Here is a 42,717-nt window from a genome sequence, read left to right on the forward strand (position 1 = left end):
TGGTTCGGGAAGCCGCCGGAATAGTGACGGACGGGCGGGGGTTGTCGACGGCATGACGGACACCTACCGCTCCATCGCGTTCACCGAGTACGGCGACTCCGGGGTCCTGCGCGTCCTCGAGCGGGAACTGCCCGAGCCGGGCCCCGGGCAGGTGCGGGTCGCCGTCCGGGCCGCGAGCGTGAACCCGATCGACTGGAAGATCCGCTCCGGTCTGATGGCCGAGGTGTTCCCGACGGAGTTCCCCGCCGTCCCCGGTGGCGACATCGCCGGCGTCATCGACGCGGTCGGCGAGGGCGTGTCCGAGTTCGCGGCCGGTGACGAGGTGCTCGGCTCCGGGGCGGGCGGATACGCGGAGTACGTCCTTGCGAGGCCCGCGAGCCTGATCCGCAAGCCCGAGTCTCTCGCGTGGGAGCTGGCCGCGGCACTGCCCGCTGTCGTCAACACCGCCTATCGCGCGCTCAACCTGCTGGATCTCCAGGAGGGCGAGACGCTGCTCATCGACGGCGCCGCGGGAGGTGTCGGCACCATCGCCGTGCAGCTCGCCGTCGCGCGCGGGCTGACCGTGGTGGGCACCGCGAGCGAAGGGAACCACGAGTACCTGCGCTCTCTGGGCGCTGTGCCGGTGCAGTACGGCGAAGGGCTCTCCGCGCGCGTACGCGACGTCGCACCGCAGGGCGTCAACGCGTCCTTCGACGCCTCCGGGCGCGGCTCGCTGGCCACCCTGGTCGAACTGACCGGTGGCCCGAAGCGGGTCATCACCATCGCCGCTCCGGACGCGGCCGACCACGGTGTCCGCTTCACGTCGGGGACTCCGGCCGAGCAGGTGCCCGGCTCTCTGGCCGAAGGCGCCGCGCTCGCCGCCGAAGGCAAGCTCGACCTGCCGATCGCCCGGGTCTACCCGCTCGCCGAGGCGGCCGCGGCCCAGGACGAGAGCGAAGCGGGCCACGTCCGGGGCAAGCTCGTCCTGGTGCCATGAGCCTCGTGACGCGCCCCGCTTGAGGTACATGAAGGCCCCCTTTATTGCGCTAGACGCAGTGAAGGGGGCCTTCACGTACAGCTGATGCGGCTGCTGGGGCGAGTGTGGCGATCGGCAAGTCCGTGAAGGCCTCCTTGAGGGACCCAGAGTCCCTCAAGGAGGCCTTCACGACTGGTATTCGTTGATCTACGTCTGAACCGGGCATGGGCGGGATTCGTTCCAGACCGGGACGAGCGTTGTCGATGAAGGATTTGGGACGTTCACTGTCCCAAATCCTTCATCAACGAATCCCTGTGTGGAGGAGCCAGGACGTTCAACGCCCCAAGCCCCTCTTGACTCTCACTTCTCAACGGGCGCAGAATTAAACGCATGGCTAATTCAGCGATCTCAGTGGTCGGCCTGCGGGTCGTCCGCGGCGGCCGTGAGGTCGTCAGGGACGTCGGTTTCGCGACGCCGCGCGGCCGGATCACCAGTCTGCTCGGCCCCAGCGGCTGCGGCAAGACGACGCTGATGCGCTCGATCGTCGGCGTGCAGATCGTCGCCGCGGGCGAGGTCACCGTGCTCGGCCATCCCGCGGGCAGCCCGCCGCTGCGGCGGTTGATCGGCTACGCCACCCAGAACCCGGCCATCTACGCCGACCTGACCATCACGGAAGCCTTGCGCTACTTCGCTTCCGTGCTCCGCGCGCCGATGTCCGATGTGGACAGAGTGATCGGCGAAGTCGGGCTCGCCGAACACGCGGGCAAGCTCGTCGGCTCGCTGTCGGGCGGGCAGCACAATCGCGCCAACCTCGCGGTCGCGCTGCTCGGGAAGCCCGAACTGCTCGTCCTCGACGAACCGACCGTCGGCCTGGATCCCGTGCTCCGCGACGAACTCTGGGCACTTTTCCGCCGTCTCGCCGAGGGCGGGGCGACTCTGCTGGTGTCCAGCCACGTCATGGACGAGGCCGCGCGCTGCGACCGTCTGCTTCTCATGCGCGAAGGCCGGATCCTCGCCGACGACACTCCGGCCGGGCTGCGTGAGCGCACCGGCACGACCGATCTGGAGCAGGCGTTCCTGCGGCTGGTCCGCGAGACCGAGGTGAGCCCGTCATGAACCCGGCCTTGACCCTGGCCACGGCCCGCCGGATCCTCCTGCAGCTCCGGCACGATCCGCGCACCGTCGCGATGCTGATCGTCGTGCCGTCGCTGCTGATGGTGCTGCTGCGCTTCGTCTTCAACTCCGAGGCGGTGTTCAGCCGCGTCGCGCCGGCGTTGCTCGGCGTCTTCCCGTTCCTGATCATGTTCCTGATCACCTCGATCACGACCCTGCGCGAGCGCACCACGGCCACGCTGGAACGGCTGATGACCCTGCCGATCGGCAGGATGGACCTGCTCTTCGGTTACGCGCTCGCGTTCGGCTCGATCGCGATCGTGCAGGTCGGCGTCGCCGCCGGGGTGTCGCTCGCCTGGCTGGGCCTCGACATCGCGGGCTCGATCGGGATGCTGCTGCTCATCGCCGTCCTCGACGCGCTTCTCGGGATGGCGCTCGGCCTGTTCGTCAGCGCGTTCGCGCGGACCGAATTCCAGGCGGTGCAGTTCATGCCGCTGTTCGTGCTGCCGCAGATCCTGCTGTGCGGGCTGTTCGTGCCGCGCGGGGAGATGGGCTGGCTCCTGAACTGGCTTTCGAACGTGATGCCGCTTTCGTACGCCGTCGACGCCCTCACCCGGGTCACCACGTCGGGCACCGTGGACGCGACGCTGATCCGGAACCTGATCATCGTCGGGGCCTGCGCACTGGCCGCGCTGGTCCTCGGCGCGGCGACCTTGCGCAGGCGGACACCCTAGGCGCTGTCCTGTAAGTCTGTTCGATGGGCTTCGTGATCCAGGTGGCTCCTGACGGTGCGGGCGGATCGGCCTCGTACCGGGTCGTACTCGGCCGCATCCGCCCGTGCCGCCAGGGACCGCCTGGGCGCGAAGACCGCGAACAGACTTGCAGGACAGCGCCTAGACTCTCCACATGGGATCGGAGTTCGAGCGGATCGCCGCCGAGAAGTACGTCGTCCTGACCACCTTCCGCAAGAACGGCACCCCGGTGCCGACGCCGGTCTGGGCGGCGGGCGACGGCGGCGAGCTGGTGCTCTGGTCCGAGCGGAAGGCGGGCAAGGTCAAGCGCATCCGCAACAGCGGGCGGGTCGAGGTCCAGGCCTGCGACTTCCGCGGCAACAAGACCCACGGCGACGTCGTCGCGGGCGAGGCGCGGCTGCTGGACCTCGACGGGACCGAACGCGTGCGCAAGGTGATCGCGCGGAAATACGGGATCACAGGCCGGGTCACGATGTTCTTCAGCAAGCTGCGGGGACCGAAGGACCGGACCGTGGGGATCGCGATCAAGCTGGCCGAGTGAGCTGAGCCTCCCGCAGCTCCGCCGCCATCGCCGCCGAGTCGTGGTCCGGCCCGCAGCCCTCCACCAGGATCAGATCGCCCGGGATATGATCCGCCCGCAGGTGCAGGATCTCCTGGTAGGCGGCCGACGCGTACCACTCGCGGGCCACGGCCAGGCTCGGGAAGCCGATCATCACCAGCGCTCCCGGCCACTCCCCCTCGACGACCTCGACCTCGGCTCCGTGCACGAGGAACTTCCCGCCGAAGGGGTCGAGCGTGTCCTGGATCCGCTCCAGGTACTCGAGCACCTCTTCGGTCGGTGCTCCGGTGGGGCGAAGGTGGGCGATGCCGTACGCGGTCATGTTGTCCTCCCAGGTTTCGTTGTCCTGGAAGGAATCCTGACCGAACGGGGGCGCGGCGTCGATTACCCGGGAGGTAAAGCTCAGAACTCCGCGACGGCGGCGAGCGCCTCGGGCAGGGTGAACGCGCCGGCGTAGAGCGCCTTGCCGACGATGGAACCCTCGACACCGTCACGGGCCAGCGCGGCCAGTGCGCGGAGATCGTCCACACTGGACACACCGCCGGAAGCGATGACCGGCGCGTCGGTGCGGGCGGCGACCTCGCGGAGCAGGTCGATGTTCGGGCCCTGGAGGGTGCCGTCCTTGCTCACGTCGGTGACGACGTAGCGCTGCGCGCCGTCGCGGTCGAGCCGGTCGAGGACCTCCCAGAGGTCACCGCCGTCCTGCGTCCAGCCGCGCGCGGACAGCCGGTGCCCGGCCTCGGTGATCCGCACGTCCAGCCCGATGGCGACCCGGTCGCCGTAGGAGGAGACGACCTTCGCGGTCCACTCCGGATCCTCCAGCGCCGCCGTGCCGAGGTTGACCCGGCGGGCGCCGGTGGCCAGCGCGGCCTCCAGCGACGCGTCGTCGCGGATGCCACCGGAGATCTCCACCTGGACGTCGAGCTTCGCCACGACGTCGGCGAGCAGCTCGCGGTTGGAGCCCTTGCCGAACGCGGCGTCGAGATCCACCAGATGGATCCATTCCGCCCCGTCACGCTGCCAGGCGAGCGCCGCCTCCAGCGGGCTGCCATAGGAGGTTTCGGTGCCGGCCTCGCCCTGGACGAGTCGCACGGCCTGGCCATCGGCCACATCAACGGCGGGAAGGAGCGTGAAAGTCACGCGCCCACTCTAAGCGAGGGTGTTCAGCCAGTTGCGCAGCAGGTGCGCACCCGCGTCCCCGGACTTCTCCGGGTGGAACTGGGTGGCCCACAGCGGCCCGTTCTCGACGGCGGCGACGAAGTCCTGACCGTGGTTCGCCCAGGTCACCTTGGGTTGCTGCCCGGCGAGGCCGGAGTCCAGGTCCCAGGTCCGCGCGGCGTAGGAGTGCACGAAATAGAACCGCGTGTCCGCGTCGAGCCCGGCGAAAAGCTGCGAATCCTCCGGGGCGCGGACGGTGTTCCACCCCATGTGGGGGAGGACGTCGGCCTCCAGCCGGTCGACCGTGCCCGGCCATTCACCCGCGCCTTCGGCCTCCACGCCGTGCTCGACCCCGCGTTCGAACAGGATCTGCATGCCGACGCAGATGCCCAGCACGGGGCGGCCACCGGCGAGACGTTTGCCGATGATCTTCTCCCCCGACACCGACCGCAGCCCCTCCATACAGGCGGAGAAGGCGCCGACACCGGGGACGACCAGGCCGTCGGCCTCGAGCGCGGCATGCGGGTCGGCGGTGACCTCGACGTCGGCGCCGGCGCGCTCGACGGCGCGTTCGGCGGACCGGAGATTGCCGGACCCGTAGTCCAGGATCACCACGCGAGGAGTAGCCACGCACTCCAGGCTAGCGGACCGGATTTTCCCCGGATTCCCTGTTTCGACCTTCACTCTTCTGGGTAATAGCGACTCCGAGTGAAGGCCGGCGCAGGACCGCCCTGCACTTATGGAGGAACGATGCAGGACGCCGACGACCTGACCCGCCTGCTCAGCGCCTGGCGCGAGGACATCGACAGCGTGCCTTTCCCTACCTTCGCGGAGTTGCTGATCCCGGCACAGAAGCGGCGCTCCGCCCCGGCCCGGACGGCCACGGCATCGGTTCAGGTGACGAAGACCACCGGATGGCGCGATCGCTGACACTCGACTCCGGTCGCGTGTGTGGTTTTCTTCTTGAGGAAGCGACCCACCGAGCCGACCAGGAGTGACGCATGAGCAGCAGCCCGGATCCGCGCGACTTCCTCGATCTCGACGCCGAGCTCTCCGCCGAGGACCGGGCCATGCGCGACGCCGTGCGCTCCTACGCGCACGACCAGCTGCTCCCGAACATCGCCGAATGGTACGAAACGGGCGTCCTGCCCGCCGCCGAGCTCGCCAAGGGGTTCGGGCAACTCGGGCTGCTCGGCATGCACCTGGAGGGCTACGGCTGCGCGGGTACCAGCGCGGTCGCCTACGGCATCGCCTGCCGCGAACTCGAGGCCGTCGACTCCGGGCTGCGCAGCTTCGTCTCGGTGCAGGGTTCGCTGGCGATGTACGCGATCCACAAATGGGGCACCGAGGAGCACAAGCAGGAGTGGCTGCCGCGGATGGCCGCCGGTGAGGCGCTCGGCTGCTTCGGCCTGACCGAACCGGACGCAGGCAGCGACCCCGGCAGCATGCGGACGCGCGCGGTGCGCGACGGCTCCGACTGGGTGCTGAGCGGCACGAAGATGTGGATCACCAACGGAACCGTGGCCGACGTCGCGGTCGTCTGGGCGCAGACCGACGAAGGCGTGCGCGGCTTCGTCGTCCCCACGAACACGCCGGGCTTCACCGCGAACGAGGTCAAGCACAAGCTGTCGCTGCGGGCCTCGCTGACCGCGGAACTCGTGCTCGATGGCGTCCGCCTGCCGGATTCGGCGGCGTTCCCCGAGGTCAGGGGGCTGCGCGGACCGCTGTCCTGCCTGAACGAGGCGCGCTACGGGATCCTGTTCGGCGTCGTCGGCGCCGCGCGCTCCTGCTACGAGTCCGCGCTGGAGTACACGCTGAGCCGGGAACAGTTCGGCAAACCGCTGGCCGGATTCCAGCTCACCCAGCGCAAACTCGCCGACCTCGTCGTCGAGGTCAACCGCGCCGGGCTGGTCGCACTGCGGATCGGGCGGCTCAAGGACGCCGGGACGCTGCACCACAACCACGTCAGCTTCGGCAAGCTCGCCAACGTCCGCTCCGCGCTGGAGGTCGCCAGGACGGCGCGCGGAATGCTCGGCGCCAACGGGATCTCGCTGGAATACCCGGTGATGCGGCATATGTCGAACCTGGAAACCGTGCTGACCTACGAGGGCACCGAGGAGATGCACGCGCTCTCGCTCGGCCAGTCGGTCACCGGGCTGGCCGCTTTCCGCTGAGCGGCGATCAGTCCCGCGCGGAAAGGAGATCCGCGAGCCCGTCCGGGTAGAGGATCGCCTTGCCGCTCGCCACGTCGGCCATCGGCAGCCAGTGCACGCGGGCGCCGTCGTCGAGGACGACGCCGACCTCGTCGCGCTCGTAGAACGCCTTGTCGATGAGGTCGGCGGTGAACAGGAACACGATCTCGTGTCCCGGCCTGCCTTCGAAGGTGAACACGTTCTCCAGCACGGCGATCTGCTCGACCGAGGTCAGCTCCGCCGCGAGTTCCTCCTGGAATTCGCGGTGCAGCGCCTCGGCGGCGGTCTCGCCGAACTCGATGCCGCCGCCCAGCGGCCGGTGGTAGGTCACGCCTTTGGTGTGGTCGCGGCCTTCGAACACGAGAAGGTCTTCGCCGCGGCGGATGACCCCGAGCGCGAGCGGGCGGATCTTCGTCATCCCGGTGACGCTAGCGGAGGAATTCCTTGACGGACAAGGCGATCGAACCGGCGTCGAGACCGTGCGCGAGGTCGTGATCGGCCATTTCGCCGTAGATCCGGACTTCCGCGTCGCGCCGGACGCCCAGCGACAGCAGCCGGTGCGACGTTTCGGACAAGGCGTCCGCCACCGCGTGCGCCGAGGTTCCCGCGAGGTAGGGCTCGACCAGTACGACGTCGGTGCTGCCCGCGGCCTCGACGGCCGAACGCAGCCCGGCGGCGTCGAACGGCCGGATCGTCGACGTGTAGAGCACGGTGACGTCGAGATCGGTGGTCGCTTCCAGCACCCTGTCGAGCATCGGCCCGACGGCCACCACCACGCCCCGCCCGCCTTCGCGCAGTGTCTGCAGGCCCGCGCCCAGATGCGCTTTCGCGTTCTCCTGCGCGGAAAGCCGGAGATAGACGCGCCCGGTGCCGGGGATGGACTCGAGCAGCAGCCGCCGTGCTTCCTCGGGGTGACCCGGCACGTGCACGGTCCAGCCCGGCAACGTGTCGATGAGGGCGACGTCGCCGGGCGCCTGATGCGTCCGCCCGGCGGTCGGCATGTCGTAGGACGCGCCCGACGACACCAGCACGGCGCCGACGTCCTGATGTCCGAGATCGAGTTTGACCTGCTCGAAAGCCCGCTCCACGAGGAACGACGAGAAGGTGTGGACGATCGGGCGCATCCCGGCCAGCGCCAGCCCGCCCGCGGTGCTCATCATCAGTTGCTCGCGGATGCCGACGTTCAGCACCCGGTCGGGATGTTTCCGCGCGGCGAAGGCGAGTTGTGCCGCGGAGATGTCGGCGAGCACGACGGCGACGTTCGCGTCGGTGTCGAGCACTTCGGCGGCGGCTTCCAGGAACGTTTCGCGCATGTTCACGGGTTCAGGCCTTTCGCTCGACGGTCGCGACCACGGCGAGCGGCCGGTCCGGATGGGGTGTGGTGAGGGCTTCGTGGAGCGCGTCGTGGTCGCGGCCGTCGACGGTGCGCGTCGTCCAGCCCTCGACCTCGAACCGGCGCGCGATCCCGCCGGGCCAGCCGTGCGTCGCCGAGGAGTTGTCGACGACGACGGCGGTCAGCTGCGGCATGCCGATGCGGCCGGCGACCGCGATGGCCTCTTGGTTGGAGCCCTCGTCGAGTTCCGCGTCGCCGACGAGGGTGACGACCTTGGCGTCACGGAATCCCTTGGCGCGCAGGCCGAACACGGTGCCGATGGCGAGCGGGAGCCCGTGCCCGAGCGAGCCGCTGGAGATCTCGGCCACCGGCAGCCTCGCCCGGTCCGGATGGTGGCCGAGCCGGGACTCGGCCGAAGTCCAGTCCGCGAGTTCCTCCTCGTGGATGAAGCCCTTCTTCGCCAGCACCGCGTAATAGGCCATCGGGCCGTGGCCCTTCGACAGCAGGAAACGGTCGCGGCCGGGCTCGCGGACGTTCTCCGGGGTGATGTCGAGCACACGGTCGTAGAGCACCCATAAGACGTCCACAGTGGACTCCGCGGCGGCCTGATGCTTCTCGTCCCCGGTCATCAGCGAGATCAGCCGCGGCAGATCCTCGTAGCCGGTCTTGATGTCAGTGGTCATGAACCGAGGTTGCAACCTCGACTTAGGTCGAAGTCAAGGCTAGCCTGGCGACGTGACGAGACTGGCTGAACACCTGAGCATCGGACAGGTCGCCGACCGCAGCGGCGTGCCCCATACGGCTTTGCGTTTCTACGAGGACAAAGGGCTGATCAGCTCCGAACGCTCGGCGGGCAACCAGCGGCGGTACTCGCGTTCGGTGCTGCGCAGGATCGCCTTCATCCGCGCCGCGCAACGGGTCGGCCTCAGCCTGGACGACATCAGCTCGGCACTGGAGACCCTACCCAAGGACCACGCCCCCACCAAGGCCGACTGGGCCCGCCTTTCGCGGGGCTGGCAGGACGAGCTCGACGCGCGGATCGACGCTTTGCAGCGCCTGCGCGACCGGCTGACCGGCTGCGTCGGCTGCGGCTGCCTTTCCCTGCGCAGCTGCGGGCTCTACAACGCCGACGACCAGATGTCGCGGTTCGGCCCCGGCGCGGGCAAACTGCGCCCGGCTTCCGAGGGCGGCATCTGAATTCCGTTGCCACGCGGGGGCCGGATGTGGGTCACTGTGACTCGAAATGGACAAGAAACACCTCATCCGGGCCTCGAAACGACTCTCCCGGCATCTGCGGCACGCACCCGGCGACATCGGGATCACCCTCACCCCCGACGGCTGGGTCGAAGTCGACACGCTTTTGGCGGCCTTGCGGCGCAACGGCTTGAAGCTCACCCGCGCCGAACTCGACGAAGTCGTCGAGGGCAACGACAAACGGCGCTTCGCCTTCGACGAGGACGGGCTGCGGATCCGCGCCAGCCAGGGCCACAGTGTCGACGTCGACCTCGCGCTGCCGGCGGCGATTCCGCCGGACGTGCTCTACCACGGCACGGTTTCCCGGTTCCTCGACGCGATCATGTACGAGGGGCTCCGGCCGATGAACCGGCACGCCGTGCATCTCTCGGCGACCGTGGACACCGCGCGGGCCGTCGGGGCGCGGCGCGGCGTCCCGGTGCTGCTCGCCGTCGACGCACGGGAGATGACGGCCGCCGGGCACGAATTCCAGGTGAGCGCCAACGGTGTCTGGCTCACCGCCGCCGTTCCGCCGGAGTTCCTGCGGCGGCTCCCCTAGATCAGGCCGTTGGCCCTCAGTAGCCCCAGGGTGCCCACGGTGAACATGCCGTTCCATTCCAGCGCGGCCGCGGGCGAATAGCTGGTGTAGTCGACCCGCCAGCCCCCGTCTTCGTGCTGTCCGCCCGCCACCCGCCGCAGATCCGCTTCGATGACCTCGGGCCGGAACAGCTTCCGCGCCGGGCCTCCGGGTTCAGGGGCGAAATCGAGGGGGCGCATGGCCTCGCCCTCGATGCCGCCGCCGACGGCGACCACCCCGTCGGCCGGAAGGAACCGGCCGAGCTTCTCGACCAGACGCGTGTCGCCCAGGGCGTCCACCAGCTTCATCGCGAAGGCGAGCACGAGTGCGTGCGGTGCCTCGTCGAGCTTTTCGATCTCGCCGAGGCAGTAGCTCGTCGCCTTCGCCAGCCACGGATGCGCGGCGACCGCGGGATCGTGCGCCGCGACGCGATGGGCGGTGACCGCGAGGATCGCGGTGATCTGCAACGAGGAGACCGACGGATCCGCGTTCGCCCAGAACGGCGCGCTGCCGAACGGATCCGGCATCGGGACCGCGAACGGGATCCCGCCGTCGGGCAGGGAAATCGATTCGAGCCAGTCGCAGAGTTCGGCCGCGCGCGGACTGGTCGCCGGGCCGACGTCGGCGAAGACCTCGAAAGCGTGCAGCGCGCCACCGGGCTGGCTCGTCGCCGAGCGGCAGTCGGGTTCCAGTCCGTGGCCGTAACCGCCGTCGGGATTGCGGTACGCCTCCAGCGCGGCGAGCGCCGCCGCCGGGTCACCGTCGCGGAAAAGGACCTCGAAGCGCCGCCTGTCGAGCACCCGGGCCTGAGTGGCCATGAACGTGGCCGCCGTCGTCAGATCGATGTTCATACCGACAGGGTCGCGTGGATCGCGGCCGCCGTCTTGAACACATCGGTCACGAACGGCGGCGCGGGCGGTTGTAGAGCTTGCGCCCGACGGCCAGGAGCGTTTCGCGCAGCGTTTCGTCGTCGAGCGAGGCGACCTCGGGCGAGCCGCCGGCGACGGCGATCCCCGCCAGCAGCACCTGGGCGGTCACGGTCGCGGTGAGATCCGGATCCGGGCCGACGAGGATCTCCATCAGCCGGTTCTTGAAACTGTCCGAGCTGTGCACGGACTTCTCGATCGCGCGGGCGATACCGGGGTCACTGGAGAACAGGGCGACCAGCGAACGGTGCCGCACCACGAGATCGACGAAACCGTCCAGCAGGTGGTCGATCTGCGCGCCCCGGGTGCGCTGGGCGCGGGCGTCGTCGACGATGCCCTCCAGCTCGCGCAGCACGGGCTCGGCGACCGACTCGGTGATCTCCGCCTTCGTCTTGAAGTGGTAGTAGACGGCGGCCTTCGTGACGCCGAGGGCGTCCGCGATCATCTGCAGCGAGGTGCCTTCCACGCCGTGTTCGGTGAACAACCGCAACGCCGTGCCCAGTAGTCGCGTGCGGGTGTCCTCCGCGTGGACGACGTCCATGTTCCCTCCTCGTTCAGCCGTCGGAGATTACGTCAAGCGGGCCCGCGTGGCCAAACGAGTACTAGCCGTGCGGCTAGTCACACACTTGCCGATCGGCTTGTAGGCCCCTAGCCGATCGGCTAGCTTGGAATGAACCTGATCGAGTGAACGGGAGAGTTCTGTGGCCAGCTTCCTCTACCGCCTGGGCCGGTTCTCGTTCCGGCGCCGGGCACTGGTGACGGCGGTGTGGGCCGCCGTCCTGGTGGCCCTCGGCGCGGGAGCGCTGACCCTGTCCGGCCAGCTTTCGAACTCGGTGACCATCCCCGGCACCGAGTCGCAGAAGGCGATCGACCAGCTCGCCGACCGGTTCCCGGAGGCCGCCGCCGGTGGTGCGACGGCGCGCGTCGTCATCTCGACGCCCGGCGACATCACCGACGCCGCCGGCCAGGCGGCGATCACGGGACTCGTCAAGGGCCTCGAAAACGCTCCCAAGGTCGCCGGCGTGGTCAACCCGCTGCAGATGCAGGCGATCTCCCCCGACAAACACGTCGCGCTGGCGCAGGTCTCCTATCGCGTGCCGGGCTTCGAGCTCACCGACGCCGACCGCGACGGCCTGATGGCCGCCGCCGATTCCGCCAAGGCGGCCGGGTACACCGTGGAATTCGGCGGTGACGCCGTCCAGGCGATGCCCGCGACCAACGCCACCGAAGGCCTCGGTGTAGCCGTCGCCGCGGTCGTCCTGATCATCACGTTCGGCTCGCTGCTCGCCGCCGGGATCCCGCTGCTGACCGCGCTCATCGGCGTCGGCATCGGCATGGCGGGGATCACGACGGCGTCCGGTTTCCTCGAACTGAACACGAACACGCCGGTGCTCGCGCTGATGATCGGCCTCGCCGTCGGCATCGACTACGCGCTCTTCATCGTTTCCCGCTACCGGCACGAACTCTCCATCGGCCGCGATCCTGAGGAAGCCGCCGGGCGGGCCACCGGCACCGCGGGCTCGGCCGTGGTGTTCGCCGGGCTGACCGTCATCATCGCGCTGGCGGGCCTGACCGTCGTCGGCATCCCGTTCCTCGGCGAGATGGGGATCGCAGCCGCGATCACCGTCGCCATCGCGGTCGTCATCGCGCTCACCCTGCTGCCCGCCATCCTCGGTTTCGCGGGCGGCAAGCTGGCGGGCGGCAAGATCCGCCTGCGCCGCAAGGAAAGCGCGACGACACACGGTGAGCGCTGGGCGAAGTTCGTCGCCCGCCACCGGATCCCGGTGCTGATCGCCGCGATCGCCGGGCTCGCGATCGTCGCCGTGCCCGCCGCGAGCATGCAGCTCGGCCTGCCGAACGACAGCACCGCCGCGCCGGACACCACCCAGCGCAAGGCCTACGACACCGTCGCCCGCAGCTTCGGCGAAGGCGCCAACGGCCCGCTGGTGATCGTCGTCGACCTGAGCGGCAGCACCGATCGGCAAGCCGCGCTCCAGCAGGCGGCCGCGGGCATCGGCGGCCTCCCCGAACGCCCGATCGTCACGCCGCCCAAGACCAACCGCAGTGGTGACCTGGCGTTGCTGACCGTCATCCCGAAGAGCGGTCCGAGCAGCACCGCGACCGAAGACCTCGTCAGCGACATCCGCGGCCTGAACGCGGGGCTGGGTTCGGCCACCGGCGCGTCGCTGGCCGTGACCGGCCAGTCCGCGGCCAACATCGACGTCTCGGAGAAACTCGCCGACGCGATGCTGCCGTATCTCGCGCTGATCGTCGGGCTCGCGTTCCTGTTGCTGATGCTGGTGTTCCGCTCGATCGTCGTCCCGCTGAAGGCGACACTGGGCTTCCTCGGCTCCGTGGTCGCGACGTTCGGCGCCGTGGTGGCCGTGTTCCAGTGGGGCTGGCTCACCGACCTGCTCGGCGTGAAGACGACCGGGCCGATCATGAGCATGCTGCCGATCCTGCTCATCGGCGTGCTGTTCGGGCTCGCGATGGACTACCAGGTGTTCCTGGTGACCCGGATGCGGGAGGAATACGTCCACGGCGCCGACCCGCAGCAGGCGATGGTGACCGGTTTCCGGCACGGCTCCCGCGTCGTGGTCGCCGCCGCGCTGATCATGATCAGCGTGTTCGCCGGCTTCGTGCTCGCGGAATCCTCGCTGATCCAGTCGATCGGGTTCGCGCTGGCCTTCGGGGTGCTGGTGGACGCGTTCGTGATCCGGATGACCATCGTGCCGGCGCTGATGTCGCTGCTCGGCCGCGGTGCGTGGTGGCTGCCGAAGTGGCTGGATCGCGTGCTGCCCGATGTCGACGTCGAAGGCGAGAAGCTCGCGAAGCAGCTTGATGCGCCTGATGAGCGGGAGCTGGTCGACGCCTCGAAGTAGCCGCCGTTGCAGCGTGGCACCCGCATAAGTACGTGAAGGCCCCTTCACTGCCCTAGACGCCAGGATCCCGGCAAGTCGCATAAGCGCTGGTCAAGCGACTGACAGGAGCTCACTGCATCGGCCTGTCATCTTCTCGAGTGTCCACAAGAGACACTTTCGGAGTGACGATGCCCGATTCGGGCGTTTTGCGCAGGGGTCGTGAGTGGCGATGAGCGTTAGAACCCTCATTACCACTCACGACCCTGGCTGAAAACCGTGCATATGCACACCAAACGGACATCCAGCTATCAAATGGTGTCCTTTGTGGACAAGGTTCGCTCAAGTCCTCTGGCGGCAACCCTCGTCCGGGGCACAGTCCGAATCATCAAGAGTGGCACCCACCAGCGCTTATGCGACTTTGCCGGGGCCATGGCGCTAGACGCAGCGAAGGGGGCCTTCACGTACTCGGGTCAGAGAAGCCGCAAAGTCAGGCCAGCCAGGCGATGGCGCCGCCGATGGCCAGCAGCGCGCCGATCCCCAGCACGACGGCCATGAACTTGACGCTCTTCCAGGTCGCGTAGACGCCGCCGATCAGGAAGCCGCCGAGCGCGAACAGCAGCACAGCGATGGTCGTGTTACTCACGACCGCCACCCTGCCACACGCCCGCGAGCCGGACCGCGCCGGGCTCGCACCTTGTCACCGGGACCGGACCCGGCTAACGTACAACCACATGGTTGTACTTCGTGAGGAGAGCGAGGAGTCGCTCAACCAGCTCTTCCGCGCCTTGGCCGACGGCACCCGCCGCGACATCCTGGCGCGGGCGATCGCGGAAGCGCCGACGGTGTCCGGGCTCGCCGCGCACTACGAGATGAGCTTCGCCGCCGTGCAGAAACACGTCGCCGTGCTCCAGCGCGCCGGGCTCGTGCGGAAGCGCGCCAACGGCCGCGAACAGCTGGTGTCGACCGACCGCGAGCGGCTCAAGCGCGCCACCGAGCTTCTCGATTCCTACGAAGTCCTTTGGCGCCAACGGGTGGCGCAGCTCGACGATGTCCTCCGGGAAGGAGAATGACGATGCCGATCACCTCGGTCACCAAAGATCCCGAGAAACTCCACCTCACCGTCGTGGCGGACTTTCCCGTTTCGCAAGAACGCCTCTGGGCGGCTTGGGAGGATCCAAGACAACTAGAACGCTTCTGGGGGCCGCCGTTCGCGCCCGCCACGTTCACCCATCACGATTTCCGGCCGGGAGGCCGCGCCGAATACTTCCTGACCGGACCCAACGGGGAGAAGTGGCCCAATTCCTGGAAGTTCGCCGCGGTGAATCCCATCGACTTCTTCGAGGCGGAGGACGGCGACGACAACGACGAGAACATGCCCACCTCGATGACTTTCACCTTCAAGACGACATCGACGGGATCCCGGATGATCCACGTGACGCGCTTTTCCAGCGTCGAAGCCATGGAGAAGACGATTCCCGGGATGGAAGAGGGGTTCCGCGCCGCGATACCCCAGCTCGACGCACTGCTGGAGGCGTGATGAGGAAGCTCAAGATCATCGAACACATCTCGCTCGACGGCGTGATCCAGCATTCCGAGGACGGGAACGGCTTCCCGTACAGCGGCTGGAACATGCCCTACCGGACCCCCGCCGGCCGGGAAGCCCTCCTGGCCGCGCACACCGAACGCTTCGACCTGTTGCTGGGCCGCCGCACCTACGACCTCTGGTCGGAATTCTGGCCGGACGCGCCGAGCGAGCCGTTCGCGGACCGGCTCAAGGCGGCGACGAAGTTCGTCGTCACCCACCGGTCGGAAAGCCTGAAATGGGGCCCGTTCGAGGGGATCGGCCCGGACGTCGTCGAAGGCGTACGCCGTCTCAAGGCGCAGGACGGTCCCGACCTCATCCTCTCGGGCAGTTCCACGCTGACGTCGACACTGCTCGAAGACGGGCTCGCGGACGAAGTCGTGCTGGCCGTCTATCCGCTTCTTTTGGGCACGGGCAAGCGTTTCTTCGCCGAAGGAACGCCCGCCCAGACCCTGGACTTCGTCGGCTCGACGACGACTCCGTCCGGCGTCCAGCTCACCACCTACCACCCCACCGGACGCATTTAGTCCTCTGGATGCGGGGGTTAGAGGACGCCCTTCGTGGACGGGATGCCGCCCGCCCGCGGGTCCGGCTCGGTCGCGGCACGCAGCGCCCGCGCGACGGCCTTGTACTCGGCCTCCGCGATGTGGTGCGGGTCGCGGCCGTGCAGCACCCGCACGTGCAGCGCGATCTGCGCGTGGAACGACAGCGAGTCGAACACGTGCCGCGTCAGTACGAACGGGTAGTTCCCGCCGATGGTGAAGCTGGTGAACTGCTCGGGCTCGCCCAGGTGCACGCAGTACGGCCGCCCGGAGACGTCGATCGCGGCGTGCGCGAGGGTTTCGTCCATCGGGATCCACGCGTCGCCGAACCGGCGGATACCGCTCTTGTCGCCGAGCGCCTGCCGCAGCGCCTGGCCGAGCACGATCGCGGTGTCCTCGACGGTGTGGTGCGCGTCGATGTGCACGTCACCGGTCGCCTGCACCTTGAGGTCGAGCGAGCCGTGCACGCCGAACGCGGTGAGCATGTGGTCGTAGAACGGGACACCGGTGTCGATCTCCACCTGGCCCGTGCCGTCCAGATCGAGCTGGACCGAAATGGACGATTCCTTGGTGGTGCGGTCCACCTTGCCGACGCGACTCATCGCGGCACCTCCTTGCTGGCCTCGAGAAAGGCGTCGTTCTCTTCCGGCGTGCCGATGGTCACCCGCAGGTGCCCGGCGATGCCGACGTCCCTGATCAGCACGCCGTTGTCCAAATAGGACTTCCAGGTCGCCGGCGCGTCCGCGAACCGTCCGAAGAGGACGAAGTTCGCGTCACTCGGGACCGGCGTGAATCCCAAGCCCAGCAACGACTCCACCACGCGGTCGCGTTCGGCCGCGAGTTTGGCGACCGAGGCGAGGGTGGCGTCCGCGTGCCGCAGCGCGGCGCGCGCGGCGGCCTGCGTGAGCTTCGAGAGGTGGTACGGCAGGCGCACCAGCTGCAGCGCGTCGACGATCGCGGGCGCCGCCGCGAGATAGCCGAGCCGTCCGCCCGCGAAGGCGAACGCCTTGCTCATCGTGCGCGACACGATCAGCTTCGACGGGTACTCGTCGATCAGCTCGACGGCGCTCGGCTGCGACGAGAACTCCGCGTACGCCTCGTCGACCACCACGATGCCCGGCGCCGCTTCGAGCAGTCCGCGCAACTCGTCGAACGGGATCGACCCGCCGGTCGGGTTGTTCGGGCTGGTCACGAACACGATGTCCGGACGGCGTTCGCGCACCAGCGCGGCCGCCTTCTCGGTGTCGAGCGTGAAATCGTCGCGGCGCGGCACCGGCAGCCAGTCGGTGCGGGTGCCCGCCGAGATGATCGGGTGCATCGAGTACGACGGCTCGAAGCCCAGCGCCGACCGGCCGGGACCGCCGAAGGCCTGCAGGATCTGTTGCAGGATCTCGTTGGAGCCGTTGGCGGCCCACACGTTCGACTCCGAGACCAGCACACCGGTGGACACCGCGACGTAGTCCGCGAGGTCCTGGCGCAGCGCGACGGCGTCGCGATCCGGGTACCGGTGCAGCGAAGCGGCCTCGGCGCGGACGGCCTCGGCGACGTCGGCCACCAGCGCGTCCGGCGGCGGGTACGGGTTTTCGTTGGTGTTGAGCCGGATCGGCACGTCGAGCTGCGGTGCGCCGTACGGGGTCTTGCCCCGCAGGTCCTCCCGCAGCGGGAGCGCGTCGAGCGTGATCTCCTCGCCGATGCTCATGCCCGCTCCCCCTCGAACCGCGCCGTGATGGCCTCGCCGTGCGCGGGCAGGTCTTCGGCGTTCGCCAGCGCGACGACGCGGCCGGCGATCTCGCGCAACGCGTCCTGGCTGTAGTCGACGACGTGCACGCCCTTGAGGAAGCTCTGCACCGAAAGCCCGGACGAGTGCCGCGCGAATCCGCCGGTGGGCAGCACGTGGTTGGACCCGGCGCAGTAGTCGCCGAGCGAGACCGGCGCGTACGCCCCGACGAAGATCGCGCCGGCGTTGCGCACACGGGCCGCCACCGCACGCGCGTCCGCGGTCTGGATCTCCAAGTGCTCCGCCGCGTACGCGTCGACGACCCGGATCCCGTCGTCCACAGTGGACACGAGGATGATGCCGGACTGCTTGCCGCCCAAGGCCTCCGTCACCCGCTCGGAGTGCTTGGTCGCGGCCACGCGACCGGTGAGCTCCTTGTCGACGGCGTCCGCGAGCTCCTCGGACGTGGTGACGAGCACACTCGCGGCGAGCGGGTCGTGCTCGGCCTGGCTGATCAGGTCGGCGGCGACGTGCACCGGGTCCGCGGTCTCGTCGGCGAGGATCGCGATCTCGGTCGGGCCCGCCTCGGAGTCGATGCCGATGATGCCGCGCAGCAGCCGTTTGGCCGCGGTGAGGTAGATGTTGCCGGGCCCGGTGACGATGTCGACGGGCTCCAGAGTCGTGCCGTCGGTGTCGGTGCCGCCGTAAGCGAGCAGCGCGACGGCCTGCGCGCCGCCGACGGCCCAGACCTCGTCGACGCCGAGCAGTTCGGCGGCGGCCAGGATCGTCGGGTGCGGGAGCCCGCCGAACGCGGCCTGCGGCGGCGAGCACAGGACGAGCGTGCCGACGCCGGCGATCTGCGCCGGGACGACGTTCATCACCACGGTCGAGGGGTACACCGCGAGCCCACCCGGCGCGTACAGCCCGACGCGCTCGACGGGGATCCAGCGCTCGGTGACGGTGCCGCCGTCGACGACCTCGGTCGTGACGTCCTGACGGCGCTGATCGCCGTGGACCTTGCGGGCGCGGACGATGGACTCCTCCAGCGCCTCGCGGACGGCCGGGTCCAGGTTCGCGAGCGCGCTGGTCAGCTCCGAGGCGGCCACGCGGACACCACCGGGGCGGACCTTGTCGAACTTCTCGGTGTACTCGAGGACCGCCTCGACGCCGCGATCGCGGACCGCCTCGACCACCGGCCGTACGTGATGCAGCGCCGCGTCCACGTCGTACTCGGCACGCGGGAGCGTGCTCCTGAGTTCGGCAACGGACGGGACCAGTCCACGCAGGTCGGTACGGTTCAGCATGGGTCAAGGGTACGAGGTGGCCGGATCGCGCCGAGCAGGCACACTGGGGGGTGACCAGCGATCCCACGATGAGGGAGGCCTCCGTGCCGCGAATCGGGTTGTGCCAGCTCACGGCGGCCGAGGATCCCGAGACGAACCTGAAGCTGATTCGCGAAGGCGTGACGGCCGCGGCGGCCGAAGGCGCGCGGATCGTGGTGTTCCCCGAGGCGGCGATGGCGCGCTTCGGCATCCCGCTCGCGCCCGTGGCGCAACCTTTGGACGGTCCCTGGGCGTCCACAGTGGCGGCCCTCGCCGACGAGCACGGCGTCGTGGTCGTCGCGGGCATGTTCACTCCGTCGCCCGACGGACGCGTGAGCAACACGCTGCTCGTCACCGGCGCCGGACATCACTTCGGCTACGACAAGATCCACCTGTACGACGCGTTCGGGTTCGCCGAGTCGGACACGGTCGCCCCGGGGACCGCCCCGGCCACCTTCGAGCTCGACGGCGTGACCTTCGGCGTCGCGACCTGTTACGACATCCGCTTCCCCGAACTGTTCCGGAAGCTGGCCGACGACGGCGCCGACATCGTCCTCGTGCCCACTTCCTGGGGCGCGGGCGAGGGCAAACGCGAGCAGTGGGAGGTGCTGGTGCGCGCCCGCGCGCTCGACTCCGGCTGCTGGGTGCTGGGCTGCGGGCAGGCCGATCCGGCCACGACCTCGACCCCGGTGAACCCCAAGGCGCCGACCGGGATCGGCTACTCCACGGTGTCCGACGGTTTCGGCCGCCTCCACACCCAGCTGGGCGCCGGGCCGGAACTGGTGATCGTCGACATCGACCCCGCGGTCAGCGGGAAGGCCCGGGCGGCGACGGGGGTTCTGGCGAACCGTCGCCTGTAGCGTCCACCGAGCGCTCGAAGAAGGATTCGAGCACCACGATCGTCTGCGTCCCGGTCACGCCCTCGATCGCGTACAGCCTGCGCAAGGACGCCTGCAGCTCTTCGGTGGTCGGCGTGCGCACCTTCACCAGCAGCGAGGCCGGGCCCGCGATGATGTGCGCCTCGACGACCTCCGGCAGCGCTTCCAGCGCCGCCTTGGTCGGCGGATCGCCCATCCACGAGCCCGCCTCGACCAGCACGAACGCCATCACGCCCCGGCCGACGGCCGCCGGGTCGACATCGACGGTCGTGCGCCGGATGACGCCCTGTTCGCGCAGTTTGCGGACCCGCTCGTGCGCGGCGCCCGCGGACAGCCCGACCGCCTTGCCGAGCGCGGCGTACGCCTGAGTCGCGTCCTGCTGCAAGGCGGTGAGCAACATGCGATCCACGTCATCCATGGGTTGACCATATCAAGTTCGGCGGTTCATGATGATCGCAATATCTCATTCGGAACACTGGGGTTCTCATGGACATGGTCAAGGCGCAGTTCGAACTGCTCGACGAGCGGTTCGCCCGCGTCAACGGGGACGAGTGGATGCGACGGCTGCACACCGGCTGCCGGTGGACCGAGGGGCCCGCCTACTTCCCCGCCGGGCGGTACCTGGTGTTCAGCGACATCCCGAACGACCGGGTCCTGCGCTGGGACGAGACCACGGGCGCGGTCGGGGTGTTCCGCGAGCCCGCCGGATTCCACAACGGGCACACCGTGGACCGGCAGGGCAGGCTCGTCAGCTGCGAACAGGGCAACCGCCGGGTGACGCGCACCGAGCACGACGGCACGACCACCGTCCTCGCGGAGACCTATCAGGGCAAGAGGTTCAACAGCCCCAACGACGTCGTCGAGTCCTCGGACGGCGCGATCTGGTTCACCGACCCGAGTTACGGCATCGACAGCGATTACGAGGGCCATCAAGCCGAGAGCGAGATCGGCGCCTGTCACGTCTACCGCGTCGATCCGGTGGACGGTTCGGTGCGGATCGTCGCGGACGACTTCTCGCGTCCGAACGGGCTGGCGTTCTCGCTCGACGAGTCGCTGCTCTACATCGCGGACACGCGGCAGAATCCCAGCCACATCAGGGTTTTCTCGGTGGACGACGGCCGGCTTTCCGGCGGCGAGGTCTTCGCGACGAGTGACGCCGGTGGTTTCGACGGCGTGCGCCTGGACGCCGCCGGGCGGGTCTGGGCCGCCGCGCACGACGGCCTGCACTGCTTCGCGCCCGACGGCACGCGGATCGGGAAGCTGCGGGTGCCGGAGGTCTGTTCGAACCTGACCTTCGGCGGGCCGCGGCGGAACGACCTGTTCATCACCGCGTCCAGTTCGGTGTACACGCTGCGGGTGAACTTCTCGGCCCCCCGCGTTTAGAGGACGAAACGCGGAGGGGGTCTAGCGCAGCAGGCCTTCCCGGATCGCCACGCGGACGAAGCCGGCGCGCCGCCGCTCGCCGGTCTTGTCCCGGATCCGGTCGAGGTAGGACCGCACCGTCCGCACGCTGATGTTCAGGATCTCCGCCACGTCGACGTCCCGTTCCCCGGCCGCGACCAGCCGCAGGACCTGCTTCTCCCGCTCGGAGAGGACGATCTTGGGCCCGGCGTGGCGGTCTTCGCTGTCCTGGATGATCATCCCGGCCAGCGTCGGCGACACGTACGCGTTGTCGTCGGCGATGGTGCGGATGGCGCGCAGGAGTTCGTCGCCGTCGACGTCCTTGGACAGGAAGCCCTTCGCCCCGGCCTGCATGGCGCCCAGGACCTCGGGTTGCTCGGCGTGCGCGGACACCACGAGCACCTTGTGCCCCATCTGCCCCACTTCGAGCACCGCGGCGGCGTCCTGGACACCGCGCAGCTTGAGGTCGAGGACGACCACGCTGCCGGGCGGCTGCTCCTGGACGGCGAACCGTGCGACGGAGTCCGCGACAGCGCCCAGCTCGATGTCGGGCGCTTCGGTGAGGACACGCGCGACGGCGTCCCGGTACAGCGGATGATCCTCGATCACCCCGACGTTGATCGTTTTACCGCGTTTCGGCTGCTGCTCGTCTGCGTTCACCGGCGTCCTTCGAATCCGCCCGCGTCGGCGCGGGGCGCGACCGGCCGAGACGGACCGGGCACCTCCGGCGGAGACGCGAGCCCGAGCTGGATGGCCTTGCGGACCAGACCGGCCCGCCTTCTCTCTCCGAGTTTGTCACGGATCCGGTCCAGATAACCGCGGACCGTCCGAACTCCGATGCCCAGGATGCGGGCGATGTCGACGTCGCGTTCGCCCGCCGCGACGAGCCGCAGCACCTGCTTCTCCCGCGCGGAGAGCGCGACGTCCGGAGCCGCCACGGGGCGGTCGGCGTTGTCCTTGATGATCATTCCGGCCACCACCGCGGAAACGTAGGCCCGGCCGCGCGCGACCGTCCTGATCGCGGTCAGCAGCTCGTCGACGTCGACGTCCTTGGACAGGAAACCCTTGGCACCGGCCGCGATCGCGCCGAGCACCTGCTCGGGCTCGGCCTGCGCGGACACCACGAGCACGTGATGCCCCAGTTCGCACACCTGGAGCACGGCCGCCGCCCCGGCGATCCCCGGCAGGCCGAGGTCGAGCAGCACCACGCTGCCGGGCGGCTGCGGATGCACGTGGAACCGGGCGACCGAATCGACCACCGCGCCCAGTTCGATACCTTCGGCCTCGGTGAGGACCCGGACGACGGCGTGCCGGTACAACGGATGGTCTTCGATCACCGCGACGTCGACCCGGTCGGTCTCCGGCCTGTCTTCGGTCATCTGCACGTTCCCGATCACCCCGTCCCACCCGCCGCGGACACCGCACGACCCGCTTGCGCCGGATCCAGCGCGGGACCGCGCGGAACCAGTGCCAGCAATCCATTCGGAACCGGTTGCCGTTCGGCTTGGCCGTAGCCGAGGGAAGCGAGTGCCTCAGTGCTCGCCACCGGGTACTTCTGGCCCGTGTCGGTGACGACGTAGACCGTGCCGGAACCGGATTCCGCCACCACCGCGCCCCCCGACGGGGGCACGAAGACGGCGTCGGCGACCAACGCGTCCGTCCGCGCCGTCACCGGGATCGCCTTCGCACCTTGCGGCAACGGGACCTGTGCGGAGATAACGATTCGAGAACCCTGTGCGCATAACGTCACGGACTGTCCGGTAACGGGCGCTTTTCGCGGGATCCGGTCCGGATACTCCGCGGGATCGGCCCCGCCCGCCCTCGCCGTGCCGACCTTCGCCACCGCGGCGACGTCGGCCGCGCGCACCGCGACGGGCGCCGGGACGCCGGTGTAGGCGTCGGCGTTCTGCGGGGTGTTGATCAGCAGGCTCGCCTCGGTCTGGCCGATCGGTTCGAGCCCTTCGGCGCGGACGAGGTAGTACGACGTCGCGTCGTTGGGCGACGCCATCGCGTCGATGACGCCGAGCACCGAGCCGACCTTCGTCGAGACGCCGCCGACCTTCGGGCCGGGCCGCCCGGCGTCGTCGACCGCGCGGTAGGCCAGATCGCGTCCGGCGGCGACGGTGCCGACCCACCGGGAGGACACCGCGATCGCCGGGTAGGTGTCGAACTGCAACGCCGTGGCGGCTTCGGAAGTGAGCTTGTAGCGGCGCCCGGCCGTCACGAGGTAGCGCTCCCCCTCGGGGACGCGGACCACGACGGCCTGATCCCTCGGCAGGTCGATCCCGGCGGCGGGCGCGCCGAGGAGCACCGTCGTCTCCGGTTCGGCCGACGCGGGCGCGTCCTGGGTCGTGCGCGAGCAGCTCGTCCACGGGGTGTTCACGAGCGCGGCCGCCGCGGGCAGCGAGTCGGGGGCGCCGGGAATGCCGATCTGCGAACCCCTCGGCGCCTTCGCGAGCTTGTCCGATGGGACGGTCACAGTGGCCTCGCCGTTGCCGCCCGCCATCAGCCGCGCGGAGGCGTAGTTGAGCACCGGATGCAGAGCGCCGTCCTGACCGAGGATGTAGCGCGCGCCGGTGCCCTCCTCGACGATCACCTTGCCGCCCGCCAGCCAGTCCTTGCCGCCGGAGGGGTTCAGCAGGCCGATCACGCCGAACACCGCGGTGACCAGCAACGCCACGCCGAGTCCGCACAGCGTGCCGATGACGAGCCTGCGGCTCGGGGCGACCGGATGGTTGGCGTCAGCCGAGACCAGTGCCGAAACCAGTCTCCTGCGGAGGAATTGGTAGGCCTGGATCTGGTCCCGCTGCGTCCACACGCTCCCGTCCCCCGCCGTTCGTGCCCACCCGTTTCGAGGGTGCTCACGTTAGGTCCGGCCCAGGTTCGCGGTGAGGGTATTTTTTACGCCCCTCCCCCGCGCGGGGCGGGGCTACCGTCGGGCGCGTGCACGGAGAAGGGGAAGTCCTTGTCGGTTGATGCCCCGGCCCGCCCGGCCCAGGAACACGCTCCCGCGCGAGGTGTCGCGGGTGCGGCGCCACTGCCCTGGCTGCTACCGGTCCGCCCGCTGCAGGCGGCGCTCTGGGAGATCGCCGGGATCGCCATCCTGCTGGCCTTCACCGTCGACGGGATCCCGCAGGCCGCGCGGATCAGCATCACCGCCGTCGCCGGCGTCCTCGTGCTGACGACTTCGGTCCGTTTCGCCGGACGCCATGCCGCGGGCTGGCTGCTCACTTGGGCCGGTTACCGGCTGAAGCGCCGGGAAAAGCACGAAGTCCCCGATCCTCTGCACCGGCTCGCCGGACCGGCCCGGGTGCGTCAGCACGTCGACCGCGCGGGCAACCGGTTCGGCGTCGCCGAGGTGAGCGACGGATGGAGCGCCATCGTCCGGCTCACCCCCGGTGCCGTGGCGCCGACACCGGACCTGCTCGTCGGCATCCTGCGTGACACGTACACGAACACCGGAATCCCTTTGTCCAGCGCGCAACTGCTGACCTGGACCGTCCCCAATGGACAGTCGGTGCTGCGCGTCCGCTGGCTCACCGTCCGGTACCGGCCCGAGGACGCGCCGATCGCGGCGCTCGCCAGGGGCGGCGGGGAACTGGGCGCGCTGCGGAGCACCGCCTGCGCGGCGCTGTCCCTCATGGGCGCGCTGGCCGAAGCCGGGTTCGAGAGCACCGTGCTCGAAGCCGGTGAGGTGGCGGAAAACCTGCGCGTCGCGCTCGGCAGCGGCCAGGGCGCGCCGGTCGACGGCTGGCGTTCCTGGGACTGGGGCGGCGCGTCGCAGGCCTGCTACCGGCCGCGGTCCGAGCGGGATCTCGCGCGGACACTGGATCTTCACGTCCCCGGCTCGGCGTTCACCGCGACTTCGTACACGCTGTACCGCTCCCCGGGCGGGCGCGAGAAGTCCGAGGTGACCATCCGGGTCGGCGGGCGGCCGGGGGCGGAAACGGTGCGGCCGGGCGGGATCGCGGTGACCCCACTGCACGGACGGCACGCGGCTGCGGTCCGGCGGACCCTGCCGCTGGCGCTGGAGAACTGAGGGGACGGTCCGTGGAGGGTTCCTTTCTTCTCTGAGGGTAGGGAAGGAATCCTCCACGGACGTGACGCATTTCGTCCTCTGAATACGGTCGTTGCGTCGCGCAACGATCGCATTCAGAGGACGAAATGCGGGAAGAGGGATCAGCCTCGCACGGCCTCGTAGACGCCCGCGATCATGCCGACGAACGGGATCAGCGAGAGCAGCACCAGGAACTCGACGATATCGAGAGTCCTTGCCCAGTAAGGGGAACGCCGTCCCTTCGCGACACGCGTCGCGTAGGTGAGACAGACGCCCGCCGCGACCACGACGGCACAGCCGGCGGCGAAGACGAACGAGCGCGGACCGCCCGCCGCGAGCCAGAAACCGGCCGCCGCCAAGGCCGCCGCGCCGAAACCGACGAGCACGAGCCGCTGCGAACGGCCGGCGAACGCCCGCGAGCGCAGCATCAGCGCCAGGCCCAGCAGCGCGCACAGCCCCGCTTCCCAGGCCCCGCCGGACGACGACAGGACCACCGACGCCGAGACCACGACGAGCCCGAGCGCGACGAGCAGCCCGGTCAGCAACGCCTGCGCGTACGTCGTCCCGCCGACCATGTCCTCGCCGAGCGAGGGGTTCTCGTCGGCACGGAACGAGTCCATGTCGTCCGGCACCCGCGGCAGCGGCAGCCTGCCGAGACGCAGCGCCATCATCGGCGCCACCGCGGCCAGTGCCGTCGCCACGACGGCGACCACGGCGGCCGCCGAAACCGGTCGGACGTCGGCCAGCAGGACGACGGCGGTGGTGATCGCGCCGAGTCCGGCCGCGACGGTCACCGCGACGAACCACGGCAACCGGTCCGCGACCGAAACGGCCGCGATCACGCCGTACACGGTCACCACCGCGAGCCCGGCGGCCAGCGGGCCCGCCGACAGGGAGAACAGTGGATGCGGCGACAGGATCGACATCCCGGCCAGCAGGGCAGCGCCGACCCCGGCGAGGGCACCGGCGGCACCGGCCTCCGCGTCGCCGTACGCGCGGCTCAGCGCGCCGCCGCCCAGCACCAGGACCAGCGCGAGCAGCCCTGTCCCGATCGGCGCGAGCACACTCCCGGACGCCGCCGCCTGCACCAGCAGCCCACCGGCGAGCAGCAGCACCACGGACGCGACGATGCCCGCCTTGCGCGCCACCGACGGTCCCCAGCGGCCGGTGCCCGCCTCGGCGACGCTGGCGATCGAGTCGACGACGTCGTCGAACAGCAGCGGACCCCGCGGGCGTTCCCGCGGGGTCAGATGGAGGACTTCGCCGTCGCGCACCTGTGCGGCGGCCACAGTGAGCCCGAGCGCGAGCGGCGCGCCGCCGAGGCGGGACAGCACCCAGCCGGGATGTTCGGCCGACGCCTGCCCCGAGGCACCCGCGAGCCGCACGAGCTGCGGGACGAGTTCGGCGAACGTGCTCTGTTGCGGCAGCGCCACATCGACGCGCGCCCGCGGTGTCACCACCGTGACGCGCCGGGTGGAGCCCGCGATCGCGGCCGTCATGCTTCGATCGACTTGGCGGACTCGATGACCGGGGCGAACTTCGCGCTGCTGGCCTCGGCCAGCTTCTGCAGCCCGTTGTTGACCGCCTCCAGCACGATCTCCGAGAGGTTGCGCGCGTCGTACTGACGCACCGCGCGCGGGTCGATGTCGATCGAGGTGAACCGGCCGTCCCCGCGCAGCACGACGGTGACCTCGTTCTGCCGGGAGTGCGCCTTGACCTCCATCGCCTCGACCGAACGCTGGATGCGCTGCACCTCTTCGGTCTGCTTGCGGACCTGGTCCAGCAACTCGTCCATGTCCGGCATGGCGTAGGGGTCGGTGGTCACGAGTCTTCTCCTTCATCTGCGGTGGTGTCCCGCCGGACGTGGACACTGCCCACGAACCGCCGGAAGTCGTCGCCGAGGCCGCGGGCCGCCTCGGGGGTCGCGGTGCAGGCGATCTCGAGGATCAGCCGCTCGGCCGGGCTCGCCCCCGGCACGGTCAGCTGCACCTGCGTCTGGACGAGGTCCTGTCCTTCGCCGGTGCGGATACGCAGCACCTGCGTCACGCCCGGCGCGATGCCGGTGCCGATCACCTTGCGCCGCACCACTTCGAGCGCGGCCATGGACCGGCCGAGGCGTTCGACGGCCTCGTCGGCGATGTCGGTGATCTGCGCCTGGTCCGGGCGTTGCCCGACGCTCAGGGTGATGTTGGGGGTGAACTCCGACTCGGTCCCGCGGTGCACCGCCACGAAGACGGCGCCCTCGGCACCGACGGACGACGGCTCGACCGGCACCCAGCCGTCAGGGATGTCGAAGCCGAGCGGAAGGGAGACCCGGTCCTGTGTCGCCATGTCGTTCATCCCCGTCACCACGTGCCCACGTAGGAGATCGCGTCGTCCCATGCCTCGCCGACGGCGTCCGCCGCCTGGCCGGCCGCGCCGCTCACCGCGTCGACGGCCGCGCCGCCGTACTCGCCGAAGGTGTCCGCGATCTTCGGCAGGTCGATGTCGATCTTCGCGCCGATCCCGGCACCGAGCCCGAGCGCGACACCCGCCTTGAAGTTGACCTTGATATGCCCGGCGTCGTAGACGGCCTGGCCGTCGAGCTGCGCGCCGAGTCCATATTGGAGGGTGCCGCTCGCACCGACACCCACGCCCGCCACGTCCGCCGCGAGCTCGCCTTCGATCTTGCCGCCCACGAAGGCGTTGGCGTGCACGCCGACCCCGTGCGCGCCCGCCTGCAGCGATCCGTTCACCTCACCGCCGACGAACGCCGTCCCCTTGGCGCTGGCCGAAGCGACGCCCCATTCCTTCTTGCCTTCGAGTTCTTCCTTGAAGGCGGCCAATTCGGCGTGCCCGGACGCCTTGAAGTCCCAGCCCTGCGTGGAGATCTTGGCGTCCCACCCCGGGGTGAAGCCGTCCTGCTCCTGCTTCCACTTGGCGTAGGTGATCTCGGTGTTGCCCCAGGCCTTTTCGCCCAGGCTCTCCGGCTTCGGCCTGCCGAACGGGGTGTCGCCCGCCCGCGGCGCGCGCGTGCCTTCGAGGCCGTCCCAGGTGAGCTTCTTCCAGCCGGAATTGCCGAACCACGAAGGATGCGAACGCGGGCGCTTGCGGCCGTCGAGTGCTTCGCCGTTGAGCCAGTACAACGGGCCGCGGCCCCATTTGCCGAGTTCGTGCTCGATCCGGCCGGTGCCCTCCGGCGGGAACAGCCGCGCGAGTTCCTCGCTCAGCTCGTCGGCGATCTCCTGTGCCGCCTGCGCGGCGCGTTCGCCGAGCTGGCGCGCGGCGGAGATGAAGGCGTTGACCGCGTTCGCGTTCGCCGTCCGCGCCTGGCTGGTGAGCTGCGCGGCGTACTGGTCGAACTGCGCGAGGATCGAGTCCACACAGGACTTCGCGCCCTGCAGCGCCTGCGCGCCCGCCCGTAGCCGGTTCGACTGGTCGCTCAGTTTCGCGCCGAGCTCGCCGAGTTCCTGGCACAGTTTCGTGGCGGAGACGGAGAACGCCGTGTAGGCGTCGCCTTCCCAAGACGCGTTGAGCGCCTTCGACGCCTTGCCGATCTCGTCCGCCCGGCCGGAAACCGTCGACGCCCGGTCGCCGCACCGCTGACCGGCCGCGGTCAGCGCCGAGGGGTCACCGGTGACCCGCCGCTGGTACTCGACCACGAGCCGCCGGTAATTCGACAGGATCGAGCTGACGACGCCCGAAGCGTCGACCACACCGCTCCCCCACACGGTTTACCTGCCCTTCGCCGGTGAGTCCGCGCCTGCGTCGATGTCGATGTGCTGCTCGAAGTGCTTGCCGCCGTAGTTCATGTCGATGTCGATATCGATGTCCTGACCACCCGGCGCCTGCACGGTGGACTTGCCGGTGCTCAGGTCGGTGGTGATGGTGACGGTGTTCCCGTTGCCCGCACCCGCGCCCGGGAACGAGCCCGACGAACCCGCACCGCCGCCCGAGGGTCTGTCCACCGGGATCCAGGCGTCGGCGCCACCCGGCCAGTTGCCCTGGGATCCGTTGCCGCCCAACGCCGGTGGCCGGTACTGGGTGAACGGCGGCGTCTCGCCCGGCGTCGAACCACCGCCCGCGCCGCCACCGGAACCACCGATCGCGGCCTGTCCCGAACCGCTGGCGACCGAACCCGGGGCCTGCGGGTTGGTGACCGGGGTGCCGGAGACCGCCGAGTTGCCCGCCGCGCCGTTGTCACCGGCGTCGTTGTGCCCGAACAGTTTCTGGACCTCGCCGATGATGGTGGCGATCTGGGTGATCTGGTTGGCGAGGTCGACCACGCCGAGCGCCTTCAGCAGCGCGCCGATCGCGGTGATGAACGCGCGCAGCGAAGCACTGGTGGCGGTGGAAAGCGCGACCGCGGCGCCGTAGGTCCACGGATTCGACATCAGGCCGGCGACCGTCGGGTTCACCGCCGAGACCACCGCCTTGTACGCGGTCTGTGCGGTCTTGATCAGCGTCCCGGCGATGCCGAGCAGTTCGGCACCCTTCTGCACGACCTGGATGATCTTGGTCAGCGAGTTCAGGGAGTCGGTGATCTTCTTCAGCGCGGAGTCCGACGCGCCGCCGGACCAGATCTTGCCCAGCTGCTCGGCGGCCTTCGTCACCTCGTTGTACATGGTGAGGAACTCGTTGGCCTTCTTGAGCACCTCGAGCACGTGCTTCGCGATCTGCTCCGGCTGGCCGGTGAGGATCTGCGGCAGGATGGTGATCGGCCCGCCCGAGCCCGCCGTCGCGTCCATCGCGCTGGAATTGGGGTAAGTCAGCATGTCACTCCTCCCGGAAGTCAGACGGAAGCCGGGCGGTAGACGCTGACCTTCGCCAGGCCGTTGATGTCCGCTTCGACGAGTCCGTGGTTGTAGAGCAGCCCGCCTTCTCCGGCGATGGCGATGATCGGCTTGCTGTCGGAGAACAGGAGCGGTTCGACCACGACGACGTCGCCGCTGTGCACACCGCCCGGCACGTCGCCGAAGTTGCGAGCCGTACCCGCGTAGACCTCGATGACCCCGACCCGCGCCTGGTTGTCGGCGTCACCGGCCAGCCAGTCGTTGAAGTCCGAGACGCCGTGGAACCGCGTGTCGGTGATCGGGTGGTCGCCGAGCTGTCCCAGCCGCGCGTCCTCCAGGTAGCGCAGCACGTTGCCGACCGAAGACGGCTCGCCGTTGGCGCCGGCGCTGTCGTTGATGGCCAGTGTCGCCAGCTCGGAGGCGTGCGAGTTCCCCCAGATCGACGAAGACGTCGATCCGGCACCGCCGCCGGGGCGGCCGCCGTAGCCGCCCGCGACCGCCTCGTCGGCGGCCTGGTACGCGTCGGCGCTGCTCTTGATGAAGCCGTTGATCTGCTGCAGCAGCTGGAGCAGGGTGCGGACCGCGACCACCTGCTGGCTCTGCATCGCCGTGTTGGCCGCCGCCACCGCGCTGCCGAACGTGGCGAACGACATCGGCTGCAGGACGGTGCGTTCGAGGTCGGCGACGACGTTGATGCCCTGCATGATGATGCCGCCCAGGTTCCCGACCGCCGAGCGCATGGCCTCGGGCTCCGCCCGGTACTCGCCCGTGCCGACCATGGCTCTCCTTCTCTCGTTCCCCCACGTCTGCGTGACCAGCAGCGTAAGTTCGCCACCAGACGTGAGCGGACGGCAAAAGTACCCACCGCAAGGGCGGCACGAGTGGCCAGAATGATCGGCAGGATTACCCACAAGCGGCCAGAAAGACCCTGATGAGCGCCACTCGCGACCGCCTGCCGGCCCTGGGCGAGCAGCCCGGTGAGATCGTCCTGCAGTCCCCGCCGATGCTGCCGAAGGGCTCCTCCGGCGGAGCCATGCAGCTGCTGATGTTCATGCCGATGATGCTGGGCATGGGCGCCATGTCGTTCGTCTACATCGGACGCGACGGCGGGGTGATGACCTACATCTTCGGCGCGTTGTTCCTCACCGCGATGGTGGGCATGGTGGTGATGTCGCTCGGCCGCGGCGGCGCGCAGAAGAAGGCGCAGATCAACGAGGAACGCCGGGACTACCAGCGGTATCTGACCGGTTTGCGCGGCCAGGTCCGCGAAATCGCGGACAACCAGCGGGCGGCGATGGCCGCGTTGCAGCCCGACCCGGCGGATCTGTGGGCGTACATCGAGACCGGGAAGCTGTGGGATCGCCGCAAATCCGATCCGCAGTTCGGGCAGGTGCGCGTCGGGACTGGGCCGCAGCGGCTGGCGACACCGCTGAAGGCACCGCAGACCGTGCCGCTGGAAGACCTCGACCCGGTGTGCTCGACGAACCTCAAGCACTTCATCCGCACCTACTCGACGGTGGACGGGCTCCCGGTCGCGATCTCGCTGCGGTCGTTCGCGCAGGTCAGCCTGTCCGGCCGCCGTCCGGACACCCTCGGCACGGCGCGGGCGCTGCTGACCCAGCTCGCGACCTTCCACTCGCCCGGTGACCTGCGGATCGCGTTGTGCGTCAAGGACGACAGGCTGCACGACTGGGAATGGGCGAAGTGGCTGCCGCATGTCGCCTCGACCGCGGCCGACGCCGCCGGCCCGCGACGGCTCGTCGACGCGGACTCCGGGAAGCTCGCCGATCTCCTCGGCCCCGACCTCGCCGACCGGCCCGCGTTCACCCGGCGGCCGGACGCCCGGCTGGACCTGCCGCACGTCGTCGTGATCGTCGACGGCGGGCACGTCCACGGCGACACCCGGCTCGTCGCCGAAGAAGGCAGGCTCGGCGTCACCGTGGTGGAGATCGGCACGGAGCAGCCGCGTTCGGTCTCGTCGGAACGGCTGCTGAGCCTGCACATGAGTCCCGATCAGCTCGGCATGGTCGTCGGCGACGGGACGGAGCAGCGGCTCGGGTTCCTCGGCAAGCCGGACACCTTGGACCGCGGGGCCGCCGAGGCGCTGTCCCGGATGCTGACGCCGCTGTTCCAGGGGGCGGCGGTGGTCAGCGAGGCGCCGATGTCGGCGACGTTCGGGCTGGCGGGGTTGCTCGGCATCGGCGATCCGCGCGACACCGACACCGCGGTCACCTGGGCGCCGCGTTCGGCGCGGGACCGGCTGCGGATCCCGTTGGGCGTCAACCCCGAAGGCAGGCCCGTCGACCTCGACCTCAAGGAGTCGGCGGAAGGCGGCATGGGGCCGCACGGTCTCGTCATCGGCGCGACCGGATCCGGCAAGAGCGAGCTGCTGCGGACGCTGGTCACCGCGCTCGCCGTCACGCATTCTTCGGAGAAGCTCAACCTCGCGCTGATCGACTTCAAGGGCGGCGCGACGTTCGCGGGGATGACCGGGCTGCCGCACACCTGCGCCGTCATCACCAACCTGTCCGACGACCTCGCGCTGGTCGACCGCATGGCGGACGCGCTGAACGGCGAACTGTTGCGGCGTCAGGAACTCCTGCACGCCGCCGGGAACTACGCGTCGGTGCGGGACTACGAAAAAGCCAGGGAATCGGGCGTCAACCTGCGGCCGCTGCCTTCGCTGCTGGTGATCATCGACGAATTCAGCGAGCTGCTGTCGTCGCGGCCGGAGTTCATCGACCTGTTCGTCGCGATCGGGCGGCTGGGCCGGAGTCTCGGGATCCATCTGCTGCTGGCTTCGCAGCGCCTGGAGGAAGGACGGCTGCGCGGGCTCGATTCGCATCTGTCGTACCGGATCGGCCTGCGGACCTTCTCCGCGTCGGAGAGCCGCGCGGTGCTCGGCGTCGCGGACGCCTACCAGCTGCCGCCCGTGCCGGGTTCGGCGTATCTGAAGTCCGACAACGACACCCTCATCCGGCTCAAGGCCGCGTACGTCTCGGGGGAACTGCCGCCGCGCAGCAAGATCGTGCGCAAGGACGGCCGGAGTCTCGGCCTGATGCCGTTCACGCTGGCGCCGGTCGAGATCCCGGTGACGGTCGAAGCCGAGGAGCCGGTCGAAAAGGGCACCGGCGAGACGATCATCGGCGCGATGATCTCGCGGATCGAAGGCAAAGGCCCGGAGGCGCACCAGATCTGGCTTCCGCCGCTGGCCGAACCGCCCACCCTGGACCAGCTGCTGCCGCCGCTCGGTGAAGACCCCGAACGCGGCCTGTGCCCGCTGGGCTGGGGCGGCAACGGCAAGCTGATGATCCCGGTCGCGTTGGTGGACAAGCCCTTCGAGCAGCGGCGCGACATGCTGTGGGCCGATTTCTCCGGCGCCGCCGGGCACGCGCTGATCGTCGGGGCGCCGCAGAGCGGCAAGAGCACGCTGATGCGCGACATCGCCGCGATGCTCGCGCTGACCCACACACCGGAAGAGGTCCAGCTGTTCGTGCTGGACATGGGTGGTGGCGCCCTGGCGCCGATCGCCGGGCTGCCCCACGTGTCCGGCTACGCGACGCGGCGCGACGCCCAGCGATGCCGCCGGGTGGTGGCGGAGCTGACGACCCTGCTCGAACAGCGCGAGGAGTTCTTCTCCGCCAACGGGATCGAGTCGATCACGACGTTCCGCCAGCGGCGCTCGGAGTTCCGGGAGAGCACGGAAGGCCGCGAATTCGGCGACGTCTTCCTGTTCGTGGACAACTGGACCACGATCCGCCAGGAATACGAGCAGCTGGAGGAACAGATCACCAGCCTCGCGTCACGCGGGCTCGGTTTCGGCATCCACGTCGTCGTCTCGATCAACCAGTGGATGGGCATGCGGGCGCCGTTGCGGGACGCGATCGGCACCAAGTTCGAACTGCGGCTCGGTGAGCCGGCGGACTCGCTGATCGACCGCAAGATCGCGCAGAACGTCCCGGCGGACCGGCCGGGGCGCGGGTTGACCGCGGACAAGCTGCACTTCCTCGCGGCGCTCCCGCGGATCGACTCGGACCAGCGGCCGGACACCGTCGGCGCCGGCGGGCTGGATCTGAACCGCCGGATTTCGGCGGCTTGGAAGGGTGCGGCGGCACCTTCCGTGCGGCTGCTGCCGCCGGAGGTCCCGCTCGACTCGCTGGAATCCGGGCCGCGCAAGCAGATCACGCTCGGCATCGCGGAATCGAACCTGCGGCCGGTGCACCTTGATTTCGCCACCGAACCGCATTTCCTGGCCTTCGGCGACGTGGAATCCGGCAAGAGTTCGCTCCTGCGCGCGATCGCTCAAGGCATCGTGTCGAAGTACTCCCCGGAAGAAGCGGCCATCGTGGTCGCCGACTACCGGCGCGGGATGCTGGGCGCGGTGCCGGATTCGCATCTGCTCGGCTACGCGGGTTCGGAAACCGTGCTGAGCGGGCTGATCGAGCAGTGCCAGCAGGCGATGCGGAACCGGCTGCCCGGCGCGGACGTCACCCCGGAGCAGTTGCGGAACCGGTCCTGGTGGCGCGGTCCAGAGCTGTTCGTGCTCGTCGACGACTACGAGATGGTCGCGACCGTCGGCCGGAACCCGTTGCAGCCGCTGCTGGAATTCCTGCCGCAGGCAAGGGACATCGGCCTCCACCTCGTCATCGCGCGCGGCAGTGGCGGCGCCGGACGGTCCCTGTTCGAACCCGTGCTGCAACGGATCCGGGAGCTGGGTTCGCCCGGCCTCGTGATGTCCGGCTCGCGGGACGAAGGAGCGCTGCTCGGCGACGTGAAGCCGGGACCGCAGCCCGCCGGGCGTGGTGTGCTGGTCTCGCGGCGGCATGGGACCGGGCTGGTGCAGGTGGCGTGGACGAAGCCGGTGGAGGACTGAGCGCCGCTCACAGCCGACCGGTACCGAACACACCTCGAGTGGGCGTTCGAGCAGCGCCTGGAGTTGCTTGCCGCGTGCGGTGAGGAACCGGTCGCGAGCCGGTAGGTCGCCGTCCACGGTGGCGACCTCGCTGTCACGACCGGACAGGGGGAGCTCGTCGATCAGCGTCAGTGCGCGGAGCTTCTGAACACCATGCGGGGCATGGACTTTGAGGCTTTCCGGCGGCCTGAGCTTGCCGCTCCGGACTGCCTTGTCGCTCATTGGCGGTTGCTTGCTTTTGTTAGGGGCTTAGGGATGCGTAGTCGGGTTTAAGTGAGTTGATTCGACACACCCGGAAGCCGGCTCGCGGATTCAGTGGTGGTCGAACTCATGTTCGAGTATGATCTTGGTCATGACCCAATCACTTGCTTTCAATCCGAAAGCCGCTCAGTTTCTCGATGCCGCCCACGACGAGGAGATCGTGCTTCGCCGCGCACAAGGCCGACAGGTGCGTTCGTTAGCCGGATTCGCCGCGGTGGGTGGCTCGCGAAGATCGGTGACCGAGGAGGTCGCTCTGGCCTTCTCGGTCTCTCGCAATCACGCTTTCCTGCTGGTCGAAACCGCGTGCGCGCTGGTTCGCCGGTTGCCGAACACGTTGCGAGCGTTGGAACTGGGCGACATCGATCTGTACAAGGCGTCGAAGGTCAGCCGGCTGACCCGCGAGGTCTCCGATGAGGTCGCTGCCCTGGTGGACGCTTTCATGGCCGGACGGCTCGCCGAGCGGGATCCCGGAGCGATCGGCAAATCGGTGAGTTACGCCGTGCAGAAGTTCGACCCCGACGGCTATCGGGAACGGGCCGCGAGAAAGCGCGCGTCGCGACATGTCTCGTTGAAACACGAGGACGACACCATGTCGACCCTCACCGGTTTCCTGCCTTCCGAAGTGGCCGGCTCGATCTACGCCTCGCTGGCCCGCGCCGCCCAAACCCGCCGCCAATCCGACAAGACCCGCACCCTCGACCAGCACCGGGCGGATATCTTCGCCGAACGGCTCCTCGCCGAGGACGGCCACGGCACACCCCGCGCGCACATCCACGTCTATGTCGACTTGCTGACCTTGACCGGTGCGCGGGAGGACCCCGCGACGCTGGCTGGTTACGGACCCATCCCGGGCTGGCTCACCCGGGAGATCGCCGCCGCCCCCGGCTCGACCTGGTCCCGGTTGATCACCGACCCCACCACCGGACAGCTCCTCGAAGCCAGCCCCGGCACCTACCGGCCCCCGGCCTCGCTGGCTCGTCTGATCAAGGCGCGGGACCGCGAATGCACCCACCCCGGCTGTCACCGCCCCGCCGAATTCTCCGAGATCGACCACATCACCACCTGGGCGCGGAACGGCGACACCGACCACCACAACTGCCACGCCGCCTGCAAGATCCACAACATGCTCAAAGAAGAACCCGGCTGGTCGGCAGAACCCACCGGCAACGGCGGCATGACCATCACCACCCCCACCGGCCGCCGCTACACCGCAGCCCCCGAGCCACTCCACGACCCGCGCCCGGAACCGGAGGACGAAACCCCGCCCTTCTAACCGGCGCAGACACACTCGGGGCTACCCGGACACGCTCCGGGCGGCGACACCGCCGCGCCCACACCCCGGGAGCACGCCGGACGGCCTCCCAACTACACACCAGGCGGCAACACCGGCACGCCCTCCGTCGTGAGCAAGGCCCGGAACGACCGTGCGTCTCTCCGCCACAAAGAACAGCGCCCAGCCACGACCCCGACGAACAACTACCCCTCAGGACAAGTACTGATACAACGCACCGCGATCGTGGTGCTCATCTCGTTGCCAGGCCCGGAGATCATGCCGGTCAGCAGCTTGTCCAGATCCTCCCGCACCCCACACCCCGAGAACGGCGGGATCTCGAAGCTGCTCGTGAGCACTGTCGGCGGCGCCGTGTCCTGCAGCCCGGTCAGCCCCTTGACCTTGATCGTCAGCGGAGCGGCCGTTTTGCAATGAGGCCCCAGATCGAGCACCTTGCCATCGACCTTGGTGTCGCTCAGGCGAAGGCCGAGGCTGAGCGTCAGGTCGATGATCACCGACAGGTACTTCTTGCCGTCCGGGAAAAGCCTGGGGGCCACCACACCCGCGTCGCCGGGGTTCTTCACCAATACCCCGTGTTGGTCGCCCTCGGAAACCAGGCTGACAGTGCTCGTCACCGGCATGAAGCGAAAAGCCACGAAATACGCGTTCACAGTGGGCGGCAAGGTGATCGAACCCGTCAGGGTTTCTTTCACCGAGTCGACAGTGCCGTCGAAGCGTCCCTCACCGGTAGCCAGTTGAGAGCCCAGCTTCGCAATGCGCGACACGGTATTCCGCACGAAATACGACGCCTTCAACCCCGCGGCCATGGTGGGCGCGTCCGCACGCGGAGCGTCGACCTCGCCCTGGGCGGCGGAAGCCGAGCTCAGCGAAAAGGCTCCCAGCGAGAGCACCACGCCGGCCGTGAGCAGCCGGAAGGCGCGTCGATTCGCCAGAGTCATAGGGCTCAAATCCTTCACAGCCAACGGAATCGAGGTAGCGAACCGCACCGTACTCGGCGCCGTTCGCGCAAGGCAATCCATACCCGCGCGCTTGTCATCCACCTCAGAAATCCGACGCACTCGATTGTGACGCGCGTGATAACGAATCGAAGGGGTTGACGCCTCTCGCATAACGACGGCAGGCTGGGAAAGCAAATCACGACACGAGGGGGAATTATGAAACTTTCGAGGCGCGCAATCACCACTGCGGTCACCACTGCGGTCACCGCGGCGATCGCCGTCGTCGGCCTGTCCGGCACGGCGACGGCCCAGACGCAAGCCTGGACGATGTCCGTGTCACCGTCGACGAATCTCGCCGCCGAGCAGACCGTGACCGTCACGGCCGGCGGTCTCGACGCCAACCGCCAGATCCTGCTGCTCGAATGCCCCACCGAGGACGGCAGCTGTTACATCATCGGATATCCGACAGCGGACGCCAACGGCGTCATCTCGACCACAGCCACGGTCTACCGGCATATGTCGTTCGACGACCGCGCTTACGATTGCAAGACCTTGAGCGGGGGTTGCTCGGTCGTCGGCAGCGATTTCTCCACGGGCGGCGAATTGGTCAAGGTGCAGCTCACCTTCCAATAGCGGAGGCGATCGCCCGGGCACAGGCCAGAGCCTCGTTCACTCCGGTGTCCACCTCGACGTCGTAGACCACACCCCGGTGCACGATCTCGGCCTGTGCCTCCGCCATTCCGGCGACCCGGTCCCCGCGCGCCGTCTCCCGCCCGGCGGCCACGGCACCGTCACACCGGACGCCGACCCAGAGCACTTCGAGCCCGTCCAACGCGTCGCGCCACCGCTGCTGCGACGCGGCACCACCCAGGAAAACGTCGTCGATGACGACCCTGGCCCCCGCCCGCACCATCGCCGCGACACCGGCCATCCACGCGTCTTCGAGCCGCCGGAAACCGGCTCCGACGCTCACCCCGCCGTCCCCGGCGAAGTCGATCCCCTCGTCGACCGCGGCGGGCATGGCGCCGATCAAGGTGTCCACGCCGAGGGTGAGCCAGGGGTCCGGCAGCACCGCTTGCAGGCACCTGGCGATCCCCGATTTGCCGGAACTGGAGCCGCCGTTCAACACGATCACCCTGGTCGTCACTCCGACAGCCTAAAGACGAACACTTTTCCAGCAAAACGGATACAACGGACGCGCCAATACATTCCTCACGGCGGTTACCGACTTCGGTAGGTTACTAAAACCCTTACCGCGACCTAACTTGGTGAAACCGTTTCGACTCGAAACGGCTTTCCCCGACGCAGGCCGAAGGGCGTATTCATGCGTATGTCCAAGATCGTCGCAACGGTGGCGGGCGCCGCCGCGGCGCTGACCCTTGCCGCCACCCCCGCCGCGAACGCGAGCCAGGACATCATCGGTGGCGGCACCGTGAGCTCCGCTCCGTGGGGCGCCCAGATCTACTGGGACGACGCCACCGCGTTCGGCGGCTTCAACTGCTCCGGCACGATCATCGCACCGCAATGGGTCCTCACCGCGAAGCACTGCCTCAACAAACCCGGAATGCACGTCAAGGTCGGCAACGTCAACCTGAACCAGGGCACCGAGGCCGACGTCGACCAGCAGAAGGCCGCCCCGAGCGGTGACATCGCCCTGCTGCACCTCACGACCGCGGTCAGCACGACGTACATGAAGCTCGGCTCCGCGAACCCGGCCAACGGCACCACGAACCAGATCTACGGCTGGGGCCGCACCCAGGGCAACAACCCGCCTTCGAGCGTCCTGAAGACGGCCAACGTCCGCATCACGGGCACCAGCAGCGACGCGTACGGCGGCCAGGCCATCGCCAGCGTCGGCATCAACGGTTCCGCCTGGCACGGCGACTCGGGCGGACCGCAGCTCGCGAACGGCGTCCAGGTCGGCGTCTGCTCGACCGGCAGCAACTCCGGCACGAACCCGCAGGGCACCCAGAACTACGCCAGTGTCGCGGCGAGCCGCAGCTGGATCCGCACCACCGCGGGGGTCTGAAACGACCGGCTGGCGCCGTTCGCTTGCGAACGGCGCCAGTCCAATGTGGACATACCGAGCGTCAGGCCAGTTGGTGCATCGGCCGCCGCGTCCGAAGCGACAGCGCCGAACCCGCCGCCACGACGGCGATGATCCCGGTGCCGGCGACCAGCGTCCAGAAGTCCGGGTGCACGATGGACTGTCCTCGCTGAGCCTGCCAAGTGAGCAGCACGAGCAGTCCCGCGAAGCCCACCGAAGCGGTCCGCACCAGGTTCCGCCGCACGAATTCCGATTCGAGCACCGGATACCGCCTGGCGAGTTTGAGCAGCCCGAAAGCGACCAGCGGCAGCACCTGGATCGCGTGGATGCCGAAGAAGTGCGGGATCCGCATGTCCCCGCCGACCGTGCTCCACCCCAGCACCGGCAGCCCCGGTCCGCCGTCGGGCACGCCGACCGCGTGGGCGCCGACGATCGACGGCCGTTCGCCGGCGCGGAACTGAGCCATTTGCTGTTCGTTCGGCCCGAACATGAGCAGCGCGATCCCGATCCCGGCGACCGACAACGCGGCACCCGCGCGCAACGCGGAATTCATCGCCCGGTCGGGAAGACGTTGGAACAGCAGGAGAATCGCGATGGCCGCCGTCGCAGCCCAGCCGGTGAAGGCGCCGTTCGCGACCATGTTGTTGATCCACTGGTCGACCGGGGTCTCCCGGTTGAAGTGCAGCGTCCGCCCGCGGACGGCGATCTGCCAGAACAGCAGCGCCATGTCCATGCCGAGGCCGACCGCGAACACCGTCCCCAGCCACCAGCCGAGCCGTTTGCCGCGGGTCAGCTGTCCGATCAGCCAGGCCAGCGTGACCGCGTAGAGCCCCACGGAAATCGTGAACTTGAGCGGTTTGAGCCAAATGGGCGCGTTGACGAGGCTGCGATCGTCGAAGACCAGGCCCCCGAGCGCGATGACGCCGAGTACCGCCATCGCCGCCGCCAAGATCATCAGCGGGCGATGCAGTACCGTCCTGGATCCCTTGTCCACCATGGATTCGAGCGTGCCGGGAAGCTCCGATCCGGACACTGGAGTACTCCCCCTGATCGGGGGTGGGGAAAACCCTACCGCCGACCTGTGGGTAATAGTGCCGTCACCGCGACCGGCAGTTGTGCCGTTTGACCGCACTCCCCTCTTTTCTAGCGTGTCCTTCACAAGAGCAGACAGGGCGTCCCCTGGTGCTCACCGGGATTTCCAGCGAGATGAGAGGAGGTGGCCCATCAATGACCGGTACGGGATATCAGGCAGACGCAGCTGCGATGGCGCGCGCCGTCCAGGGGTTCGAGGAAACCGCGTCGAACGCCAAGACCACGATGGCCAGCCTGGAGAGCGAGCTGACCCAGACCCTGCACAACTACAAGGGTGACCAGGCGGTCGCGTTCTGGGACCTGCAGCGCCGCCTGCAGGAGAAGATGACCATCGCCGTGAACGAGCTCAACACGATGTCGCGCCTCGTTCACGAGAGCAACCGGAACTACAACTCGGGTGACGAGCAGGTCCGGGAAAGCCTCACCGGGGTCAGCGGAACCGTCGACCAGACCGTGATCCACCGGCTGAACCCCTGATCCGCGAGAGGACCACCAATCATGGCTGACGTCGTCGAAATCAACTTCGCCGCGCTGCAGCACAGCTCGGCCTCGCTGGCCGCCAAGGCCAAGGCGCTCACCTCACAGCTCGAACAGCTGCACACCAACCTGCAGCCGATCACCCAGACCTGGTACGCCTCCGGCAGCTCCGCCGGTGAGGCCGCCCGTGCGTCTGAAACCCGCCTGCGCCAGGCCACCGCGGACATCGTGGCGATCATCGCGCAGTTCGGTGGCAAGGTCGGCGACGCCCACGATCTCCAGCACAGCCTGGAGAACCGCAACCAGGGCCTGTTCGCCGGCTGATCCCCAACCGTCGGCCGGCCGGTGCTTTCACCCCCCTCGGCACCGGCCGGCCGGCTTTGCGCGTAGTCGTCCCTTGTTGGCATGGCCGATTTCGAGAGAGCCGGGATCAATGCAAGACCAGTCGTACTACGTCCATCTGGAATCACTGAAGGACTTCGTGCGGGAACTGGAGACCCAGATCCACGCGATGTCCAAGCCGAACGACTTCCTGCTGACCCTGAGCGAACAGCCGTTGCTGTTCGGCGAGTTCGGGGAGGCGGGTTCACTCGGCAAGGCGCACCAGGCGGCCGTCGCCGAGATGCAGGGCCTGCTGGATCAGGTCAAGGGCGCGATCACGTTCGCGCAGGACGTCACGACGACCGTCGCCGACGGTTACGCGGCGGCCGACGATTCGGTGGCGGGCGACATGAACCACTCGAGCCAGCAGACCGGGCTGCTCGATCCGCTGCTCAACGTCCTCGGGGGCGTGCTGGGCGGTAACAGCGGCTCGAACGGCGGGGGGAACAAGGGATGACCGACACCGCTCACACGAACTTCGCCGCGTATTCGCACCAGCAGCTCTACGCGATGCTTCAGGCGGGCGACCCCAACACGGCCCGCCACGCGGCCCACAAATGGCAGTCCACCGGCTCCGGGCTGTTCGAACAGGCCGAGAACCTGACCGGCGAGCTGAAGGACTTCTCCACCAGCTGGACCGGCGGAGCGGCCGACAAGTACCACACGATGATCACCGACCTCGTCGGCGGAATCCGCAAGGTCGCCCAGACCGCGAACGCGATGAACCACCTCCTCGAGGACGCGGCGGACGCGCTGGTGAAGGCCAAGAAGGAGATGCCGCCGCCGGTCGCGGTGCCGGACGTCTCCCCCGCCGATCTCGCGCTGGCCGTCAATCCGCCGCTCCTGCCGCCGGATTCGTCGCAGGCGACGATCATCAACGCCGCCCAGCAGCGTCAGCAGGCCATCGCGAACGTCGAAGCGCAGCAGCAGGCGGCGGGCGCGGCCAGCGCGGCGCACAGCAAGGCGATCGTGGTGATGACCCAGCTCGCGGGCGAGTACTCCACGGCCGAGGAGTCGATTCCGGCCTCGCCGAACGCCGTCGCCCCGCCTCCGGTCACCGGTGGCGGCACGGCCCCTGGCGGCTCGATCGGCAACAACATCGGCGGGACGCCGAACGTCGGCGTCGTTCCCGGCGACAACACGCATCCGCTGCCCTCGGACGGCTCCACGCCGCCCACCGCCGGGCAGCCCGGCCAGCCGCCCAAGTCGAACCCGTTGTTCGGCGACATGTTCACCGCCGGTCTCGCCGCGGCCTCGGCCGCCGCGTTCGGCCGGTTCGGCTCGATCATGCCGCGGGTGCCCGCGTGGGCGAACGGCAAGAACGACAAGGACAAGAACGGCGAGCCCGCGGGCGGCGGCGCCGGTGCGGCGGGCGCGACCGCGGGTGG

49 protein-coding genes (1 of these 49 running past the window's edge) are annotated in these 42,717 nt (G+C 69.2%); 24 read left to right on the forward strand and 25 right to left on the reverse strand.

What is annotated here, in order from left to right; translation table 11 throughout:
- From ACSMFO_RS27065 to ACSMFO_RS27085, 5 genes are all read left to right on the forward strand, one after another.
- Window positions 1–24, forward strand: partial view of a hypothetical protein gene (locus ACSMFO_RS27065; protein ID WP_436460968.1) — the final stretch only. It extends 975 nt beyond the left edge of the window; 24 of the gene's 999 nt are visible here — the last part of the coding sequence; its start codon lies off the left edge, out of view; the stop codon is at window positions 22–24.
- A 28-nt stretch (window positions 25–52) separates the two neighbouring features.
- Window positions 53–976, forward strand: a complete 924-nt coding sequence (locus ACSMFO_RS27070; RefSeq protein ID WP_436460969.1) for an NADP-dependent oxidoreductase — start codon at window positions 53–55, stop codon at window positions 974–976.
- Between the two features lie 369 nt (window positions 977–1,345).
- Window positions 1,346–2,071 (forward strand): ABC transporter ATP-binding protein, encoded by a 726-nt coding sequence (locus tag ACSMFO_RS27075; RefSeq protein WP_436460970.1) that lies wholly within the window; start codon window positions 1,346–1,348, stop codon window positions 2,069–2,071.
- Window positions 2,068–2,802 (forward strand): ABC transporter permease, encoded by a 735-nt coding sequence (locus tag ACSMFO_RS27080; protein WP_436460971.1) that lies wholly within the window; start codon window positions 2,068–2,070, stop codon window positions 2,800–2,802. The genes ACSMFO_RS27075 and ACSMFO_RS27080 overlap by 4 nt, the downstream gene beginning before the upstream one ends.
- A gap of 172 nt (window positions 2,803–2,974) precedes the next feature.
- Window positions 2,975–3,361, forward strand: a complete 387-nt coding sequence (locus ACSMFO_RS27085) for a PPOX class F420-dependent oxidoreductase (protein ID WP_038510350.1) — start codon at window positions 2,975–2,977, stop codon at window positions 3,359–3,361.
- Here the strand turns inward: ACSMFO_RS27085 and ACSMFO_RS27090 are convergent.
- The 3 genes from ACSMFO_RS27090 to hisH all read right to left on the reverse strand — a co-directional run bounded on the left by ACSMFO_RS27090 (window position 3,345) and on the right by hisH (window position 5,152).
- Window positions 3,345–3,701, reverse strand: a complete 357-nt coding sequence (locus ACSMFO_RS27090) for a DUF1330 domain-containing protein (RefSeq protein WP_436460972.1) — start codon at window positions 3,699–3,701, stop codon at window positions 3,345–3,347. The two genes, ACSMFO_RS27085 and ACSMFO_RS27090, sit on opposite strands and share 17 nt — an antisense overlap.
- An 80-nt stretch (window positions 3,702–3,781) precedes the next feature.
- Window positions 3,782–4,519: a bifunctional 1-(5-phosphoribosyl)-5-((5-phosphoribosylamino)methylideneamino)imidazole-4-carboxamide isomerase/phosphoribosylanthranilate isomerase PriA gene (gene priA, locus ACSMFO_RS27095; protein WP_360089223.1), complete on the reverse strand. Its 738-nt coding sequence runs from the start codon at window positions 4,517–4,519 to the stop codon at window positions 3,782–3,784.
- Between the two features lie 9 nt (window positions 4,520–4,528).
- The gene (gene hisH / locus ACSMFO_RS27100) at window positions 4,529–5,152 is read right to left on the reverse strand and encodes an imidazole glycerol phosphate synthase subunit HisH (protein WP_038510345.1); all 624 of its coding nucleotides are present in this window, start codon (window positions 5,150–5,152) and stop codon (window positions 4,529–4,531) included.
- A gap of 135 nt (window positions 5,153–5,287) precedes the next feature.
- Here hisH and ACSMFO_RS27105 point away from each other — a divergent pair, with 135 nt between their 5' ends.
- Window positions 5,288–5,467, forward strand: a complete 180-nt coding sequence (locus ACSMFO_RS27105; RefSeq protein WP_038510342.1) for a hypothetical protein — start codon at window positions 5,288–5,290, stop codon at window positions 5,465–5,467.
- Between the two features lie 71 nt (window positions 5,468–5,538).
- Window positions 5,539–6,711 carry an acyl-CoA dehydrogenase family protein gene (locus tag ACSMFO_RS27110; protein ID WP_436460973.1) on the forward strand — a complete coding sequence of 391 codons (1,173 nt, stop codon included), beginning with the start codon at window positions 5,539–5,541 and terminating at the stop codon, window positions 6,709–6,711.
- 7 nt (window positions 6,712–6,718) lie between these two features.
- On the opposite strand, the gene ACSMFO_RS27115 is transcribed toward ACSMFO_RS27110, so the two are convergent.
- From ACSMFO_RS27115 to ACSMFO_RS27125, 3 genes are read right to left on the reverse strand one after another with little or no spacing between them, the layout of a single operon-like run.
- Window positions 6,719–7,147, reverse strand: a complete 429-nt coding sequence (locus tag ACSMFO_RS27115; protein WP_436460974.1) for an NUDIX hydrolase — start codon at window positions 7,145–7,147, stop codon at window positions 6,719–6,721.
- 10 nt (window positions 7,148–7,157) lie between these two features.
- Window positions 7,158–8,048, reverse strand: a complete 891-nt coding sequence (locus tag ACSMFO_RS27120; protein WP_436460975.1) for a transketolase family protein — start codon at window positions 8,046–8,048, stop codon at window positions 7,158–7,160.
- Between the two features lie 4 nt (window positions 8,049–8,052).
- The gene (locus ACSMFO_RS27125) at window positions 8,053–8,745 is read right to left on the reverse strand and encodes a transketolase (RefSeq protein WP_350580867.1); all 693 of its coding nucleotides are present in this window, start codon (window positions 8,743–8,745) and stop codon (window positions 8,053–8,055) included.
- A 52-nt stretch (window positions 8,746–8,797) separates the two neighbouring features.
- Here ACSMFO_RS27125 and soxR point away from each other — a divergent pair, with 52 nt between their 5' ends.
- Both soxR and ACSMFO_RS27135 read left to right on the forward strand, forming a co-directional pair.
- Window positions 8,798–9,259 carry a redox-sensitive transcriptional activator SoxR gene (gene soxR / locus ACSMFO_RS27130; protein WP_016335982.1) on the forward strand — a complete coding sequence of 154 codons (462 nt, stop codon included), beginning with the start codon at window positions 8,798–8,800 and terminating at the stop codon, window positions 9,257–9,259.
- Window positions 9,260–9,305: 46 nt separating this feature from the next.
- The gene (locus ACSMFO_RS27135) at window positions 9,306–9,854 is read left to right on the forward strand and encodes an RNA 2'-phosphotransferase (RefSeq protein ID WP_360121584.1); all 549 of its coding nucleotides are present in this window, start codon (window positions 9,306–9,308) and stop codon (window positions 9,852–9,854) included.
- Here the strand turns inward: ACSMFO_RS27135 and ACSMFO_RS27140 are convergent.
- Window positions 9,851–10,723 (reverse strand): hypothetical protein, encoded by an 873-nt coding sequence (locus tag ACSMFO_RS27140; RefSeq protein ID WP_436460976.1) that lies wholly within the window; start codon window positions 10,721–10,723, stop codon window positions 9,851–9,853. The two genes, ACSMFO_RS27135 and ACSMFO_RS27140, sit on opposite strands and share 4 nt — an antisense overlap.
- A 46-nt stretch (window positions 10,724–10,769) precedes the next feature.
- Window positions 10,770–11,339: a TetR/AcrR family transcriptional regulator gene (locus tag ACSMFO_RS27145; RefSeq protein WP_378368931.1), complete on the reverse strand. Its 570-nt coding sequence runs from the start codon at window positions 11,337–11,339 to the stop codon at window positions 10,770–10,772.
- Between the two features lie 160 nt (window positions 11,340–11,499).
- Between ACSMFO_RS27145 and ACSMFO_RS27150 the strand changes: the two genes are divergently transcribed.
- Window positions 11,500–13,680: an MMPL family transporter gene (locus ACSMFO_RS27150; protein ID WP_436460977.1), complete on the forward strand. Its 2,181-nt coding sequence runs from the start codon at window positions 11,500–11,502 to the stop codon at window positions 13,678–13,680.
- Window positions 13,681–14,146: 466 nt separating this feature from the next.
- Here the strand turns inward: ACSMFO_RS27150 and ACSMFO_RS27155 are convergent, their stop codons facing one another.
- Complete coding sequence (locus ACSMFO_RS27155; protein WP_016335988.1) at window positions 14,147–14,302, reverse strand: hypothetical protein; 156 nt, start codon at window positions 14,300–14,302, stop codon at window positions 14,147–14,149.
- A gap of 88 nt (window positions 14,303–14,390) precedes the next feature.
- On the opposite strand from ACSMFO_RS27155, the gene ACSMFO_RS27160 reads away from it, so the two are divergent.
- From ACSMFO_RS27160 to ACSMFO_RS27170, 3 genes are read left to right on the forward strand one after another with little or no spacing between them, the layout of a single operon-like run.
- Complete coding sequence (locus ACSMFO_RS27160) at window positions 14,391–14,729, forward strand: ArsR/SmtB family transcription factor (RefSeq protein ID WP_360089199.1); 339 nt, start codon at window positions 14,391–14,393, stop codon at window positions 14,727–14,729.
- 2 nt (window positions 14,730–14,731) lie between these two features.
- Entirely contained in the window at window positions 14,732–15,196 is a 465-nt protein-coding gene (locus ACSMFO_RS27165; protein ID WP_436460978.1) for an SRPBCC family protein, read from the forward strand.
- A complete protein-coding gene (locus ACSMFO_RS27170) occupies window positions 15,196–15,768 on the forward strand; it encodes a dihydrofolate reductase family protein (protein WP_436460979.1) in 573 nt (190 codons plus the stop codon). The genes ACSMFO_RS27165 and ACSMFO_RS27170 overlap by 1 nt, the downstream gene beginning before the upstream one ends.
- A gap of 17 nt (window positions 15,769–15,785) precedes the next feature.
- On the opposite strand, the gene hisB is transcribed toward ACSMFO_RS27170, so the two are convergent.
- Genes hisB through hisD form a run of 3 tightly spaced genes read right to left on the reverse strand, consistent with a single transcriptional unit; the run spans window position 15,786 to window position 18,804 of the window.
- Window positions 15,786–16,385: an imidazoleglycerol-phosphate dehydratase HisB gene (hisB, locus tag ACSMFO_RS27175; RefSeq protein WP_340687538.1), complete on the reverse strand. Its 600-nt coding sequence runs from the start codon at window positions 16,383–16,385 to the stop codon at window positions 15,786–15,788.
- Window positions 16,382–17,482 (reverse strand): histidinol-phosphate transaminase, encoded by a 1,101-nt coding sequence (locus ACSMFO_RS27180; RefSeq protein ID WP_436460980.1) that lies wholly within the window; start codon window positions 17,480–17,482, stop codon window positions 16,382–16,384. The genes hisB and ACSMFO_RS27180 overlap by 4 nt, the downstream gene beginning before the upstream one ends.
- The gene (hisD, locus tag ACSMFO_RS27185; protein ID WP_436460981.1) at window positions 17,479–18,804 is read right to left on the reverse strand and encodes a histidinol dehydrogenase; all 1,326 of its coding nucleotides are present in this window, start codon (window positions 18,802–18,804) and stop codon (window positions 17,479–17,481) included. The genes ACSMFO_RS27180 and hisD overlap by 4 nt, the downstream gene beginning before the upstream one ends.
- 83 nt (window positions 18,805–18,887) lie before the next feature.
- On the opposite strand from hisD, the gene ACSMFO_RS27190 reads away from it, so the two are divergent.
- Entirely contained in the window at window positions 18,888–19,682 is a 795-nt protein-coding gene (locus tag ACSMFO_RS27190; RefSeq protein WP_436460982.1) for a carbon-nitrogen hydrolase family protein, read from the forward strand.
- Here the strand turns inward: ACSMFO_RS27190 and ACSMFO_RS27195 are convergent.
- A complete protein-coding gene (locus tag ACSMFO_RS27195; RefSeq protein ID WP_073848477.1) occupies window positions 19,630–20,118 on the reverse strand; it encodes an Lrp/AsnC family transcriptional regulator in 489 nt (162 codons plus the stop codon). The genes ACSMFO_RS27190 and ACSMFO_RS27195 overlap by 53 nt on opposite strands.
- A 68-nt stretch (window positions 20,119–20,186) precedes the next feature.
- Here ACSMFO_RS27195 and ACSMFO_RS27200 point away from each other — a divergent pair, with 68 nt between their 5' ends.
- Complete coding sequence (locus ACSMFO_RS27200) at window positions 20,187–21,083, forward strand: SMP-30/gluconolactonase/LRE family protein (protein WP_436460983.1); 897 nt, start codon at window positions 20,187–20,189, stop codon at window positions 21,081–21,083.
- 21 nt (window positions 21,084–21,104) lie between these two features.
- Here ACSMFO_RS27200 and ACSMFO_RS27205 read toward each other — a convergent pair whose 3' ends face one another.
- From ACSMFO_RS27205 to eccB, 3 genes are read right to left on the reverse strand one after another with little or no spacing between them, the layout of a single operon-like run.
- Window positions 21,105–21,761, reverse strand: coding sequence for a response regulator (locus ACSMFO_RS27205; protein ID WP_038510296.1), 657 nt, complete (start codon window positions 21,759–21,761; stop codon window positions 21,105–21,107).
- Window positions 21,758–22,480 (reverse strand): response regulator transcription factor, encoded by a 723-nt coding sequence (locus ACSMFO_RS27210; RefSeq protein WP_350580833.1) that lies wholly within the window; start codon window positions 22,478–22,480, stop codon window positions 21,758–21,760. The genes ACSMFO_RS27205 and ACSMFO_RS27210 overlap by 4 nt, the downstream gene beginning before the upstream one ends.
- A 14-nt stretch (window positions 22,481–22,494) precedes the next feature.
- Entirely contained in the window at window positions 22,495–23,919 is a 1,425-nt protein-coding gene (gene eccB, locus ACSMFO_RS27215) for a type VII secretion protein EccB (protein WP_073848475.1), read from the reverse strand.
- A 147-nt stretch (window positions 23,920–24,066) separates the two neighbouring features.
- Here eccB and ACSMFO_RS27220 point away from each other — a divergent pair, with 147 nt between their 5' ends.
- Complete coding sequence (locus ACSMFO_RS27220; protein ID WP_436460984.1) at window positions 24,067–25,140, forward strand: type VII secretion protein EccE; 1,074 nt, start codon at window positions 24,067–24,069, stop codon at window positions 25,138–25,140.
- A 140-nt stretch (window positions 25,141–25,280) separates the two neighbouring features.
- On the opposite strand, the gene eccD is transcribed toward ACSMFO_RS27220, so the two are convergent.
- From eccD to ACSMFO_RS27250, 6 genes are read right to left on the reverse strand one after another with little or no spacing between them, the layout of a single operon-like run.
- Window positions 25,281–26,657, reverse strand: a complete 1,377-nt coding sequence (gene eccD / locus ACSMFO_RS27225; RefSeq protein WP_073848473.1) for a type VII secretion integral membrane protein EccD — start codon at window positions 26,655–26,657, stop codon at window positions 25,281–25,283.
- Window positions 26,654–26,983, reverse strand: a complete 330-nt coding sequence (locus tag ACSMFO_RS27230; RefSeq protein WP_016336001.1) for a YbaB/EbfC family nucleoid-associated protein — start codon at window positions 26,981–26,983, stop codon at window positions 26,654–26,656. Before ACSMFO_RS27230 ends, eccD begins: the two co-directional genes overlap by 4 nt.
- Window positions 26,980–27,489 carry a hypothetical protein gene (locus tag ACSMFO_RS27235; protein WP_436460985.1) on the reverse strand — a complete coding sequence of 170 codons (510 nt, stop codon included), beginning with the start codon at window positions 27,487–27,489 and terminating at the stop codon, window positions 26,980–26,982. The genes ACSMFO_RS27230 and ACSMFO_RS27235 overlap by 4 nt, the downstream gene beginning before the upstream one ends.
- Window positions 27,490–27,503: 14 nt before the next feature.
- Window positions 27,504–28,853 (reverse strand): WXG100 family type VII secretion target, encoded by a 1,350-nt coding sequence (locus ACSMFO_RS27240; RefSeq protein WP_350580822.1) that lies wholly within the window; start codon window positions 28,851–28,853, stop codon window positions 27,504–27,506.
- An 18-nt stretch (window positions 28,854–28,871) separates the two neighbouring features.
- Window positions 28,872–29,912, reverse strand: a complete 1,041-nt coding sequence (locus ACSMFO_RS27245) for a hypothetical protein (RefSeq protein WP_436460986.1) — start codon at window positions 29,910–29,912, stop codon at window positions 28,872–28,874.
- Window positions 29,913–29,929: 17 nt separating this feature from the next.
- Window positions 29,930–30,709: a WXG100 family type VII secretion target gene (locus tag ACSMFO_RS27250; RefSeq protein WP_037344800.1), complete on the reverse strand. Its 780-nt coding sequence runs from the start codon at window positions 30,707–30,709 to the stop codon at window positions 29,930–29,932.
- Window positions 30,710–30,861: 152 nt separating this feature from the next.
- Here ACSMFO_RS27250 and eccCa point away from each other — a divergent pair, with 152 nt between their 5' ends.
- Complete coding sequence (gene eccCa, locus ACSMFO_RS27255) at window positions 30,862–34,803, forward strand: type VII secretion protein EccCa (RefSeq protein WP_436460987.1); 3,942 nt, start codon at window positions 30,862–30,864, stop codon at window positions 34,801–34,803.
- Between the two features lie 535 nt (window positions 34,804–35,338).
- Window positions 35,339–36,376: a DUF222 domain-containing protein gene (locus ACSMFO_RS27260; protein ID WP_436460997.1), complete on the forward strand. Its 1,038-nt coding sequence runs from the start codon at window positions 35,339–35,341 to the stop codon at window positions 36,374–36,376.
- A 203-nt stretch (window positions 36,377–36,579) separates the two neighbouring features.
- Here ACSMFO_RS27260 and ACSMFO_RS27265 read toward each other — a convergent pair whose 3' ends face one another.
- Complete coding sequence (locus ACSMFO_RS27265; RefSeq protein ID WP_436460988.1) at window positions 36,580–37,332, reverse strand: hypothetical protein; 753 nt, start codon at window positions 37,330–37,332, stop codon at window positions 36,580–36,582.
- Between the two features lie 216 nt (window positions 37,333–37,548).
- Here ACSMFO_RS27265 and ACSMFO_RS27270 point away from each other — a divergent pair, with 216 nt between their 5' ends.
- Window positions 37,549–37,965, forward strand: a complete 417-nt coding sequence (locus tag ACSMFO_RS27270; protein WP_436460989.1) for a neocarzinostatin apoprotein domain-containing protein — start codon at window positions 37,549–37,551, stop codon at window positions 37,963–37,965.
- Here the strand turns inward: ACSMFO_RS27270 and cpt are convergent.
- Window positions 37,952–38,479 (reverse strand): chloramphenicol phosphotransferase CPT, encoded by a 528-nt coding sequence (gene cpt, locus ACSMFO_RS27275; RefSeq protein ID WP_436460990.1) that lies wholly within the window; start codon window positions 38,477–38,479, stop codon window positions 37,952–37,954. The two genes, ACSMFO_RS27270 and cpt, sit on opposite strands and share 14 nt — an antisense overlap.
- A gap of 183 nt (window positions 38,480–38,662) precedes the next feature.
- Between cpt and ACSMFO_RS27280 the strand changes: the two genes are divergently transcribed.
- Window positions 38,663–39,361, forward strand: a complete 699-nt coding sequence (locus ACSMFO_RS27280; protein ID WP_436460998.1) for a S1 family peptidase — start codon at window positions 38,663–38,665, stop codon at window positions 39,359–39,361.
- A 61-nt stretch (window positions 39,362–39,422) separates the two neighbouring features.
- On the opposite strand, the gene ACSMFO_RS27285 is transcribed toward ACSMFO_RS27280, so the two are convergent.
- The gene (locus tag ACSMFO_RS27285) at window positions 39,423–40,412 is read right to left on the reverse strand and encodes a hypothetical protein (protein WP_436460991.1); all 990 of its coding nucleotides are present in this window, start codon (window positions 40,410–40,412) and stop codon (window positions 39,423–39,425) included.
- Window positions 40,413–40,606: 194 nt separating this feature from the next.
- Between ACSMFO_RS27285 and ACSMFO_RS27290 the strand changes: the two genes are divergently transcribed.
- The 4 genes from ACSMFO_RS27290 to ACSMFO_RS27305 all read left to right on the forward strand — a co-directional run.
- The gene (locus ACSMFO_RS27290) at window positions 40,607–40,948 is read left to right on the forward strand and encodes a WXG100 family type VII secretion target (RefSeq protein ID WP_073848466.1); all 342 of its coding nucleotides are present in this window, start codon (window positions 40,607–40,609) and stop codon (window positions 40,946–40,948) included.
- A 21-nt stretch (window positions 40,949–40,969) separates the two neighbouring features.
- Window positions 40,970–41,272 (forward strand): hypothetical protein, encoded by a 303-nt coding sequence (locus ACSMFO_RS27295; protein WP_005155348.1) that lies wholly within the window; start codon window positions 40,970–40,972, stop codon window positions 41,270–41,272.
- 109 nt (window positions 41,273–41,381) lie between these two features.
- Window positions 41,382–41,786 (forward strand): hypothetical protein, encoded by a 405-nt coding sequence (locus tag ACSMFO_RS27300; protein WP_360089142.1) that lies wholly within the window; start codon window positions 41,382–41,384, stop codon window positions 41,784–41,786.
- Window positions 41,783–42,717: WXG100 family type VII secretion target (locus tag ACSMFO_RS27305; protein ID WP_436460992.1), on the forward strand; the 935-nt coding region annotated here is incomplete at its 3' end. The genes ACSMFO_RS27300 and ACSMFO_RS27305, both read left to right, overlap by 4 nt.

The organism is Amycolatopsis sp. w19 (assembly GCF_051373225.1).
GTDB lineage: Bacteria > Actinomycetota > Actinomycetes > Mycobacteriales > Pseudonocardiaceae > Amycolatopsis > Amycolatopsis japonica.

Excerpts from the sequence above, each read along its gene's own strand:
- ACSMFO_RS27070 (WP_436460969.1), top strand. The coding sequence starts at position 53 with ATGACGGACACCTACCGCTCCATCGCGTTCACCGAGTACGGCGACTCC.
- ACSMFO_RS27075 (WP_436460970.1), top strand. The coding sequence starts at position 1,346 with ATGGCTAATTCAGCGATCTCAGTGGTCGGCCTGCGGGTCGTCCGCGGC.
- ACSMFO_RS27080 (WP_436460971.1), top strand. The coding sequence starts at position 2,068 with ATGAACCCGGCCTTGACCCTGGCCACGGCCCGCCGGATCCTCCTGCAG.
- ACSMFO_RS27085 (WP_038510350.1), top strand. The coding sequence starts at position 2,975 with ATGGGATCGGAGTTCGAGCGGATCGCCGCCGAGAAGTACGTCGTCCTG.
- ACSMFO_RS27090 (WP_436460972.1), bottom strand. The coding sequence starts at position 3,701 with ATGACCGCGTACGGCATCGCCCACCTTCGCCCCACCGGAGCACCGACC.
- ACSMFO_RS27105 (WP_038510342.1), top strand. The coding sequence starts at position 5,288 with ATGCAGGACGCCGACGACCTGACCCGCCTGCTCAGCGCCTGGCGCGAG.
- ACSMFO_RS27110 (WP_436460973.1), top strand. The coding sequence starts at position 5,539 with ATGAGCAGCAGCCCGGATCCGCGCGACTTCCTCGATCTCGACGCCGAG.
- ACSMFO_RS27115 (WP_436460974.1), bottom strand. The coding sequence starts at position 7,147 with ATGACGAAGATCCGCCCGCTCGCGCTCGGGGTCATCCGCCGCGGCGAA.
- ACSMFO_RS27125 (WP_350580867.1), bottom strand. The coding sequence starts at position 8,745 with ATGACCACTGACATCAAGACCGGCTACGAGGATCTGCCGCGGCTGATC.
- ACSMFO_RS27135 (WP_360121584.1), top strand. The coding sequence starts at position 9,306 with ATGGACAAGAAACACCTCATCCGGGCCTCGAAACGACTCTCCCGGCAT.
- ACSMFO_RS27140 (WP_436460976.1), bottom strand. The coding sequence starts at position 10,723 with ATGAACATCGATCTGACGACGGCGGCCACGTTCATGGCCACTCAGGCC.
- ACSMFO_RS27145 (WP_378368931.1), bottom strand. The coding sequence starts at position 11,339 with ATGGACGTCGTCCACGCGGAGGACACCCGCACGCGACTACTGGGCACG.
- ACSMFO_RS27160 (WP_360089199.1), top strand. The coding sequence starts at position 14,391 with ATGGTTGTACTTCGTGAGGAGAGCGAGGAGTCGCTCAACCAGCTCTTC.
- ACSMFO_RS27165 (WP_436460978.1), top strand. The coding sequence starts at position 14,732 with ATGCCGATCACCTCGGTCACCAAAGATCCCGAGAAACTCCACCTCACC.
- ACSMFO_RS27170 (WP_436460979.1), top strand. The coding sequence starts at position 15,196 with ATGAGGAAGCTCAAGATCATCGAACACATCTCGCTCGACGGCGTGATC.
- hisB (WP_340687538.1), bottom strand. The coding sequence starts at position 16,385 with ATGAGTCGCGTCGGCAAGGTGGACCGCACCACCAAGGAATCGTCCATT.
- ACSMFO_RS27180 (WP_436460980.1), bottom strand. The coding sequence starts at position 17,482 with ATGAGCATCGGCGAGGAGATCACGCTCGACGCGCTCCCGCTGCGGGAG.
- hisD (WP_436460981.1), bottom strand. The coding sequence starts at position 18,804 with ATGCTGAACCGTACCGACCTGCGTGGACTGGTCCCGTCCGTTGCCGAA.
- ACSMFO_RS27195 (WP_073848477.1), bottom strand. The coding sequence starts at position 20,118 with ATGGATGACGTGGATCGCATGTTGCTCACCGCCTTGCAGCAGGACGCG.
- ACSMFO_RS27200 (WP_436460983.1), top strand. The coding sequence starts at position 20,187 with ATGGACATGGTCAAGGCGCAGTTCGAACTGCTCGACGAGCGGTTCGCC.
- ACSMFO_RS27210 (WP_350580833.1), bottom strand. The coding sequence starts at position 22,480 with ATGACCGAAGACAGGCCGGAGACCGACCGGGTCGACGTCGCGGTGATC.
- eccD (WP_073848473.1), bottom strand. The coding sequence starts at position 26,657 with ATGACGGCCGCGATCGCGGGCTCCACCCGGCGCGTCACGGTGGTGACA.
- ACSMFO_RS27235 (WP_436460985.1), bottom strand. The coding sequence starts at position 27,489 with ATGGCGACACAGGACCGGGTCTCCCTTCCGCTCGGCTTCGACATCCCT.
- ACSMFO_RS27245 (WP_436460986.1), bottom strand. The coding sequence starts at position 29,912 with ATGCTGACTTACCCCAATTCCAGCGCGATGGACGCGACGGCGGGCTCG.
- ACSMFO_RS27250 (WP_037344800.1), bottom strand. The coding sequence starts at position 30,709 with ATGGTCGGCACGGGCGAGTACCGGGCGGAGCCCGAGGCCATGCGCTCG.
- eccCa (WP_436460987.1), top strand. The coding sequence starts at position 30,862 with ATGAGCGCCACTCGCGACCGCCTGCCGGCCCTGGGCGAGCAGCCCGGT.
- ACSMFO_RS27265 (WP_436460988.1), bottom strand. The coding sequence starts at position 37,332 with ATGACTCTGGCGAATCGACGCGCCTTCCGGCTGCTCACGGCCGGCGTG.
- ACSMFO_RS27270 (WP_436460989.1), top strand. The coding sequence starts at position 37,549 with ATGAAACTTTCGAGGCGCGCAATCACCACTGCGGTCACCACTGCGGTC.
- ACSMFO_RS27280 (WP_436460998.1), top strand. The coding sequence starts at position 38,663 with ATGTCCAAGATCGTCGCAACGGTGGCGGGCGCCGCCGCGGCGCTGACC.
- ACSMFO_RS27290 (WP_073848466.1), top strand. The coding sequence starts at position 40,607 with ATGACCGGTACGGGATATCAGGCAGACGCAGCTGCGATGGCGCGCGCC.
- ACSMFO_RS27295 (WP_005155348.1), top strand. The coding sequence starts at position 40,970 with ATGGCTGACGTCGTCGAAATCAACTTCGCCGCGCTGCAGCACAGCTCG.
- ACSMFO_RS27300 (WP_360089142.1), top strand. The coding sequence starts at position 41,382 with ATGCAAGACCAGTCGTACTACGTCCATCTGGAATCACTGAAGGACTTC.